The sequence below is a fragment of the Pseudomonas sp. WS 5071 genome (assembly GCF_012985765.1).
Classification (GTDB): domain Bacteria; phylum Pseudomonadota; class Gammaproteobacteria; order Pseudomonadales; family Pseudomonadaceae; genus Aquipseudomonas; species Aquipseudomonas lundensis_A.
Map to the genome: position 1 here is coordinate 57011 of NZ_JAAQWY010000014.1, position 57671 is coordinate 114681.

The window sequence follows — 57671 nt, forward strand, 5'->3', positions numbered from 1 at the left end:
GATGGTGATACGCCAGGCGGATGCCGTGCGACAGGGTGAAGCGCGCCAGTTCATTGAGCTTGTCGGCATAGTCCTGCCAGGCCCGTTCGGTATAAAAACGCGGGCGTTCAACCAAGGGAATGCGCTGGCCCTGAATCGAGTCGGCCACTTCGCCGTACACCAGCACCTTGGCGCCGTTTTGCGCCAACAGCTGCACGTGGCTGGCAATGGCGTCGATTTCTTCGGCGGCCGAACGTTGTGCCAGACGGCTGGAGTACCAGCCCGAGACCAGGGCCAAGTCGTAAGGGCGCAGGACATCAGCGACGCCTTGAGCACTCTTGGGGAACTTGCCGTTGAGTTCAAACCCTTCATAGCCGATCTGCTTGCCTTCACTCAGCGCGGTGCTGAGGGGTGTCTCACCGCCCAGCGAGGGCAGGTCATCGTTGCTCCATGAAATCGGGTTGATGCCAATACGGATAGCGGGCATGGCTGCACCTATTATTGTTTTGGAAGGTTTGCGGGGCGTCGCGGCAGGATCAGCTGCGGGCCGTTCGCCACGCGTCGATCAGTTGCACAAAAGTGCCCTGTACCTGCTCGATCAGCGTCGCGTCGTCGATTTCACCGGCCAGCCAGGCGCGGCCCGGTTCCTGGAAAATCGTGCGCCCCACCGCGAAACCACGGCACGTGGTGCTCCGGGATGCCTGGCGAAAGCCTTCGGCCAGCGCACTGGCAGGCGCGTTCAGGCCCAGAAGCACAACACCGCGGCAATACGGATCACGCGCTTGGATCAAAGCATCCAGTTGCAGCCAGACCTCGGCCGGTTGGGCTTCAATTTTCCACCACGCCGGGTAAATGCCCAGGTTGTACAAGCGCTTGATGGCGCGGTAGAGCACATCCGGGTGGGTCGAAGGGTGATCCTTGGGCGGGATGATTTCCAGCAGCAGCTCATGGCCGCTGGCCAGCGAAGCCTGATACAACCCCTTGATTTGCGCTTCCTGTTCCAGCCGCAGCAAAGGCTCATCGTCCGGATGGAACTGCACCAGGCATTTGATGATTTGTTCGTGCGGCCAGGCGATGAGGTTGCTGCCAATGGAGCGCCCGTGTTCAAAGGCCAGCGGTCGCGAACCCTGCACCTCCACCGGACGGGCAATCCACCAGCCACGGCCGCTGGCGGCATTCAACGCGTCCTGGCCAAACCGTTGATCGGCCAGCAGGCCCACATCGGCTTCGATGCCCTGGCGCCGCAAATCGGTTTCAACACGCTCGACCGCCTGGATGAACAGCTGCTTCAAGGCGCATATGCTGTTCGGGTCACGGCCGTACTGCTGCGCTATTTCCAGCAGTTGCCAGCGATGATCGAAGGCAAACACAAACAGCTGTTTCCATTGCTTGCGAGGGACGCTGACTTGATGCAGACGTTGCAGCGCAGTGTCCTGATCCGGCCGGGTGATGGGCACCGGGCTGTTAAACAGGTAGTCGAGTTCAGCCCGGGTGGGCATGGCGGGCGCGCAAGCATGCCGTGACACCACCAGGCCTCCGCAGGCATTGGCTAACTGGCAGCAACGCTCGTCACTGGCGTCTTCCAGCCAACCACTGAGAAAGCCCGACATGAAGGCATCCCCTGCCCCGAGTACGTTGAGGACTTCAACGCGCACACCGGGGTAAATGGCGCCGTCTTCCAGGCGGGCCGGGATCTGGCCATGAATCACCGTGCAACCTTGCGGCCCCAGCTTGACCACCAACGTGGCGTCGGTCAGCGAACGCACCTTACGCAAGGCCGCCAGCAAATCCGTGCCGCCCCCCGCGATCAAAAATTCTTCTTCGGTGCCGACAATCAGGTCGAAACGCGGCAGGATCGATTGCACGTGGGCGCTGACTTTCTCGTCAGCGACAAAGCGCGTTTCCCCGTCAGCCTTGCCGGCCAGCCCCCACAACACCGGGCGATAGTCGATGTCCAGCACCCGTTTGACGTTGTGCTGCGCGGCGTAATCCAGGGCCTGAATGCTGGCCTGATACACGCCCTCGGTAGAAAAATGGGTCCCGGTAATCAGCAGCGCTTTGCTTGAGGCAATAAAGGCCGGGTCGATGTCGTCGGCGCGCAGTGCCATGTCGGCGCAGTTTTCGCGGTAGAACACCAGGGGAAAGGTTTCGCGGTCTTTCAGGCCCAGCAATACCAGCGCCGTCAGACGCTGCGGGTCAACCGTGATGCCGCTGACGTCACAGCCTTCACGGGCCAGCGACTCCAGCAGGAAACGCCCCATATGATCGTCCCCGACGCGGCTCAGCATGGCCGAACGCAAGCCCAGCCGTGCCGTACCGAACGCAATGTTGGCCGAAGAGCCGCCGAGGTATTTGGCAAAGCTGCTGACATCTTCCAGCCGCGCCCCGACTTGTTGCGAGTAAAGGTCGACGCCCAAACGGCCCAGGCAGATCACATCCAAATCACGGCCTGCGGCAAAACGAGTCTGTCCCATGGTGGCTCCTGTTATTTTTATCAGCCTGCACGTGGCACCCGTCAGGGCCCAAGCGCTGTAAGTGGGATGAAGACTAAAACGTCACGGCGCAATAAACAATATTTATTCCATAATTTTTTAATGTAGAATTTTTGTTCCATATTGCATGCGCCGCGATGATTTTCCCGCGTGCATCGATTCAGCCCACGCTGGATTGATCGGCTGGTCAGGATTTTATTTGCACCTACCCTGTAGACTGCGCAGCTAAAAAACCTGCCCCCGTGACCACCCAGCGCCATTGATAAGGACACCTCTATGTCATCCACCGATCAGCCGGCATCCGTCGAGCCAACGCCAGAGCGCGCATTGACCAGCCCGCCGGTGAGTGCCGAGCGCCTGTTGCAACTCATTACCGAGGAATACGAAAGCCTGCCGCGCCAGCTCAAGCGGATCGCCAGCTACATGAGCCAGCAAAGTGACCGCATCATGGTGGATCGCATCAGCGATATCGCCCGCGAGTGCGACGTGCACCCGTCGGCCATCGTGCGGTTTTCCCAACGCTTCGGGTTCAGTGGTTTCAGCGAAATGCAGGCCCTGTTCCGCGAGGCGTACACCCACAAAACCACCCCGGTGCAGAATTACCAGCAACGCATTCGCAACATGATTGCCAACAAGTCGCAGAAAGCCAGCGGCGGCGATCTGGCGCGCGAGTGCATCAATGCCACGCTGTCCGGCATCGAACGCCTGGGGCTGGAACTGGATGATCTGGCCTTCGACAAAGCCGTGGACCTTGTCGTCAATGCCGACAATATTTACGTGGTCGGCGTACGACGTTCCTTCGCAGTCGCTGACTACCTGGTCTACAACCTGCAACACACCAACAAGCGCATTCATCTGGTCTCAGGCCTGGGTGGCAGTTACCGCGAGCAAATGCGCAGCGTGCGCGCCAACGACCTGGTAATTGCCATCAGCTTCACTCCCTATGGCAAAGAGACCCAGCATTGCCTGCGCATTGCCCAGCTGCATCAGGCCAAGACCCTGATCATCACCGACAGCAACCTGTCACCGCTGGCCAAGCGCGCCAACAGTGTGTTGCTGGTCAATGAAGGCAGTTCCTTTGCGTTCCGTTCGCTCAGCGCGACGTTGTGCTTGTGTCAGGCATTGTTCATTGCAGTGGCGTATCGCCTTGAACTGAAGGTTGACGAGATCCATGAGCAGGTCGGGTTTGATGATTAATGCGATCCCGATGCAAAAGCCTGTAACCCAATAGGGCTGAGGGCGGTCGACTAGTGTTGTAAGGCTTTTGCATCAACAGGTGTCCAACCTTGGACCGAATAGCGTCAGTAAAGGGCAACCGAAAACCCTTTCTTCGATATTTGAAAGATCCTACGACTTTCTCCGTAAATCTTATCGTCAGCTACTCACTGCCTGACAACATGTCCCTCGCAAGCGGCCTTACAATCGCCCCTTTGGATCTAAGATCTCGGGCCGTGTAAACGCCGTTTGTGTCACCCGTTGTATCGCTGCCAGATCTGCCGCTGGCTGCTGCCACGCGATGTGTTCCCACCCTTAAACCGATTCGCTGAGCCCACCACCCCAGACCTGTTGTTTCAAGGGATTGCACACCTGTGTGCGGCCCTTGAATTGTCATCAAGGAAGCGCGCCCAAAGTCCCTGGATAAATGGAGTACAACATGACGAGTGAAGTTTTTTTGGCCAACGACCGTGACCTGCCCGAGCAATCCGCCCATGCACTCTGCCCCCCCCGTGAAATCGTCCGGCCATTGGCCGACAGGCGAGAAATGATGCACACACCTGAACTAAGCAGGTTGGTTAAACTTCGCGATGCTTTGCTTGTACTCAAAGGTTCAATGAGCCCCAGCGTCGACCTTCATGAATTTCTGGAACATCAATTGTTGAGCAATGACGTTCATGACCGGGTGCTTGGCAAACTGGCAGAGACGCGACCGGGCCTGGCCAGCTAAACCAAACATCAAAACTATTGCACTCAACCCTCATTATTATGAATTTGCGGATTGTATCGGCACGGGTCAGACTACGCCGGTCCCTTCCCCCATGAAGGAACAGTTCAAGGGCTTGCCGGGTCCCCCGCCAAGCCCTTTTTTGACCTGCTGCCTGACTCTCCCGGACGTTCTCCACCATGCCAATCCGCTGGATCAGCCGCCTTTTGCCTGCGGCTACAAATACCCGCCCCATCGAATGGAGCCGCGCCGCCATTGGCGTCTCCCTGGGTACCCTGTTCAGTGTTTGGCTGTGCAGCCGTTTCTTCGGCCTGCCGGTCGCCCTGCACCTGATCGGACCGCTGGGTGCCTCCGCCATCCTGTTGTTTGCCGTCTCTTCCGGCGCCCTGGCACAGCCCTGGTCCATACTCGGCGGCTACCTGTGCGCCACAGTTGTGTCCTTGCTCGTTGCACATTATTTGGGCCGCGACCTGACCAGCGCTTGCCTGGCAGTCGGCCTCGCGCTGGTGGTGATGTGCCTGTTGCGCTGCCTGCATCCGCCCGCCGGTGCGCTGGCCTTGCTGGTGGTACTGGCCGACCCGGACAGCGCCCGCCTGGGCTGGGAGCTGCTGGCCCCGGTCATGCTCAGTGCCGTGTGCATGCTGCTGGCGGCGCTGGCCTACAACAACCTGACCCGGGTGCGCTACCCGAAAAAAACTGCCGAACCGGCGCCCAACGTGATCGCCCCTCCTGTCGACGGTGATCCGGGCATTACCGCCAAGGACCTGCAACAGGCATTGGCCGAGATGGACGCGTTTATCGACGTCACCCCGCAAGACCTCGAAACCCTGATCCGTACCAGTGAACACTATGCCCGCCGTCGCAGCGTGGGCGAGGTGCTTGCGCACGTCGATTGAGCACGCGCCTTTCTTTGGCCTGCCCCTGAACGATCCGCACGGCTAACCCTCCAACTCCTGCTAGGGTTATCGGTGCGTGGTCCGGGAGGCGTTGTCTTGGCCCCCTTGATGACTCGGACCCACGACCGCTGAACGCTCCCTTCAACGACCGTGATCAAGGCTTGCAATGCTCAAGACCCTGGAAAATGAAATCTCAAAGCACGCCGCGCCGCCCGCCTTGCAAGCTGAATTCGCTCAACACGACTTTGAAAAACTACGCACCTTTTGCCGTCTTACCTACATCTCCAGCATTGTCATCTGGCTGCTGTTTGATCTGATCGTCAGCTTTAAGGGGCTTCAGGGCTTTACCGCGCTCTCTATGCTTTTTTCGGCACCATGGTGGTCTTGACCATCGTGCTCGGGTTTATCCGCAAGGCCCGTCACTTCGACGTTCTTAACCTGATTTATGTGCTGGTAATCACCACGGGTATCCGCCTGATCGTGTTTGGCTTGCCCAGTGACGCGCAGCCCATCTGGCTGATCCTCGCCACCTCCAGCCTGCTCTACAACGCTGCGGTGTTGCCGCTTAGCCGTTGGGGATTTTTCTCGGTCGTGGGCGTGACCTGGGTCGTACTCAACCCTTTTTGGATGACCGACGTCGAGTTCTTTGACCTGCGCGGCACGTTGATCCTGAGCTACTACGTGTTTCTCAGCGGCCTGACCATCTACAGTTTTTTCAAGCTACGACGTATCAAACTCTACAACTACACGATGTCCAAACTGTTGCTGACCCAGGCCTATATCGACACCCTGACCGAGATTCCCAACCGACGCTCCTTCATGACCCGCGCCACTGAATTACTGACCCATACGCCGCGCGAACAGGATCATTATCTGGCGATGATCGACATCGACAATTTCAAAAAAGTGAATGACCTGTACGGGCATGACATCGGCGATGAGGTGCTCAAGCGCACCGCCGCCAGTATCAAGACCGTCATGCAGGGCTATGAATATGCGCGGTTGGGCGGCGAAGAATTCGCGGTGTACTTGTCCGGTGTGCGGCGTGATGATGTCGAAATGTTGATGGCGGCGCTGTGCAGCCGGGTGCGTAACGACCCGGCAGCACACCCTGTGACCGTCAGCATCGGCCTGGTCAGGGTTGGGGACCTGGACACCCTTAATCAGGCGTTGGCCAAGGCCGACAAGGCGCTGTATGAATCAAAAAACGCGGGCAAGGACCGGTTTACGTTTCACCGTTAGCAGCCAATGGCGTTACGGCCTGTCAGCTTTTTCACGGGCGCTCAGATCGGTATTGCCGTCCCAGCCACCGCCCAGCGCGGCAATCAGTTTCACACTGGCGAGCAACCGATTCTGCTCCAGCGTGAGCATGGTGCGCTCCGCATTCAGGGCCGTGGCCTGAACCACCACCACATCCAGATAGGCAATCAGTCCGGCCTTGTACTGATTGCGGGTCAAACGCAACGACTCGCGGGCCGACTCCAGTGCCTGACGTTGCACCACCGCCTCGTCCTCCAGCACTTTTAGTTGCACCAGATAGTTTTCCACTTCGCGAAAACCATCGAGTACGGTCTGGCGGTATTTGGCGACCGTCTGGTCGTACACCGCTTCATTGCGATCCACCTCGGCGGATCGCTGGCCGCCATCGAATAACGGCAACGAAATTTTCGGCCCCACCGACCAGAAGCGGTTGGGCACGCTGATCCAGTTTTCGTAGGTGCTGCTGCTGTACCCGCCTTGCAGGCTCAGGCTGAAATCCGGGTAATACGCAGCCTTGGCTACTCCGATATTGGCGTTGGCGGCGATGATCGCCCGCTCGGCCGACGCGATGTCAGGGCGTCGCTCCAGTAATTGCGAAGGCAGACTCAGCGGAATGCGCGGCAAGTCCGGCACGTTCTGTATTTCAGCCAGTTTGAAACCGGCTGGCGGTTGGCCGGTCAGCACAGCGATTGCGTTTTCAAACTGCGCCCGTTGCCAGATCAGGTCGATCAGGTTGGCCTGGGTATTGCGCAACTGGGTTTGCGCCTGCGCCACCGCATCTTTCCCGGAGATCCCGGCCCGGTATTGGTTTTCGCTCATTTTCAGTGAGCGCTCATAGGCCTGCACCGTGGCTTCAAGCAGACGCTTTTGCTCGTCGATTACCCGCAATTGCAGGTAGTTCTGCACCAGTTCCGACTGTTGGCTCAGGCGCATGGCGGCCAGGTCGGCCAGGCTGGCTTCGGCGCTGGCCTGGTTGGCCTCCAGCCCGCGGCGCAGTTTGCCCCACACGTCAGCCTCCCAGCTCACGCCGACTTGCGCGTTAAGGGTGTCGCGGATGCCGCTGCTGGAACTGGTCAGGCTGGAATTGGAACTGCCGGTGCCCTGGCTCGAACGGGTCTTGCCCACACTCAGGTCGGCGCTGGGAAAGAACGCACCACGCGCGCTGCGCACCAGGGCTTGAGCCTGACGGAACTGCGCTTCGGACTGCGCCACGCTCTGGTTGGAACGGTTCAGGGTTTCCACCAGCGCGTTAAGCTGCGGATCGCCGTATAACTCCCACCAAGCGCCCCTCTCCAGTGCGTCACTGGGATTGGCCTGGCGCCAGCCCGCGGCTTCCTTAAAGGCCACGGGTGTGGCCGCTTCGGGTCGCTGATAGTCCGGGCCTATGGCACAGGCACTGAGCAACAGCCCGGACAACACCAGCCCCAGCAGGCGCGAGCCACGGGCCAGCGCCCAACGTTGTGGCGACAGGGCCGGAGCGAGGGTAAGCAAACGAGACGTCATAGCGGAGTTTCCAGGGCTGCATCCGTGCGCACGCCGCGCCATTGATTGAAGCGACGGCGTGCACGGTCGAGATAGAGGTAAACCACCGGAGTGGTGTAAAGGGTCAAAATCTGGCTGAAAATCAGGCCGCCGATAATGGTCAGGCCCAGCGGCTGCCGCATTTCTGCGCCTTCTGCATGGCTGAGCATCAGCGGCAAGGCGCCCAGCAACGCGGCAAGCGTGGTCATCAAAATCGGCCGCAAGCGTTGCAGGCACGCACTGCGGATCGACTCCTGCGGGTTCATGCCCGAATGGCGCTCCAGTTGTAACGCCAGGTCGATCATCAGGATGGCGTTTTTCTTGACCACGCCGATCAACAAGAACAGCCCCAACAGCGATATCAGGCTGAATTCCCCGCCGGTGATGTAGATGCTCAACAGCGCACCCACCCCGGCCGAGGGCAACGTCGACAGAATGGTCAGCGGGTGAATGTAGCTTTCGTACAAAATCCCCAGCACCAGATACACCGCCACCAACGCGCCGAGAATCATGAAGGGCTGACTCTTCTGCGTGGCGGCGAAGGCATCGCCAGTGCCGGCCATTTTGGCAATCACGTCTTCGGGTAAACCGAGTTTGGCAATGGCCCGCTCGATGGCCGCCGTGCCCTGTTCCAGCGATACGCCGTTGGCCAGGTCGAAGGCTATGGTTTCAGAGGCAAACTGCCCTTCGTGTTCCACCCGGTCGTCTTGCAGGCTGTTTTCATAATGAGCGATGGTGGACAGCGGAATGCGCTGCCCGTCCGCCGTGATGACCTGCACCTGATTCAGGGTTTGCGGGTCCCGGGCGTATTTGGGATTGACCTCCATGACCACCCGGTATTGGTTCAGGCTGTCATAGATGGTCGATATTTGACGCTGGCTGTAGGCGTTATTGAGCACGGCCGTGACCATGTTCATGTCCACCCCGAGGCGCTTGGCCTGATCGCGGTCGACGACCAGGGTAACTTGCTGCGCACCGCGACCTTCGCGGGCATCAATCGCAGTCAGTTCGGGCAGCGCCTTGAGGGCTTCAACCACTTTCGGGTACCAGGTGCGCAGCTCACTGAGGTCGCCACTTTGCAAGATGTACGAATACTGCGAACTGGTTTGCTCGCGACCGCCACCAAACTGCAAATCCTGATCCGCCATTAACATCAGTCGCCCACCCGGGACTTTAGGCAGGGTTTCGCGCAGACGCTCAATGACCTTTTGCGCCGAAATCTTGCGCTCCGAAATCGGCTTGAGGCGCACGATCATGATTGCGTTGTTGGTGCCGCCGTTGCCGCCGATAAAGCCCGCGACGCTTTCAACCGCCGGGTCAGCCAGCACGGCTTTACGGAAGGTCTCCATTTTTGGCTGCATCACGCTGAACGACAGACCGTCATCCCCGCGTACGAATCCGATCAACTGCCCGGTGTCCTGCTGCGGCATGAAGGTTTTGGGCACGACCACGTACAGCGCCACGTTCACCCCAATGGTGACCAGCAAACTGAACAGCGTCAGCCGCTTGTGCCGCAGCACCCAGTCCAGACTGCGGGCATAGCCGCTGACCATGCGCTCGTTGAGCCTGTTGCTCCAGCGCTGCATGGCATTTTCAGTGCCCGGCACATGGGGCTTGAGCCAGCGGGCACAGAGCATCGGGGTCAGGGTGAGCGACACCACCAGCGACACCACGATCGAGGCCGCCAGGGTGATGGAAAACTCGCGAAACAGGCTTTCAATGATGCCGCCCATGAACAGGATCGACAGGAACACCGCCACCAGCGACACGTTCATCGACAACAATGTGAACCCGACTTCCTTCGCTCCCAGGTACGCAGCCTTCATGGGCGCGATCCCGGCATCGATGTGGCGCGAGATGTTCTCCAGCACCACAATCGCATCGTCCACCACCAACCCGGTGGCCAGAATCAGCGCCATCAGCGACAGGTTGTTCAGCGAAAACCCGTAGAGGTACATGATGGCAAAGGTGCCAACCAGCGAAACCGGTACAGCCAGTGTAGGAATCAGTGACGCGCGGAAATTGCCGAGAAACAGAAACACCACCACAATCACCAGCGCCACGGCGATCAGCAAGGTCATTTCCGCCTCATGCAAGGTGGCCTTGATCACCGGGGAGCGGTCCATGGCCAGGTTCAGCTTCACGCTGGCCGGCAACACCGCTTGCAGCGCAGGCAACTGGGCCTTGATCGCGTTTACGGTCTCGATGATGTTGGCGCCCGCTTGCCGATTGACCACCAGCAACACGGCCGCGTCATTGTTGAAGAAACCACTGTTGTAGCGGTCTTCCACACTGTCCTGAACCTTGGCCACATGGCTCAGGCGCAGCGCTGCGCCATCCTGATAGCGGATGATCAGCGGCTCGTAATCCTTGGCCTTTTCCAGTTGATCGTTGGCCTGAATCTGCCAATTGCGTTCACCATCGGACACCGCGCCCTTGGGGCGTCGCACGTTGGCGTTGGCAATGGTGTTGCGCACCTCGTCCAGCGACACGCCGTACTGGTTGAGCAACTGCGGCTCCAGCTCGATACGCACGGCGGGCAGCGAACTGCCGCCGATCTGCACTTCGCCCACCCCCGGAACTTGCGACAAGCTTTGCGACAAGATGGTTGAGGCCAGGTCGTACAGCTCGCCCTTGGACAGCACATCCGAGGTCAGCGAGAGCACCATGATCGGGGCTTGCGACGGGTTGACCTTTTTGTAGGTCGGCATACTGCGCATGCCGCTGGGTAACAAGTTGCGTGACGCGTTGATCGCTGCTTGCACTTCACGGGCGGCGCCATTGATGTCGCGGTCCTGATCAAATTGCAGAATCACCCGTGTCGAGCCCTGACTCGAACGGCTGCTCATGGTGTTAACCCCGGCAATCGCGCCGAAAGAACGCTCCAGCGGCGTGGCCACCGTGGACGCCATGACCTCGGGGCTTGCACCCGGCAAGCTGGCCGACACCACAATCACCGGGAAGTCTATCTGTGGCAGTGGCGAAACCGGCAACAACCCGAAACTCACCCCGCCCAGCAACATGATGGCGAGACTCAGCAGCATGGTGGCGACGGGCCGCCGGATGAAAGGGCCGGACAAATTCATAGCGGCGCCTGCTCAGGTTCGGCCGCGTCACCGCGCCAGCGGCGGCCCAGACGGTCGAAGTACAGGTAAATCACCGGCGTGGTGAACAGTGTCAATACCTGACTCACCAACAAACCGCCGACCATCACCAGGCCCAATGGCTGGCGCAACTCCGCACCCGAGCCAGTGGCCAGCATCAACGGCACGGCACCGAAAAGGGCCGCCAGCGTGGTCATCAGGATCGGCCTGAAACGCAGCAAGGCCGCCTGATAAATCGCCTGCTCCGGGGCCATGCCCTGATTACGCTCTGCGTCGAGGGCAAAGTCGATCATCATGATCGCGTTTTTCTTCACAATGCCGATCAGCAAGATGATGCCGATGATGGCGATCATTCCCAAGTCATTGCCACTGAGGATCAACGCTAGCAAAGCGCCGACCGCCGCCGACGGCAAGGTCGACAGAATGGTAATCGGGTGAATGTAACTCTCGTAGAGCACACCCAGTACGATGTACATGGTCACCACCGCCGCCAAGATCAGCAGCAAGGTGCTCGACAACGAGGCCTGAAACGCTTGCGCTGCGCCCTGGAACTGGGTCTGGACGCCCACCGGCATGCCGATGTCTTTCTGCACCTGATCAATCAGCTCAACCGCCTCCCCCAGTGCCACGCCGGGAGCAAGGTTGAAGGAGACCATAACGGACGGAAACTGGCCGATATGCGAGACCGCCAGTTGCGCCTGACGCTCTTCGACTTTAGCCAGGCTCGACAGGCGAACTTGCCCGCCGTCAGTGGTTTTGACATGGATCTGGTCCAACGCCTGCGGGCCGATTTTCTCGCCGTCCTGCGCTTGCAAGACCACACGGTATTGGCTGGCCTGGGTGTAGATGGTGGAAATCTGCCGCTGGCCAAATGCGTCATACAGCGAATCAGTAATGTTGGCCACCGTCACCCCGAGCCGCGAGGCGGCATCACGGTCAATCACCAGGTACACCTGCAAACCTTTGTCTTGCAGGTCGCTGGCAACGTCGGTCAATTGGGGCTGGTTGGACAGCGCGGTAACCAGCTTTTGGCTCCAGGTGCTCAGCAACTCGGCATCCGGGGATGACAGGCTGAATTGATACTGGGTACGGCTTACCCGGTCTTCAATGGTCAAGTCCTGCACCGGTTGCATGAACAACCGGATGCCCGCCAGTTTGTCGATTTGCGGCTGCAAGCGCGCAATCACGTCCGAGGCGCTGTCGCTGCGTTCGCTGTGGGGCTTGAGGTTGATCAGCATGCGGCCGCTGTTCAGCGTGGCGTTATCGCCGTCGACACCGATGTACGACGACAGGCTTTCTACGTCCGGGTCCTGCAGGATGATGGCGCCCAACGCCTGCTGACGCTGGCTCATGGCGCTGAACGAAATGGACTGCGGCGCTTCGGAAATACCCTGAATCACCCCGGTGTCCTGCACCGGGAAGAAGCCCTTGGGCACGATCAGGTACAGGAACACGGTCAGGGCCAGCGTGCCGATGGCCACCAGTAACGTCAGCGGCTGGTGTTTGAGCACCCACTGCAACATGCGGCCGTATTGCGCAATCATCCAGTCAATCGTGGCGCCGCTGGCCCGGTAGAAACGGCCCTGCTCTTGTTCCTTGGGTTCAGGTTTGAGCAAACGGGCGCACATCATCGGCGTGAGGGTCAACGACACCACCAGCGAGATCAGGATCGCCACCGCCAGGGTAATGGCGAACTCGCGAAACAGACGCCCGACCACGTCCGCCATGAACAGCAACGGAATCAACACGGCAATCAGCGACAGCGTCAGGGAAATCAGGGTAAAGCCAATCTGTTTGGCGCCCTTGAGCGCCGCCTGCATCGGGCTGTCGCCTTCCTCGATGTAACGCGAGATGTTTTCCAGCATGACGATGGCATCGTCCACCACGAACCCGGTGGCAATGGTGAGTGCCATCAAGGTCAGGTTGTTGATGGAAAACCCCGCCAGGTACATCACGCCAAAGGTGCCGATCAATGACAGCGGCACGGCAATCGACGGAATGAGTGTAGCGCTGGCACGCCGCAGAAACAGGAACGTCACCATCACCACCAGGGCAATGGCGATCAGCAGTTCGTGCTGCACGTCGCGCACCGAAGCGCGAATGGTTTGCGTGCGGTCGGTCAACACCGTGACATCAATACCCGCAGGCAAGTTGTCGGTAATGCTGGGCAGTAAGGCCTTGATGCGATCGACCACTTCAATGACGTTGGCGCCCGGCTGACGCTGGATATTGAGCAGGACCGCCTGGTTCTCGTTGGCCCAGGCCGCAAGGCGCTCGTTTTCGGCACCATCGACAATCTCGGCCACGTCCTTGAGTCGCAAAGGCGCGCCATTGTTGTAGGCGAGGATCAGCTCGGCGTACTCCTGCGGTGTTTTGAGCTGGTCGTTGGCATCCAGCATCGATACACGGGTCGGGCCGTCAAAGTTGCCTTTGGGTTGGTTGACGTTGGAGGCACCGATCAGCGAACGCACGTCCGCCAGATTCAGGCCATTGGCCGCCAGCGCCTCGGGGTTGACCTTGATCCGTACTGCCTGACGCTGACCGCCCGCAATGCTGACCATGCCCACACCGCTGATCTGGGCGATCTTTTGCGCCATGCGCGTATCGACCAGGTCATTGAGCTTGGGCAAGAGCATGGTTTTGGATGTAATGGCCAAGGTCAGTACCGGCGTGTCGGCCGGGTTGACCTTGTTGTACACCGGCGGTGCTGGCAAATCGCTCGGCAACAGGTTGCTCGCGGCATTGATCGCGGCCTGCACCTGCTGCTCGGCCACGTCCATGTTGATGTCGAGGTTGAACCGCAACGTCAGCACCGAGGCGCCGCCAGAACTGGTGGACGCCATTTGCGTCAGCCCCGGCATCTGCCCGAACTGACGCTCCAGGGGTGCCGTCACCGCACTGGTCATCACATCCGGGCTGGCGCCGGGGTACAGCGTCATGACGCGGATGGTCGGGTAATCCACCTGGGGCAAGGCCGATACCGGCAACAGGCGGTAGGCGATGATCCCGGACAACACGATGGCCAGCATGCACAGCGTGGTTGCGACCGGGCGCAGGATAAACAGCCGCGACAGATTCATTCGTGGGCCTTGGTCTTGGCAGCGTCGGCAGCAGGCGTTGCCGCGTCACCCGCCGCCGCACCGCCTTGCAGGTGCGAAGCCGGGGTGGCGGGTACGTCGGCGCTGTCATTGACCACCTCTACCGCCCCGCCATCGCGCAGGCGGTCAGTGCCCTCAAGCACCACGCGATCGCCGGGCTCAAGCCCCTCCTCGATCACCGTCACATCACCGTCAGTGGCGCCCACTTTCACGCTACGAATCTTGACCTTATTGTCGCCGTCCATCGCATACACGAACGAGCCGTTGGTGCCGAACTGGATAGCCGCCGACGGGGCAAGGATCACATCTTTCAAGGTGTCTGCCAGCAAGCGCACGTTCACGAACTGATTGGGGAACAGCGTCTGGTCGCGGTTTTCGAACAGCGCCTTGAATTTCAAGGTGCCGGTGGTGATATCAATCTGGTTATCGATGCTGCTCAACACGCCCACTGCCAGCTCTTTGCGATCCCCGCGGTCCCACGCCTGAACCGGCAGCTTGGCACCCGAGCGATAGCGCGCAATCACCAGCGCCAGATCGTTCTCGGGCAAGGTGAAACTGACCACGATGGGCTCGGTCTGGGTGATGACCACCAGGGCCGTGGTGTCATTGGCCGCGACCAGGTTGCCGACGTCCAGTTGACGCAAGCCTACGCGGCCGCTGATGGGGGCACGGATCTTGGTGAATTCGAGGTTGAGCTTGGCATCGTTGACCGCTGCCTGATTGGTTTTCACCGTGCCCTGATATTGGCTGACCAGCGCTTCGGCCGTGTCCAGCGTCTGCTTGGCGATACTGTCTTCGGCATACAGGCCGCGATAGCGCTGCACATCGACCTGAGCATTCTTGAGTTGGGCCTGGTTCTGCAACAGCGTGCCTTCAGCCTGAAGCAAGGCGTTTTGATAGCTGCGCGGATCGATTTCAGCCAGTAACTCGCCGGCTTTAACCATCTGGCCTTCCTTGAAGTAAACCTTGACCAGTTCCCCCGCCACGCGGCTGCGCACATTGATGGTATTGAGTGCTGTCACGGTGCCCAGCGCCTTGTAGAACACCGGAAAATCCCCGCGCTTCACGTCAGACACCCGCACCGGCACAGGTTGGGTCGAACCGCCAAACCCCGGACGCATCATCCCCGACTTACTGGTACGGCCCTCAGGCTGGGCAGCCTGTTCTTTTTTCGACGAAGTCGGCCACAGCCACCAGCACAGACCGATGACGATTAACACGAGCAAAAGGCCAACCAGCCAACGACGGGATTTGTGTGAAACAGTGGATTGCATGGAATGATCAACCATTGGGCGCGAGGGCTTCTATTCAGGAAGGCTGAACGATAAGCAGTGTGGACCGTTAAGAAAAGGTTCTTTACCGGGTATTTACGTAAGCGGGACGTCTGGACGGGTTAACTGCTGCGTATTGAACGGCTTGCAGGGAGTGACGGCACCTGGCGGGACGCAAAAAAAACGGCCTGGCAGCGAGTGCCAGGCCGTTTTTTGCCGTGCAGGCTTGAACTTACTTCAGAACAGCCAGGGCTGCTTCGTAGTTCGGCTCATCAGCGATTTCTTTAACCAGCTCGCTGTGCAGCACGTTGTCGTTTTCGTCCAGCACGACAACGGCACGCGCCGTCAGGCCTTTGAGCGGGCCGTCAGCAATGGCCACGCCGTAGTTCTGGATGAACTCTGCGCCACGCAGGGTCGACAGGTTTTGAACGTTTTCCAGACCTTCCGCGCCGCAGAAACGCGCCTGCGCGAAGGGCAGGTCGGCAGAGATGCACAGCACGACCGTGTTAGCGATGTCATTGGCCTTGGCGTTGAACGTGCGCACCGAGGTCGCGCAGGTTGGGGTATCAACGCTTGGGAAGATGTTCAGCACTTTGCGCTTGCCGGCAAAGCTTGCCAGCGTTACATCGGACAAATTACCCGCTACCAGCGAAAACGCCGGTGCCTTGGAGCCTACTGCTGGCAGCTCGCCGTTAACCTGAACAGGATTGCCTTTAAGCGTCACTTGAGCCATGAACGATGTCCTTCTTGACGGTTTTTGGAGAGGCCGAAGTTAAACACGAAACCTACCCTCGACCTATGCCCTGCATGCAAATTGTCATGCAGCACTTCACAAAAAGACGAATCTTAATAGTCTGCGCATAATTGCCTACAAAACAGCCCGGCCAGGTTCAGGTGCATCGTTCAGCACCGGCCTGGCCGCACGTTCTGGACAAGGTACGTTACTTTTTAAGCTTCAAATACGATTGGTGCAGGTCGTCTGCCCAACCATCAATGACGTTTTTCACGTCGTCGGCCTTCATCACCTGGCTGTCGTTTTCCAGCGGCTTGCCGGTGCCTTTGCGCACCACCTGTGCGACCACAGCTTGCGATCCGCCGTCGATAAAGACCGCCTCGGTGGCCAGATCCGTTTCTTGATCGCGAATACCCGAGGCCGTGCTCACCGCTGCCGCGACTAACGCGACCGGGATGTACTCGTAGGGCTTAAGGCTTTGGGTCTGGCTGCTGACCGCGGTAATCGCCGGACGTACCACAATCACACCCGGGCCTGGGGCGCTGGCCAGCGGCAACGACTTGCCCAGCTCACGCTTGAGTGCCTGATCGTAATACTGGGTAATGGCCGTGAGGGTGCTTTGAGGGATCTTCGCACTGGGCTTGGGGGCCGGGTAGAACTGGCTTGGCTCGATATACACGCTGCGGTACTGACCCGCCTTCAAATGAGGATCAACCCAACGCATCACGTCCGCACCCGACGGCGATTTGGCTTGCTTGAGGCGACTGTAGTCCTTCAAAAAACCGGAGTACTCATCCGGTTGGGTCACATTGCTTGAACAACCGAGCAGCCCGATTGAGGCAAGGCACAACGTACCGATCATTAAGCCGAATTTCATGGTGAAACTCCTGTAGAAATCTCCACCGCATGCGCACGGTGTTTTAGGTATAGCCAACCCGCGCAAAACCGTCATTCATTCGTACGTATTTGCATGACAGCGGTCATCAGGCCTCCAAAAACCTTACCACGGCCTTGCCTGCGTCAATACAGCGCAGACGCAGGATAAAAACCGCCAAGTGCAAAAAAACAGATCAGATGCGCACTCAAGCCCAATAAAACGCCTTTTAATCTGATCCGTAATATTTAACTTTTTCTGGATCTGTTTTGTTCTGCGTCGGGTTCCTACAGTTCACCCTGCGCCAGACCACGGGGTCTGGCAGGACTTTGAACCGTGGAAGACTTGAGCATGAGCACAGCACTAAACGGGCAGGCCTATAACTATAAGGTCGTGCGCCAGTTCACCATCATGACCGTGGTGTGGGGCGTCATCGGCATGGCCATGGGCGTATGGATCGCGTCGCAACTGGCCTGGCCCGCCATGAACCTCGACCTGCCCTGGACCACTTTCGGCCGCTTGCGACCGCTGCACACCAGCCTGGTGATTTTCGGCTTTGCCGGCAGCGCGCAGTTTGCCGCCAGCTACTACGCCGTGCAGCGCACCTGTCAGGTACGGCTGTTCTCCGACAAACTCGCGGCCTTCACGTTTTGGGGCTGGCAGTCGGTGATCGTGATCATGCTGGTCACCCTGCCGCTGGGTTACACCACGACCAAGGAGTATGCCGAGATCGAGTTCACCGGCGCGGTGTGGATGACGGTGGTGTGGGTGGCTTACGCCATCGTGTTTTTCACCACGGTAGTGCAGCGCAAAACCAAACATATTTATGTCGGCAACTGGTTCTTTGGCGCCTTCATCCTGGTGATCGCCATGCTGCACGTGGTCAACCACCTGGCCATCCCCGTGGACTGGTTCAAGTCTTACCCCGTGTATGCCGGTGCCACAGACGCCATGGTGCAGTGGTGGTATGGACATAACGCCGTAGGCTTCTTCCTGACAACCGGGTTCCTCGGGATGATGTACTACTTCGTTCCGAAACAGGTCGGGCGCCCTATCTACTCTTATCGCCTGTCTATCGTGCATTTCTGGGCACTGATTACGCTTTATATCTGGGCGGGCCCACACCACTTGCACTACACCGCCCTGCCGGACTGGGCTCAATCGCTGGGCATGGCGATGTCGATTATTCTGCTGGCTCCGAGCTGGGGCGGCATGATCAACGGCATGATGACCTTGTCGGGTGCCTGGCATAAATTGCGCACCGACCCGATCCTGCGTTTTCTGGTGCTGTCACTGGCGTTCTACGGCATGTCGACGTTTGAGGGGCCGATGATGGCGATCAAGACCGTCAACGCCCTCTCTCACTACACTGACTGGACCATCGGCCACGTGCACGCCGGGGCCTTGGGCTGGGTGGCAATGATCACCTTTGGCGCGGTCTACCACATGATCCCCAAACTCTACGGCCGCGAGCAGATGCACAGCGTGGCGCTGATCAACCTGCACTTCTGGCTGGCCACCATCGGCACCGTGCTGTACATCGCCTCGATGTGGGTCAACGGCATTACCCAGGGGCTGATGTGGCGGGCAATCAACGATGACGGCACCTTGACCTACTCGTTTGTGGAGTCGCTGCAAGCCAGCCACCCGGGCTTCGTGGTGCGGCTGGTGGGCGGAATATTCTTCCTTACGGGCATGCTGCTGATGGCTTACAACGTGTGGCGCACCGTTCGTGTCCCTGACTTCAAAAAAGCCGAGCTCTCGGCACAAATCGCCTGACCTACGCAGCGCACACCTGCGGGTGTGCGCTGCACCAAGCACGGAGCGGTGACGATGATAGAAATAGCCCTGAACATGCTGGCGGTAACCGGCCTTTACTTCGCCATCAGCGGATGCCTGAAGCATCAGACTGAGCGTGATATCGACGACGCCAGCTTGATCCCGTTCGCCGACGACCCGGAGGTCGCGCGCCGGGTCGAACAGGCCACAGGCAAAACCATTCAGACGGTACAGGTCAGCGACGAATCAGCACGCCCACCAGGCTGGGGCACAATGAAGCTCTAAAACGGGGGTTGCGAACACCTGTAAAGGCGCTTGAGCGCAGACATCGGTTGCATAACCCGGGTCATCGGCGGCATTCTGCCAGACCTGATGTTTTGCGAACTTTTGATCGACGACGCACTCAATCTGCACAGCCATTACACTTTTTCGGACAGAGCACGCTCATGACTTCCAAGCTGGAACAACTCAAGCAGTTCACCACCGTGGTCGCAGACACCGGCGACCTCGACGCGATTACCCGCCTTAAACCCGTAGACGCCACCACCAACCCGTCCCTGCTGCTCAAAGCAGCCGCGATGCCGGGCTATGCCGAACTCTTGCAAAACGCCGTCAGCTACGCCAAGGGTGATGTCGGCCTGGCCTGCGACCAGTTTTCGGTGTCTGTGGGTAGCGGTATCTTGAAAGTGATTCCGGGCCGTATTTCGACTGAAGTCGATGCCCGCCTGTCATTCGATGAACCTGCACTGCTGCAAAAAGCCAACCAGTTGATCGAACTGTATGACAAGGCCGGCGTGAGCCGCGACCGCGTACTGATCAAGCTGGCATCGACATGGGAAGGCATCCGCGCCGCTGAAAAACTGGAGAAAGCCGGGATCCAAACCAACCTGACCCTGCTGTTCTCGTTCGCCCAGGCGGCAGCGTGTGCTGACGCGGGGGTGTTTCTGATCTCACCATTCGTGGGCCGGATCTATGACTGGTACAAAAAATCCACCGGCATCGACTACACCGGCGCCGAAGATCCGGGCGTTCAGTCCGTGACCCGCATCTACAACTACTACAAAGCCAATGATTACGACACCGTGGTCATGGGTGCCAGCTTCCGCAACCTGAACCAGATCGAACAATTGGCCGGTTGCGACCGTTTGACCATCAGCCCTGAGCTGATTGAAAAGCTTGCCCAGGAACACGGCACGCTGGAGCGCAAACTGAGCCCTGGCAACCCCGGCGAGCCGCGCCAGATCCTCAACGAAGCGCAATTCCGCTGGGCATCCAACGAAGACGCCATGGCCACCGAGAAACTGGCCGAGGGCATCCGTCAGTTCGCCCGCGATCAGGAAAAACTGGAAGCCCTGTTGTCGGGTAAATAACCCGCGGCTGCTCCCGCTCCCGGCGTGCGGCAGCGACGACTGACCCTGCACCTTAGGTGCACGCGCATGCAGTCGCTGTTCCGCAGCCCGGGGCAACCGGACGCTAGGGTGTCAGCAATGCCTGAACATAGCGGCCCACGCCCTCCTCCAGTCCCAGCATTGGCTCGCGGTATCCCGCCTCACGCAGTTGAGTCAGGTCGGCGCAGGTGTACACCTGGTATTTGCCCTTCAAGCTGTCCGGGAATTCACAGTAATGAATCACCCCTTCCAGTAACGCCGTCTCCAACGTCAGCGGTGGACGGTCTTGTGCCGCCCGTACGCCATTAATGGTTGCTAGCGCCAACGCATTAAATGCCCTGGCCTGCCCTGTGCCCACATTGAAAATACCGCTGACATGCGGGTTATCCAGCCAGTGAAGATTGACCTTGACCACATCGTCCACAGACACAAAGTCACGCAAATGGCCGCCTGCCGGGTAGTCACCATACTCGCCGAACAACTCGACGTAGCCCCGCTCGCGGTACTGATTGAAGCAATGCCAGACCATCGACGCCATGCGGCCTTTATGCTGCTCGCGGGGGCCGTAGACATTGAAGTACCGCAACCCCACCACTTGACTGCGGACTTTGGGCAGTAACTGCCGCACGTTCTGGTCAAACAGGCTTTTGGACCACCCATAGACATTCAGTGGCCGCTCGCAGTCGCGCACTTCGCGAAAATCCCGATGGGCGCCATAGACTGCCGCCGATGACGCGTAGATCAACGGGATCGACTGGTCCTGACAGGCCTGCAATAACGCGCAGCTGTAGCGGTAGTTGTTCTCCATCATGAAACGACCGTCATTTTCCACGGTGCTGGAGCACGCGCCCTGATGCAAAACGGCACGGATCTCGCCCAACTGGCGGTCCGCAAATCGTTGCACGAAATCACGTTTGTCGAAGTAGTCCGCAATATCACAGTCGGCCAGATTGCGGCACTTGTCGCCGTCAGTCAGGTCGTCTACCGCAATAATGTCGCGCTCGCCGCGATCATTGAGTGCCTTTACCAGGTTGCTGCCGATAAAACCCGCAGCCCCGGTCACGATAATGCTCATCCAGGACCTCCTGCCGATGCATGAAAGGTTTCAGCCTAGGCGTTTTTGCAGGTCAGATATTGATGCGGGTCAAGGCTCTTTCAAGCATTGAGACCCCGAGGGGATCGACGGCGCACTGAAGGCGCCGTCGCGGTGCACGAGGGGGTGTCACTGCACACCGGCGCAGTGACAACAGCGCCCGTCAGGCGAGGAAGGTTTGCGCCAGGGAATAGACCAGCGAGGAGATGGCCACCAGACCGATAACAGTCACAAATACGTTGGAGATCTTGCCCGAGTACTGACGCATGGCTGGCACGCGGCGGATGGCATACATCGGCATCAGGAACAGGATGGCCGCGATCACAGGGCCGCCCATGGTTTCGATCATCCCCAGGATGCTCGGGTTAAGGGTCGCCACCGCCCAGCACACGATCAGCATGAACGCTGCGGTCATGCGGTCCAGGGTTTTGGCCGCGGGACGCTTGCCGGTTTTCAGCACCAGGCCTTTCAAGCCTTCACTGGCACCGATGTAGTGCCCGAGGAACGACTTGGCAATGGCCACAAACGCAATCAACGGCGCAGCGAACGCAATGGTCGGGTTGCTGAAGTGATTGGCCAGGTACGACAGGATCGACAGGTTTTGCGCCTTGGCTTCGGCCAGTTGCGCCGGGGACAGGGTCAGCACGCAACTAAAGACAAAGAACAGCACCATGACCACCATCAGCAGGTGCGCACGGGACAGAATCTGCGAGCTGCGCGCATCGGCGTTGTCGCCGTAGCGGCGCTTCTGGTCGACCGCAAACGCCGAGATGATCGGTGAATGGTTAAACGAAAACACCATCACCGGAATCGCCAGCCACAGCGTGTGCAGGAACGCCGAAGGCTGCGGCACAGTGCTCGCCGTGGCGAGAATGCCTCCGTTCCAGTGCGGGATCAGGAACACCGCCAAAAACAGCAGCGCCACGATGAAGGGATAGACCATCATGCTCATGGCCTTGACGATCACTTGCTCGCCGCAACGGACCACTACCAGCAGCCCGAGGATCAGCACCAGCGACAGAATCGCCCGTGGAGGCGGCGTGATAGACAGTTGATTGAGCATGAAACTGCCGACCGTGTTGGTCAGCGCCACGCTGTAGATGAGCAAAATGGGGAAGATGGCCAGAAAGTACAGCAGCGTAATCACTGCACCGGCCTTGAGACCGAAATGTTCCTCGACCACGTCAGTGATGTCAGAACCTTCGTGCCCGGAGAGGACGAAGCGGGTCAAGCCCCGGTGGGCGTAAAAGGTCATCGGGAATGCCAGCAACGCCAGAATCAACAACGGCCAGAAACCGCCCAGCCCGGCGTTGATCGGTAAAAACAGTGTTCCTGCGCCAATCGCTGTGCCGAACAGGCCCAGCATCCAGGTGGTGTCTTGGCGGTTCCAGCGAGTGAGCGTCGCGGGTGTCTCGTCGAAACGTACGTCGACGCTATTAGCCTGGTCATTCATCCGGTCGAATCTCCGCTAGCCGGTCGTTACCACGCGGCCGGGGCGGACAAAACACACCTTACAGACAACGCCCCAGCCATAAGAAGGGCGCGATTGTCCGGGATTAGACATAAGAAGCAAAGGTTTAGCTGAGCAAAGGTAAAAAACATTTGCTATGCCAACGCACTGTCCAGACACCTGTTGATACACTCTGGCGACCCAACATACGCCCATAAGGTGTGTCCACCATGACTGTCTCGCACCGCTGCACAGCACTGCTCGGACTCTTCTGCGCCCTCGCCCTGCCCATGGCCCTGGCCGATGCAACGCTCATCACCTGGCCCGCCGGCTGGGAGATTCAAGACGTGCCGCCTGCCCCGGACGACAACGGCCAGCGCCAGCGCGCCGTGAAAAACGACGCCAACGGCGACCCGCTGATGGTGATGGAACTGACCCAGACCACATTGGCGCCCGAGCATCAGGTCAATATGGAGGCCGTTCTGCTGCAAATGCGCAAAACCTTGCAGCAAAATTTCGCCAAGGGCGGCTATCAAAGCGCTTGCAACAAGATCCACCCCAGCACGCTGGGGGGCCTGAACGCGCTCGAAACCACCTGCAAAATCACCCAGAACGGCAACCATGTCATCACCCAAACCCTGGTGGCCGCTACCCGGGAAGCGCACGCCTACGCGCTGTCTTACGCAGGGCCCGCCGAGGGCTATAAAGCCACCGAGCCAGAAGTGCGGGGGATTCGCGGCAGCTTGCGTTTCACTCAATAAACGCCCCACTGCACCTTGAATCCTTGGCAACCCTCCCCAACCTGACAAAACTGTCATCCAGCCATCAGTTGACTGACAGCAGGTGCCGGTCAGGCTGACATTTTCTCAAGGTTGCATGTGCGCCTTAATAAGCGAAGAGGACCCCAATGAAAACCCCACTGCGCGTTGCCGCACTCTCGGCCCTGTTACTGAGCGGCATGGCCCACGCCGCCGACCCTTTGACCATTGACGTTCACCGCGATGCCAATTGCGGCTGCTGCAAAACCTGGATTTCTCATTTGCAAGAACACGGGTTCAAGGTCAATGACCATGTCGAAGCAGACATGAGCAGCGTCAAGCAGCGCCTCGGCGTTCAGCCCCGCCTGGCTTCCTGCCACACCGGCGTGATTGATGGAAAATTCGTGGAAGGCCATGTGCCCGCAGACCAAGTGATTGCACTGACCAAACGCGACGATCTCAAAGGCATTGCCGTCCCGGGCATGCCCATAGGCTCTCCCGGTATGGAAATGGGCGATCGCAAAGACGCGTATCAGGTGATCGGCGTGAACCATCAAGGCCAGGATGTGATCGTGGCCGATTACCCGGCCAACTGACCTTCCTCACGCTAACCCGCTCCTGCCCGGGCATCTGAACCCGGCGGAGGGGTTAGCGCACCGGCTTAAACCGTCTGGTTATGAGCAATACCCAATCGTTCTAACCCGCGCTTGGCGTCGACCGACGATCCTTGATAGAACGGCATCTATCGACAGTCGATAGGCGCATGGCTGTTACACGCTGCATGCATCGGCAGCGATCAGCCGCCATCGACCGGCATATACACGCTTAAACACCCCTTGAATGTCCGTTGGCCTGCACCTGCTTGCCTGAGGATTAGCGCTCGCCCTGTGCCCCAATAGTCGCGAGCCCGATTTTTGAGAGAAGTTTCGCCCGCTGCATGAGGCAGTCATCCGCCCTATTTTCAGCTTCTCTCCTACACTCTGAGGTCGGTAATCCGTACAGGAGTGTCGCTTTTAAAAAAAACGAACCTTCTGCGATACCGCTGGGTCAGCTTAAAAGTAGGGTCGTTGATTTCTGGATCATTCCTTGCAACGCCCTCCTCACCCTTTGCGCATTAACCCGCGATCAACAAAGCAGTGTTGTGCCTGCCCACAGGACGTGAGTAAGAGCCCGACCATGGGTCGGGCAGATCAATAAATACAACGGGAGAACACCATGATCAGTGCTGCTGCGACAAACCCACAGAATTGCCTGAATACGCTGGTCAATGAGGTCATAACCGGTGCTGGCCGGACACCGGCTGGCAATCTAGCAGTACCGATCGCACAAGCGCTCCCGAGTAATCCGAACAAAAAGAAAGTCTTGTTTGTGACCTCCGAGCTGGCCGACTTGGTCAAGACTGGAGGTCTGGGCGATGTTTCAGCGGCGCTCCCCCGCGCCATGCGCCACCTGCACGATGTACGGGTGTTGATTCCGGGCTACCCACAGGTGATGAACAGTGACAACCCGATCCACGTGATTGGCGAGCTGGGCGGCCATGCAGCCTTACCGCCCTGCAAGATCGGGCGCATGGACCTCAAGGACGGGCTGGTGATTTACGTCCTGATCTGCCCCGAACTCTATGAGCGCGAAGGCACCCCGTACGGCGCAAACAATGGCCGTGACTGGCCGGACAATCACATCCGATTCGCGCGCCTGGGACTGGCCGCTGCCGACATCGCTGCCAACCTGGCGCAGATCCACTGGCAACCCGACCTGGTGCATGCCCACGACTGGCCCGCCGGTCTGGCCCCGGCGTACATGCATTGGCGCGGCCAGCGTACCCCGACGCTGTTCACCATTCACAACCTCGCCTATCAGGGCGTGGTCAGCCTCGCTTGCTGCCCGGAACTGGGCATCCCGTCCCACGCCTTGCAACAGGAAGGCATGGAGTTCTATGGCAAGTTGTCGTTTCTCAAGGCCGGGATGGCCTATGCAAGCCACATCACCACGGTCAGCGCCACCTACGCCCAGGAAATCACCACCCCGGCCTTTGGCTGCGGGCTGGATGGCTTTCTGGACAGCAAAACCCAGCAAGGCCTGCTCAGCGGCATTCCCAATGGCATTGATGAAAGCTGGGAGTCGTCGACCGACCCGCACCTGGTGGCGCCTTTCGCCATTGGCGAATGGCAAGGCAAAGCGACCAACGCCGATCACGTGCGCACACTCTTCGGCCTGAACCCTTCCAAAGGCCCTTTATTTGCCGTGGTCTCGCGACTGGTGTACCAAAAAGGCCTGGACCTCACCGAAGGCGTGGCGGCCTACATCGTGGCCAACGGTGGGCAAATCGCAATCATTGGCCGTGGCGAACCCGAAGAAGAGCAAGCCATGCGTGATCTGGCCCTGCGCTTCCCCGGCCAGATCGGCGTGCGCATCGGTTTCAATGAAACCGATGCGCGGCGCATGTTTGCCGGCAGTGACTTCCTGCTGATGCCTTCGCGCTACGAACCCTGCGGCCTGAGCCAAATGTATGCACAACGCTATGGCTCCTTGCCCGTGGCACGCAACACCGGCGGGTTGGCCGACACCATTGAAGATGGCATCACCGGCTTTCTGTTCAACGAATCCACTGTGCACAGCTACGAGCAGGCATTGAGCCGCGCGTTCAAAGTGTTCGCCTTCCCCGATCTGCTCAACGCCATGCGCTGCCGCGCCATGTCAGCGCCTTTCAACTGGTGCCAGGCCGTGGAACCCTATGCCCATCTTTATGAACAACTGGTGGTGAAATCCCTGAACAGAGCCGGCAGACCCTGAACCGAGGCTTGTACCGATGCCCTTAAAAACCGTGGAACACGGCTCCCATGGTGCTCAGCGACTGGACGCGCACCACACGCGCTTCACCCTGTGGGCGCCCGATGCTTTTTACGTCAGCCTGGAGCTGCGCGACGGACGCTCTTTGCCATTGATTCCTCAGGCCGATGGTTGGTTCGCGCTGGAGGTTGCGTGCCCGGCTGGCACCCGTTACCGCTTCAACATAGATGGTGATATTGAGGTCCCCGACCCGGCCTCACGCGCCCAGGACGGCGGTTTGACGGGCTGGAGCGTGGTGGTCGATCCGCAGGCCTATCACTGGCGCCACCCTCACTGGAAAGGACGCCCATGGCAGGAAGCCGTCATCTACGAGCTGCATGTCGGCGCCTTGGGCGGTTATGCCCACGTCGCCCGGCAACTGCCGCGACTGGCTGAAATGGGAATTACCGCCATTGAGTTAATGCCGCTCGCGCAATGCCAGGGCGAACGCAATTGGGGGTATGACGGCGCGCTGCTGTATGCGCCGCACGACACCTATGGCTCGCCGCAGGCGCTCAAGCAGCTAATTGACGAGGCACATGGCTTGGGGTTGATGGTGATTCTGGACGTGGTCTACAACCACTTCGGCCCTGAAGGCAATTTCCTGTCGCACTATGCCAGCTCTTTTTTTCGCAAGGACAGCCACACCCCGTGGGGCGCCAGCATTGACTATGAGCGCCCGGCCGTGCGCGAGTTCTTTATCGACAATGCGTTGATGTGGCTGCTCGAATACCGCGTTGATGGCTTGCGTCTGGATGCCGTACACGCCATTGGCGACCCGGACTTTCTGCATGAACTCGCGTATCAGGTGCGGCGCCACACAGCCCCCGATCGCCATGTATGGCTGACCCTTGAGAACGAATTCAACCAGGCCAGCCTGCTGGAAAAATCCTTTGACGCGCAGTGGAATGATGATGCCCATAACGCCTTGCACGTATTGTTGACTGGCGAAACCGACGCGTATTACGCCGAATTCGCTGACAACCCGACGCACAAGCTGGCGCGCTGCCTGAGTGAGGGTTTTGCGTTTCAGGGCGAGGCCAATCGCCATGGCGCGGCGCGGGGCGAACCCAGCGCACATCTGCCGCCCAGCGCCTTTGTGCTGTTCCTGCAAAACCACGATCAGATCGGTAACCGTGCACACGGCGAACGCTTGCACCATTTATGTGCACCGCAAGCCCTGCGGGCCGCCACCGTTTTGCTGCTCTTGTCGCCGATGATCCCCTTGTTGTTCATGGGGGATGAAAGTGCCGCGCCCGAGCCGTTTCTGTTTTTCACCGATTACCGCGGCGAATTGGCCGATGCCGTGCGTGAAGGCAGGCGCAAGGAATTTGCCGAATTCAGCACCTTCAACGCGCAAGACGCGGACTCGCTGATTGCCGACCCAAATGACCCCGAGACCTTTGCCCGCTCGCGCCCGGACTTGCGTGTGCCCGAACATGGCCCGCGCCGCGAGATGCTCACGCTGTACCAACACCTGCTCGCGGTGCGTCGCCAACAGATCATTGCGCGCCTGGAAGGTTCCCAGGCGTTGGGCTGCAAAGTGCTGGCCGACGGCGCCTTCACCGCCAGCTGGCGGCTGGGCGATGCCAGTGTCCTGCACATCACCCTGAACCTGAGCGGGCAGTACGTGCCCTTCGCGCCAGCCCCTGACCAACCTGTCCTGTTCCAGACCCCACCCGATATGACCCTCGACGTGCAGCAGCATCAGCGGCTGGCGCCTTACAGCGCGCTGGTCAGTCTGGTGCCGCCACCGACCCTTTCGCCCTTGATGGAGAGCGCTTATGAGTGACGCGCAACTGGAAATACTGGCGAGCCGTGCCGGACTGGCCGTGGACTGGGTGGATGCCAACGGCAACCCGCAGCGCGTGTCACCCCACGTGTTACAAGCCGTGCTCGCCGGGTTGGGCTTGCCCGCCGACAGCGACGAGGCCATCGAGACCAGCCTGCTGAACCTGCAACTGGAGCAACAAAACAAACGCCTGCCGCCCCTGCTGACCGCCGACGTGGGCAGAAGCCTGGACCTGACTCGCTATTTCTCCCCCCACAGTCAATGCATGGTTCACCTCGAAACCGGGGGTTCACTGGACATTGAACTGGATGCCGATGCTTACCTGCCCGGCATGATCCCGGTGGGCTATCACCGCGCCCACGTCGGCGAACAGCATTTCACACTGGCGGTCGCGCCTGCACGCTGCTTCAGCATGGCCGATGCGCTGGACAACGACACGCCGCGCACCTGGGGCTTAAGCGCGCAGCTGTACAGCCTGTTCCGCCCGGGCGACGGCGGGCTGGGAGACACGCAAGCGCTGGAAACTTTCGCCAAGGCCGCCGGGGAACGCGGGGCCGACGCTCTGGCCATCAGCCCGATGCACGCCATGTTCAGTTGCGACCCAGACCGCTACAGCCCGTATTCACCCTCCAGCCGTTTGTTCCTCAACTATTTATATGCCGCCCCGGCCAGCGTGCTGGGCGACAGCGTGGTGCAGCAGGCCATTGATGACAGCGGCCTGCGCGAGGAATGGCAGCGTCTGGAACAGTTGCCCCTGATCGACTGGCCCGCTGCCACCCGCGTGCGGCACACCTTGCTGCGCAACCTCTACGAAGATTTCGTGGTCGGCGAACAGCCGTTGCGAGAGGATTTCAACGAATTTTGCGACAACGGCGGCGAATCGCTGGAAAACCATTGCCGGTTTGAAGCCTTGCAGGTTCAACGCCGCACCGAGCACTTAAGCCAGGACTGGCGTGACTGGCCTGAGCAGTGGCGTGACCCCAACAGTCCGGCACTGCTGCTGTTTGCTGAAGAACACCGCCACGACATCGGCTTTTACGCATTTTGCCAATGGTTGATCGCCCGCTGCCTGGCCAAGGCCCAAAAAGCTGCACGGGATGCAGGCATGGCCATTGGCCTGATCGCGGACCTGGCAGTCGGTGCCGACGGCGCGGGGAGCCAGGCCTGGTGCCGACAGGATGAGTTGCTGTCGCAGCTTACCGTCGGCGCGCCGCCCGACCTGCTCAACCGCAAAGGTCAAGGTTGGGGCATTTCGGCATTTTCACCGGATGGCCTTAAGCGCAATGGCTTTCGCGCATTCATTGAAATGCTACGCGCCAACTTTGCCCATGCGGGTGGCCTGCGCATCGACCACGTGATGGGCCTGCAACGGCTGTGGGTGATTCCGCGGGGTGCGTCACCCAGCGAAGGCGCCTATTTGTATTACCCGGTCGATGATCTGCTGCGCTTGCTGGCGCTCGAATCCCTGCGCCATCGCGCCATCGTCTTGGGTGAGGACTTGGGCACAGTGCCTGACGGGCTGCGCGACAAACTCAGCGAACGCGCCATCCTCGGTATGCGCATTCTGTTGTTCGAACAAGATTATGGCGCCCGCTTCAGGCCGGTGCTGGAGTGGCCCGACACGGCGCTGGCCACCACCAGTACCCACGACCTGCCCACCCTCAATGGCTGGTGGCAGGAACGCGATATCGACTGGAATGCACAGCTGGGGCTGGTGGACGCCGAAACCGAAGACCATTGGCGGGATAACCGCGCCCACGAGCGCAACGGCCTGCACCAGGCGCTGAGCCTGGATCCGCAAAATTTTCAGGAGGAAGCCACGGGCGCCGATCAAGTGCTCAACGCCAGTGCGCGCTTCCTCGGCCATACCCGCTCGCCCTTGGTGTTGCTGCCCGTGGAAGATGCGCTGGGGGTGGTCGAGCAGGCCAATCTGCCGGGCACCGTGAGCACCCACCCCAACTGGCGGCGACGTTTGCACATACCCTGCTCGACCCTGCTCGACCGTCCTGAAGTTGCCCGCCGCCTTGAGCTGCTGGCCTGTGCGCGCCTGCAAGCGCAGGAGCGTGATGAATGCAGACGTTGAGTTCCCCGGTTTTGCGCGCCACTCAGCGCCTGCAATTTCATGCGGGCTTCACCCTGGACGATGCGCGCGCGCAAGTACCTTACTTTGCCCGGATGGGCATCAGCCACCTGTACGCGTCGCCGCTGCTCACGGCCCGCGAAGGTTCGATGCACGGCTATGATGTGGTGGACCCCACACAAGTCAGCCCGGCGCTCGGCGGCGAGGCGGCCTTGCGGCGTCTGGTGGCCGACTTGCGCACCCATGGCATGGGCCTGATTCTGGATGTGGTGTCCAATCACATGGCCGTGGGCGGCGCTGATAACCCGTGGTGGCTCGACCTGCTGGCCTGGGGCCGCGCCAGCCCGTATGCCGAGTTTTTCGACATCCAGTGGCACTCGCCCGACCCGTTGCTCGAAGGGCAATTGCTGCTGCCCTTTTTAGGTAACGACTACGGCGCCACGTTAAAAGCCGGCGAGCTGCCCCTGCGCTTCGACGCGCAACAGGGTCGCTTCTACGCCGAGCACGGCCATCACCACTTCCCGATTTGCCCGCTGGATTACGGCTTTTTGTTGCAGATCAGCGGCCAGCCCGACCTGCAGTTTCTCGGTGAACGGTTCACAGCGCTGCAACCCTTGGCCAACCCCCGGGAGCGGGCGGCGCCGCTGCATGCCGAGCTGGCCGTGCTCAGTGCCCAACCTGAAGTGCGGGCCGCCATCGAGCAGCAACTGGCGTGTTTCGACGCCCGCCAATCCAGCGGCCTGGAACGCCTGCATGCGCTGCTCGAACGTCAGTCCTATCGACTGGCCAGTTGGCGCACGGCAGCCGACGACATCAACTGGCGGCGGTTTTTCGATGTCAACGAATTGGCCGGGCTGCGTGTCGAGCGGGCCACCGTTTTTGAAGCCACCCATGAAAAAATCTTCGCGCTGATCCGCGACGGGCTGGTGGACGGGCTGCGCATCGACCACGTAGACGGTCTGGCCGATCCCAGGGGCTATTGCCGCAAGTTAAGACGCCGCGTGGACGCGCTCTCACCGGATCGCCACCTGCCGATTTATGTCGAAAAAATCCTTGGCCCGCACGAATCCCTGCCAGATGACTGGCGCGTAGACGGCACCACCGGCTACGAGTTCATGGATCAGGTGTCGCTGTTGCAACACGACCCCGCTGGCGCCGTGCCGCTGGCCAGCCTTTGGGCCGAGCACAGCGAACGGCCCGGTGACTTCCGCGAGCAAGCGCTGCTGGCCCGGCAACAAATTCTCAAGGGTTCGCTGGCGGGCGATTGCGACCGCGTCGCCCTGGCCCTGCGTGACGTGGCCCGTGATGACCTGATGACCCGCGACCTGACGCTGGGTGCCATTACCCGAGCGTTGCACGCGCTGGTGGTGCATTTCAGTGTGTACCGCACCTACATCAACGCCGCCGGGCGCAGTGCCGCAGATGACGAGGTGTTTCGCCGCGCCATGGAGGGCGCACGCAATGACCTGAGCGAAGCCGACTGGCCGGTGCTCGACTCCCTGCAACGCTGGTTGGGTGGCGATAACTGGCGCACCCGGCCCTACGGTCGCTCGCGCAAATTACTCAAGCGCGCCTGCATACGGTTTCAACAGCTCACCTCGCCTACGGCTGCCAAGGCGGTGGAAGACACAGCCTTCTACCGCTACGGGGCCCTGCTGTCGCGTAATGATGTGGGTTTCCACGCCGAACGCTTCAGCGCCCCACCGCAGGTTTTTCATCAAGCCTGCGCAGATCGCTTGCAGCATTTCCCGGACAATCTGCTGGCCACGGCGACCCACGACCATAAGCGCGGCGAAGACTGCCGCGCACGATTGGCCGTCCTCAGCGAGCGCAGCGACGACTACGCGCAGTGCATTGCCCGCTGGCGCCCGCTGGCCCGTCAACTGCGCGGCCAACGCGAAGGGCCTTCAGCGGGCGATGAGCTGCTGCTGTATCAGATTGTGCTCTCCACCTGGCCGTTGGCGCTCACGCTCGATGATCAACCCGGGTTGGCGCGTTACAACGAACGCCTGTGGCAATGGCAGCTCAAGGCCCTGCGTGAGGCCAAACTCGACAGCCAGTGGGCCGCACCCAATGAAGCATACGAGCACGCAGTGCAGCATTTTATTGAGCAACTGCTGTTAGACCCCGCCGGTGCTGACCTGCGGGCCGACATTCATGCAGCCAGTGAACGTCTGGCCCCGGCGGGCGCGTTGAACAGCCTGGCGCAATGCCTGCTCAAGCTCACCACACCGGGAGTGCCGGACATCTACCAGGGCACCGAGTTCTGGGACTTCAGCCTGGTGGACCCGGATAACCGACGCGCCGTGGACTTCGCCCTGCGTCAGCAATGCCTGGACGTCAACGCACAGGCACCTGCCCTGCTCAACGACTGGCGCAGCGGCTCGATCAAGCAGGCCCTAGTCGCCAAAGCCCTGGCCCGGCGTGCCGAGCATCCCCTGCTGTTTGCACGCGGCAGCTATGAGCCGTTGAACGTGACGGGCGAGCTTGCCGGTCACGTGCTGGCCTTCGTACGCCGTTGGCAAGACCAATGGGCCGTGGTGGTGGTGCCCCGCCTAAGCGCAAAACTCACTCAAAAAAGTTGGCAGCCATTTATAGATCCACTCATATGGGCAGATACCCGCATCGAATTACCGTTCGACGGAACTCAGCGCAAATTAAATGGATTTTTTGCGCAGCCCGTAGTCATTACCAATAAGACGATAAGGGTCAGCGACGCTCTCGGTTCCTTCCCCGTCAACCTCATGATCACCACTTGATTCCAGGAGCTTTGCGATGAATAACGACGACAAACGCATTCGTGAATTTGCCTACCAGATCTGGGAATCCGAAGGCAAACCTGATGGCCAGGATGCCCGGCACTGGGAAATGGCCCACAAGCTGGCCCAGGCCGAAGCACTGGCGCCCCAAAAAGCCGCCGCGAGTAAAGCCAAACCCAAGGCAGCCGCAGCTGCAAGCGGTAAACCGGCTAGCAAAGAGCCCGCGGCGAAAAAACCCCGGGCACCCCGCAAACCCGCTTCTTGACACCCGTGTGCGTCACGCCCTGACGCACCGCACCGTAAACCGTTTTTAACAGGACAGTAATGCCTGACGGCCGCGCTTTGCCTGCCGTTTGTGAAGGCCTTCGATACAGCCAGGAGTCACCATGACCAAGCGCAAGTCAGCCCCACCCGTTACACCGGACGTTGAACCCTCGCGCCTGAGGGAGGGCCTGCCCTTCCCGCTCGGCGCCACTTGGGACGGGCTAGGTGTTAACTTCGCGATTTTTTCGGCCAACGCCACCAAAGTTGAGCTGTGCCTGTTTGATGAAACAGGTGACGTGGAGCTCGAACGCATCGAATTGCCCGAGTACACCGACGAGACGTACCACGGCTATTTGCCCGACGCGCACCCGGGGCAGATTTATGGCTATCGGGTGTACGGCCCGTATGACCCGCAAAACGGCCACCGTTTTAACCACAACAAATTGCTCATCGACCCGTACGCCAAACAATTGGTCGGTGAACTGAAGTGGTCCGAAGCCCTGTTCGGTTACACCATCGGCCACCCGGACGGCGATTTGAGCTTCGATGAACGCGACAGCGCCCCGTTCGTGCCCAAATGCAAGGTCATCGACCCTGCCCATACGTGGGGCCACGATCACCGCCTGATCGTGCCGTGGGACAAAACCATCTTTTATGAAACCCACGTACGCGGCATCAGCATGCGCCACCCCGACGTGCCGGAGGCCGTGCGCGGCACGTTTGCCGGGCTGATGGTGGACGAGGTCATCGAGCACATTCGCAAACTCGGGGTGACCAGTGTCGAGCTGCTGCCGGTGCATGCGTTCGTCAACGACCAGCACCTGCTGCAAAAAGGCATGACCAACTACTGGGGCTACAACAGCATTGCGTTCTTCGCCCCGGACCCGCGCTACCTGGCCAGCGGCAAGATCGCGGAGTTCAAGGAAATGGTCGCCCACCTGCACGAAGCCGGGCTGGAAGTGATTCTGGACGTGGTCTACAACCACACCGCCGAAGGCAATGAGCAAGGCCCGACGCTGTCCATGCGTGGCATCGACAACGCCTCCTACTACCGCCTGATGCCTGACGACAAGCGCTACTACATCAACGATTCAGGCACCGGCAACACGCTGGACCTGAGCCACCCCTGCGTGCTGCAAATGGTCACCGACTCGCTGCGCTATTGGGCCCACGAGATGCATGTCGACGGCTTCCGTTTCGACTTGGCCACCATTCTGGGCCGTTACCACGAAGGGTTTAACGAGCGCCACAGCTTCCTCGTGGCCTGCCGTCAGGACCCTCTGCTGCGCCAAGTGAAAATGATTGCCGAACCCTGGGACTGCGGCCCCGGCGGCTATCAGGTGGGGGGCTTCCCGCCGGGCTGGGCCGAGTGGAACGACCGGTTTCGCGACACCGTACGCGCTTTCTGGAAAGGCGATGACGGGCAACTGGCCGACTTTGCGGCGCGCATGACCGGCTCGGGCGAGCTGTACAACCAGCGCGGGCGGCGGCCTTATTCCTCAGTCAATTTCATTACCGCCCACGATGGCTTCACGTTGCACGACCTGGTGTCCTACAACGACAAGCACAATGAAGCCAACGACGAGAACAATCAGGACGGCAGCAACAACAACCTGTCGTGGAACCACGGCGTCGAAGGCCCGACCGACGACCCTCAAATCAATGCCCTGCGCTTGCGCCAGATGCGCAACTTCTTTGCCACCCTGCTGCTGGCTCAAGGCACGCCGATGATCGTCGCCGGGGATGAATTCGCCCGCACCCAGCACGGCAATAACAACGCCTACTGCCAGGACAGCGAAATCGGCTGGATCAACTGGGACCTGGACGAGGATGGCAAATCGCTGCTCAAGTTCGTCAAGCGCCTGATCAAACTGCGCAACAACTACCCGATCCTTCGGCGCGGGCGCTTCCTGGTGGGGCATTACAACGAGGAGCTGGGGGTCAAGGACGTGACCTGGCTGGCGCCTGATGGCAGCGAAATGTCCATCGAACAGTGGGAAGACCCGCAAAGCCGCAGTTTCGGCATGCTGCTTGACGGCCGGGCGCAGGTCTCCGGCGTGCAGCGTTCGGGCGCCGATGCCACCTTGCTGATTGCCTTCAACGCGCAGCATGACGGTGTGGACTTCATCCTGCCGCAAGTGCCCGAAGGCACTGGCTGGATCTGCAAGTTCGACACCTTCGATCCGGACTTCAAAAGCCCGCACACCTTGGCGTTTGGCAGCACCTACGGGGTGAATGGCCGCTCGGTGGCGCTGTTCGAACTGGAGCATCACAAGGACGCGGGCTAACCATGACTCTGCATGATTTTCTTGAAGACTGCGCATCGCCGGTGAACACGCCGCAGGCGCTGGGCCAGTGCTTGCAGCGCATGGTCGAAGCCGGGCTGGATCAATTGCCGTTGCCCGGCAGCGGGATGACCCTGCAACGCTGGCAACAATTGGCACTGGTGGCCGGGCATGACTTGGGGCTGTGCAAGGTGTACGAAGGCCACACCGATGCGCTGGCCACGATGCGCGAGCTGGGCGCCAAACCGGTCCCGCCGGGCAGTACTTGGGGCCTGTGGGCCGCCGAGCCGCCCAACGCCCGGGTTCTCCTGCGCGTTGTTGACGGCCGCTCGCTCATTAGCGGGCGCAAAGCCTGGTGTTCGGGTGCGGGCGTGGTCAGCCACGGGTTGCTCACGGCTTGGGATGAACAAGGCGGCCAGCAACTGGTGGCGGTCGACATGCAGCAGCCAGGGGTCAGCGTATCCCGTGAAGGCTGGGAAGCGGTGGGCATGGCCGCAACGGCCAGCGTCGACATTCTGTTTGAGCACGTACCGTGCACCCGCGTGGGCCAACCCGGCGACTATTTGCGTCGCCCCGGTTTTTGGCAAGGCGCGATTGGCATTGCCGCGTGCTGGTATGGCGCTGCGTACCGGCTGGCCGAGTTCCTGCGACAGCAATGCGCAAAGCGCGCCGAACCCCATGCACTGGCGCATTTGGGGGCGGCGCAGGCTGCGCTGTTCGGGGCCCGCAATACCCTGATCGTCTGCGCAGGGCTGCTGGATGAAGCGCCCACTGCCGACCGTCAGGCACTGGCCCGACAAACCCGGGCCCAGATCGAAGAGTGCGCCGAACAGGTGCTTCGCCACGTAGGCCGCGCACTGGGCGCTGGGCCTTTTTGCAAAGACCCGCACTTTGCCCGCCTGAGCGCCGACCTGCCGGTTTATTTGCGCCAAAGTCATGCTGAGCGCGACCTCGAAGCCTTGGGCGAATGGGCCGCGCAAACACCCGGGAGGCACTGGCCCCTATGAAAGAAAACCTGATTGTGGGCAGCGGCACCCCGCTGCAACACTGGCGCGACTCTCAACGGCTGGCAAACTTGCCGGCCGTGGACGTCACTGAGCTGCTGCCAGAAGGCTCACGTGCGGTCATCGTCGCCCCCCATCCGGACGACGAAGTCCTGGGTACCGGCGGCTTGCTGCAACTGATCAATACCCTTAATCGCCCGCTGTTGTTGATCTCTGTCACTGACGGCACCGCCAGCCACCCCGGCTCCAGCTTATGGCCAGCGTGCGATTTGGCGTATCAACGCGCCCTCGAATCTGAAGAGGCCCTGAGCCGACTCGGCCTGCCGGTGCCTGAGTTGCACTGGGTCAGGGGCGGTTTCCTCGACAGCCAGGTGGCTGCCGATGAAGCGCTACTCACGGCCTTCATCGAACAGCACCTCAAGCCCGGCGACGTGGTGTTCAGTACTTGGTGCCGCGATGGTCACTGCGATCACGACGCCGTCGGCCGCGCCAGCGTCAAGGCGGCTGCGAACGTGGGCGCCCGCGTGCACGAACTGCCGATCTGGACGTGGCACTGGGCCCACGATGACGACCCGCGCGTGCCGTGGGCGCGCGCCCGGCGCATCGACCTCAGCGCCCAGGCGGTGGCACGCAAACGCTATGCAGCCAAGGCCTTCACCAGCCAGATCCATAACGACCCAAGCACGGGTGCCGAACCGGTGCTCAGCGAACACGCGCTGGAACGGTTGCTACAACCCTATGAAGTTGTTTTTGTACAGGGATGAATCATGAGTGTCTCGACTGCTTTTTTTGATCAGCTCTACGCCCACAACAACGATCCGTGGGCCTTTCGCGAACGCTGGTACGAACAGCGCAAACGGGCCATTACCCTGGCCAGCCTGCCGCGCCAGCATTACCCGGCGATTTTTGAAGTGGGCTGCGCCAATGGCGAATTAAGCGCCGGGCTCGCCCAGCGAACCGATTGGCTACTGGCCTGTGACACCTCAGCCAAGGCCGTGCAACTGGCACGCCAGCGGCTGAGCGACTGCACCAACGTGGAGGTGCGGCAAAACCGCGTGCCGGAACAATGGCCCGAGCGTAGCTTCGACCTGATTGTCATCAGCGAGGTGGCTTATTACCTGGACCCCAAAGCGCTGGAAGAAATGCTCGAACTGGCGCTGCTTAGCCTGGCCCCTGATGGCCAGTTGCTCGCGTGCCACTGGCGACCGGCTATCGAAGGCTGTGCCCTGACCGGCGACGAGGTGCACGCGCGGGTGCACGACACCTTGGGCTGGCCGCGTCTGGTACGGCACCTGGAAGACGATTTCATCCTTGAAGTGTGGGGCCGCGACCCTATTTCTGTAGCCAGCCTGGAGGGATTGCGATGATCGGCGTGCTGATTCCCGCACATAACGAAGAGGCGCTGATTGCCCACTGCCTGCATGCCGTGCTCAGCGCCAGCCGTCATCCGCAGCTTAAGGCAGAGCCGGTGCGCGTGCTGGTGGTGCTCGACAGTTGCGACGACCTGTCAGCCGACATTGCTGCGCAATACGACGTCGACGTGCTGGCGATCAATGCCCGCAACGTGGGCGCTGCCCGTGGCGCCGGGGCGCAATGGTTGCTGGAACGCGGGGCGCGCTGGATCTCGTGCACCGATGCCGACAGCCGCGTGGCCGAGGATTGGCTGGTGGCGCAATTGGCGTTGGGCAAAGACGCCGTGTGCGGCACGGTGACCGTCGACGACTGGGGCAACGGCATTGATGAAGCCGCCCGCTCCCGTTACCAGGCGGCCTACGAAGCACGGGACGGCCACCGGCATATCCACGGTGCCAACCTTGGCTTCAGCGCCAAAGCCTACCGCCGTGCCGGGGGCTTTCAGCCGCTGGCTTGCCACGAAGACGTGCACCTGGTGAAGCAACTGGAGGCCTGCGGCGCGTCTATCGCCTGGAGCCACCGCCCACAGGTCATCACCAGCGCCCGGCTCGACTGCCGCGCCTCTGGTGGCTTTGGTGATTACTTAAGGTCACTGCTTAGCGTGGCCGAACATGACCAACATCAAGGGGGATCACGCCCCGACGCGCTATAAAAAAGGCAGTGCCGATACTGAACGCGCTGTCTCGGCATGCGTCGAACCCACGTGACCCCACGCACAGGAGAGACCATGAGCCTCGATATAGCCGGTAACAACCTTGAGCCCCCTGCCCCGGTCGCCGCGCCCGCCGTGCACCGGATGAAGGTGCTGACTGTCAACACGCACAAGGGGTTCACCGCCTTCAATCGACGTTTCATTCTGCCGGAACTGCGCGAAGCGGTGCGCAGCACCGGGGCCGATCTGGTGTTTTTGCAGGAAGTGCTCGGTGAGCATGAAAAACACGCTTCGCGCTACGACAAGTGGCCGGCCATGTCGCAGTACGAGTTTTTGGCCGACAGCATGTGGAATGATTTTGCCTACGGCCGTAATGCGGTCTACCCGGACGGCCACCACGGCAATGCCGTGTTGTCCAAATACCCGATCAAATCGTGGCGCAACCTCGACGTTTCCATCACCGGCCCCGAGCGGCGCGGGCTGCTGCATTGTGTGCTGGACGTACCCGGTCATGAACAGGTGCATGCGATCTGCGTGCATTTGAGCCTGCTGGAAAGTCATCGCCAGCTACAGATCGTGTTGCTCAACCAATTGCTCAAATCCTTGCCGCCACAAGACCCGGTGATCATCGCCGGGGACTTCAACGACTGGAAACTGCAAGGCAACGCCGCCCTCAGGCAGCGCGATGACCTGCATGAGGCCTTCGAGCGCCATCACGGCAAGCTGGCGAAAACCTACCCGGCGCGCTGGCCATTGCTGAGGCTGGACCGGATCTATTTGCGCAATGCCGGCAGTCGCAACCCGAAAATCCTCGACGGCAAGCCCTGGACCCACCTCTCGGACCATTTGCCCTTAGCCGTCGATGTGCATTTGTAGTCACTGCCCAGGCGCACCCCGGCAGTGGCAGGTCAGTTCGGTTTAAGGATCAAAACCCCCAACGGCGGCAGGTTCAGCGCCAGTGAATGGGTTTGCCCGTGGCTGGGCAGCGGGTCGGTGTCCACGCCTCCGCCGTTGCCGTAATTGGAGCCCTCGTAGGTGTCGGCATCGCTGTTGAGCACCTCCTGCCAAGTGCCCGCAGACGGCACGCCAATCCGGTATCCCTCACGCGGGACGGGGGTAAAGTTGGCGACCACCAGCAGCGGTTGGCCGTCCTTGCTCCAGCGCAACCACGCGAACACGCTGTTGGTGGCGTCATCGCCGATCAGCCATTGAAAGCCTTGGGGCACATCATCCTGATCGTGCAAAGCCGGGTAATCGCGGTACAGGCGGTTCAGGTCGCCCACCAGCGTCTGCACGCCCTTGTGTTCCGGGTATTGGAGCAAGTACCAGTCCAACTGCTGATCGTGGTTCCACTCGCGCCATTGGCCAAACTCACAGCCCATGAACAGCAGCTTTTTGCCTGGATGGGTCCACATGAAGCTCAAGTAGGCCCGCAAGTTGGCAAATTTCTGCCAGCGATCGCCGGGCATTTTGTCGATCAGCGAGTGTTTGCCGTGCACCACTTCGTCGTGGGAAATCGGCAGGATGAAGCGCTCGGTCCATGCATAGACCAGCCCGAAACTCAGTTCGTTATGGTGGTGCGCCCGGTACACCGGGTCTTGCTGAATGTAATGCAGCGAATCATGCATCCAGCCCATGTTCCATTTGTAGGCAAAGCCCAACCCGCCTTCATCGGTGCGCTGGCTGACGCCCGGCCAGGCGGTGGACTCTTCGGCAATCATCAGCGCGCCAGGGGCTTGCAGTGCAACCACATCGTTGAGGTGGCGCAAAAAGTCGATGGCTTCGAGGTTCTCCCGCCCGCCATGCCGGTTCGGAATCCACTCACCGGGTTGGCGCGAGTAATCGCGGTACAACATGGACGCCACCGCATCGACCCGCAGCCCGTCGATGTGGAAATCTTTGAGCCAGTGCAAGGCTGACGCCAGCATGAAACCGTGGACTTCTGTGCGGCCCAGGTTGTAGATCAGGGTATTCCAGTCTTTGTGGAAGCCTTCCAGCGGGTTGGCGTATTCATACAGCGCCGTGCCATCAAACTGGGCCAGACCGTGCTCGTCATTGGGGAAATGCGCAGGCACCCAGTCCAGAATGACGCCGATGTGCGCGACGTGACAGGCGTTAACAAACGCGGCGAAATCATCCGGCGAGCCATAGCGCGCACTCGGGGCGAATTGCGACAGCGGCTGATAGCCCCACGACCCCCCGAACGGGTGCTCCATGATCGGCATCAGTTCGATGTGGGTGAAGCCCATTTCTTTTACATAGGGGATGAGCCGTTGCGCCAGTTCCTGCCACGTGTATTGACGGGCCACTTCGCCCACCTCGTCCACTTCGCACTGCCACGACCCCACGTGCAACTCGTAGATCGACAGCGGCGCATCAGGGCGTTGCACGTGGCCGCGTTCCTGCATCCACTGCTGGTCCTGCCAGTCCACCGCCAGCGGCGAGGCCACTTTGGACGCGGTCAGCGGCGGCAGCTGCGTGGCCAGCGCCATGGGGTCGGCCTTAAGCGGCAAAATCCCGTGTTCACCGAGAATCTCGTACTTGTAGGCTTCACCCGCCTGTAGACGCGGAATGAAGATTTCCCACACCCCGCTCGGGTGGCGCAGGCGCATCGGGTGGCGGCGACCGTCCCAGATATTGAAATCGCCGACCACCGACACGCGTCGGGCATTGGGGGCCCACACGGCAAAGCGCACGCCGGGCACGCCGTCCACGCTCATCACCTGTGCGCCCAGGCAATGGCTGAGGTCTCGGTGATTGCCTTCGGCAAACAGGTACAGGTCCATTTCACCCAGTAGCGGACCAAAGCTATAGGGGTCTTCGCTGGTTTGCTCACCCCCGGCCCACTGGATGCGCAGTGCGTAGGCACGCGGCTCGGCAAAATGGCCGACAAACAACCCCGGTACGTCGGGACACGACAACGGCCCCAGCACATCGCCGGTGTCGCGTGCGATTACGCTGACGCTCAACGCCTGTGGCAGAAACGCCCGAATGTATTGCCCGCCCTGGCCGTCCGCATGGGGGCCCAACACCGAAAAGGGATCGCGGTGCTCGGCGTTAATCAACGCTTCAATGTCTTGCCGAGTGGGCAATAAACCACCACGTCCTTCACCCAGATCCTTGCCAGCACTCATTGTTTCTCTCCGTTCAAAGGCTTGGACATGCCCGGCACCTGACTGAGCAAGGCGCTCAGCCCGCGCAGTGGAACCTGTAACCAGGCAGGTCGGTTGGCCGCTTCATAGATCACTTCATAGGCCGCCTTTTCCAGACTGAAGAGGGTCAGTGCAGCCTGCGGGCCACTCTCCACTTCCCAGCCTGAAGCCAGCGTAGCCGTTGCATGGGAATACGCCTGCGTCAAGGCACCGCGGGCTTCCTCTAGGTAACGCTCCACCACACGTTGACGGGCCACATCGGCCTCGGGCGAATGGTCCGTCTGTTGCACCTGCGCCACCGCCATGGCTGCGGCGTAATCAAAGGAACGCAGCAGCCCGCTGAGGTCTTTGTAAGGGCTGTGGCGGCTGCGTCTCTCTTGCAAGGGCCGCGCCGGTTCTCCTTCGAAGTCGATGAAATAGGCATCGCCCTGTACCACCAGCACCTGCCCCAGGTGGAGGTCGCCATGCACGCGGATCCGTGGGCCGCCGAGGGTGCGGTCGGCCAGCGCCTTGATGTAAGCGCTGATGTCACGCCCGTGCTTGAGCCAGTGTTTGACCTGCGCCTGATCGTCAACCGACAACAGCGACAGGTGCCCGTGGAGTTGCTGCAACGCCGCGTTGACCTGCCGACTGATGACCGTCGACCAATGGCGCACGTCTTTCGCGCTGGTGGTCTGCGGGGTGAAATCCGGGTTGTCGGTCTCGCTGGCCAGCACCTGATGCAGCTCACCCAGGCGGCGGCCCAGCACAGCGGCAAAGTCAGCCAGCTCACCCAGTGCGTTGTAGTGCTGATCGTGTTCGGACATGGCATCTGCCAGTTCGTCGCGAATGGCACGTTCCAGGTTGTTTTGGGTCCAGGTCCAGGCATCGCCCTGATTGCTCAGATAGCCTTGGGCAATCATCAGCAGCGTGCTTTCGCCGTCGCTGCCATGACGCTCCACGGCGCCCAGCAAGGGGGAAATATTGGGGTAGCCCGCGGCCGTCAGGTAAGCGCCCATTTCCAGCTCGGGGTGGATGCCGCTGCTGAGCTGACGAATGAGTTTGAGCACCAGGGTGCCGCCGACCACCACCGAACTGTTGGATTGCTCGGCCGACAGGTAACGAATCTCGCTGTTTTCATCCAGCCCCAGTTCGGCCAGTTGCGCGGTCGGGGTGAAACGAATGGGCCCTGCGCTGCTGTCCAGCGCCGTGCCCGCGTGTAAGTGACCCAGCACAGCGCGCACAAAGGGTTCAAGGCTGAAGGCATCCGTGATAAAGCCCACCTGACGCACCCGTCGCGCCCGGCACAGTACCAATTGCTGAGCCAACGCGCTGACGGGCTGGTCTTCACCCACAACCCCGAGCGGCAGTTGGTAGCGGTACTGCTGGCCGCCTGCGGTGACCAGCACCTCCGTCAGCAACATCGGCGTATCGGCGTGCCCCAAGCGTGTGCCATACAGCCACTCCACCTGTTCGATCGGCGCGCCTTTTTGCCCGAACCAGCGCTGCTTGGGCAGCCAGGCCGGCAAGGTCACGCGCTCCAGTGTGGTGCGTGCGGGTTCGTGCAGCACATCTTCGAGGCTTTTTTTGATCACCAGCGTGACCAGCTCGGGCAAGCTTTGTACGGGCTCGGCGTGCCAGCCCGGCATTTGGCTTTCAGGTGCCAGCAGGAACCAGTAGAAGCCATATGGCGCCAGCGTCAGCATGAACGGCAACTGGCCAACCGGCGGGAAGGCATTGCCGCCCAGCATTTCCACAGGCACCCGCCCACCGTACTCGGACAGGTCCAGCTCCACGGCCTGTGCGCTGCGCGACACGTTGGCCACGCAAAGAATGGTTTCGTTCTTACCTTCGCTGTCGGTGTAGTCGCGAATATAGGCCAGCACCCTGCGGTTGCTCGGTGACAGCATTTTCAGGCTACCGCGGCCGAACGCTTGCTGTTGCTTGCGCACGGCCAACAACCGGCGGGTCCAGTTGAGCAACGAATGCGGGTCACCGGACTGGGCCTCCACGTTGACGGACGGGTAGCCGTAGAGCGGGTCCATGATCGGCGGCAGCACCAGGCTGGCCGGGTTGGCACGTGAAAAACCGCCGTTGCGGTCAATCGACCACTGCATGGGGGTGCGCACGCCGTCACGATCGCCCAGGTAGATGTTGTCACCCATGCCGATTTCGTCGCCGTAATACAACGTGGGCGTACCGGGCATCGACAGCAACAAACTGTTGAGCAGTTCAATGCGCCGACGGTCGCGTTCCATCAAGGGCGCCAGACGCCGACGAATGCCCAGGTTGATGCGCGCGCGGCGGTCCGCAGCGTAGTAATTCCACAGGTAATCACGCTCTTTGTCGGTGACCATTTCCAGGGTCAGCTCATCGTGGTTGCGCAAAAAAATCGCCCACTGGCAATTGGCCGGAATTTCTGGGGTCTGGCGAAGAATGTCGGTGATCGGGAAACGATCTTCCTGTGCCAACGCCATGTACATGCGCGGCATCAGGGGGAAATGAAACGCCATATGGCATTCGTCGCCATTGATGCCGTCGCTGTCACCGAAATACTGTTGGGTGTCTTCCGGCCATTGGTTGGCTTCGGCCAGCAGCATGCGGTCCGGGTAATGGGCGTCAATTTCGGCACGAATCTGTTTCAGTATCTGATGGGTTTCGGGCAGGTTTTCGTTGTTGGTGCCGTCGCGTTCGATCAAGTACGGAATGGCATCCAGGCGCAGGCCGTCGATGCCCATGTCCAGCCAGTAGCGCATCACCGACAACACTTCTTTCATCACCTGCGGATTGTCGAAGTTGAGGTCGGGTTGATGGGAATAGAAACGGTGCCAGTAGTACTGACCAGCAACCGGGTCCCACGTCCAGTTGGAGCTTTCGGTGTCGAGAAAGATGATGCGCGTGCCATCGTACTTCTGATCGGTATCAGACCACACGTAATAATCCCGGGCCTTGGAGCCGGCTTTGGCGTGCCGCGCTTTTTGAAACCAGGGGTGTTGGTCGGACGTGTGGTTGATGACCAGCTCGGTGATGACCCGCAGGCCGCGTTTGTGGGCTTCGGCGATGAAGCGCTTCACATCGGCCAGGGTGCCGTAATCCGGGTGTACGCCGCGATAATCAGCGATGTCGTAGCCATCGTCGCGGCGGGGTGACGGGTAGAACGGCAAAAGCCACAGGGTATTGACCCCCAGCTCCGCGATGTAATCGAGCTTGCTGATCAGGCCCGGAAAATCCCCGATACCGTCATTGTTGGAGTCGAAAAACGATTTCACGTGGACCTGATAAATCACCGCGTCTTTGTACCAGAGCGGGTCGTTGATAAAACTTGCGGTTGCGGCGTTCTTTGCCATGGGTAATACCTGCTGATTCGCACGCGCGAGGCCGCCTGAGCAGCGGCTCAAGGCTCGGTTAAAGAGGTTTGATGCGCCAGATGCCGAAGGGCTGAACCTGAGGGTCGAGGCGGGTCCACTGGGTTTTCCCGTGCCAGGTCCAGCGGTGGCCACTCATCAGGTCTTCACCTGCGGTCGCGGCATCGTCGGGCAAGCCCAGTTCCCACAAGGGCAATTCAAAGTGGGCTTCCTGCACGTGGTGCGGGTCGAGATTGATCGCCACCAGCACAAAGTTGCTGCCATCGGCGCTGCGCTTGCCGAAATACAGAATGTTGTCGTTCCAGGCGTTGTAGAACGTCAGGCCCAAATGCGTGTGCAAGGCCGGGTTTTGGCGGCGGATGCGATTGAGTTGCGCGATCTCGGGCACGATGTTGTCGGGCGCCGTGAAATCCCGTGGTCGAATCTGGTATTTCTCGGAGTCGAGATATTCCTCGCGCCCCGGCAAGGCCGCGGATTCGCACAATTCAAACCCCGAATACATGCCCCACAAACCCGAGCCCATGGTTGCCAGCGCGGCACGGATGAGGAACCCGGCGCGCCCTGACTCTTGTAAAAAGCGTGGGTTGATGTCCGGGGTGTTAACGAAAAAATTCGGGCGAAAGCACTCGCGCAACGGGCTCTGGTTGAGCTCGGTAAAGTACTGGGTCAGTTCGGCCTTGGTGTTGCGCCAGGTGAAATAGGTGTAGCTCTGGGAATAACCCACCTTGCCCAGCCGCGCCATCATCGCCGGGGTGGTAAAGGCTTCAGCCAGAAAAATCACGTCGGGGTAGGTGCTTCTGATGTCGGCAATCAGCCATTGCCAGAATGGCAGCGGCTTGGTGTGCGGGTTGTCCACACGGAACAGCTTGACCCCCTCTTCAACCCAGCCCAGCACGATGTCACGCAATGCCAGCCACAGTGACGGGATCGCATCCGGGGCATAAAAATCGACGTTGACGATGTCCTGGTATTTCTTCGGCGGGTTCTGCGCGTAGCGAATCGTGCCGTCGGGGCGCCAATTAAACCAGCCGGGATGCTGGGTAAGCCACGGATGGTCCTGCGAACACTGGATGGCGAAATCCAGCGCAATCTCCAGCCCGTGTGAAGCGGCGGCCTGCACCAGACGGCGAAAATCCTCACGCGTGCCCAATTGCGGGTGAATCGCATCGTGCCCGCCCTCTTCGCTGCCGATGGCATACGGACTGCCAGGGTCGTCGGGGCCGGCTTGCAGGGCATTGTTCGGCCCCTTGCGATGACGGCGGCCGATGGGGTGGATCGGCGGAAAATACAGCACGTCAAAGCCCATGTCGTGGATCATCGGCAGCCGATCAATCACGTCATTAAACGTTCCGTGCCGGGCGGGATCGTTGGTCATCGAACGCGGGAACAGTTCGTACCAGCTGGCAAACTCGGCCAACGGGCGCTCCACGTCCACCGGGTACTCAGGGCTGAGGCTGACGTAGGCATGGTATTGCGCCTGCGCCATGAGATGGGCGCTGCTTTCATGGAGGAACAGCGCCACTTGTTCGGTTTCAAGCAAGCCGGCGAGTTGAACCAATAAAGCCTGCAACTGCGCCTTAAGCGCATCCTGCGTGCGCTCGATCGCTTGTTGGACCAGCACCCGTCCTTCTTGCAGCTCAAGGCTGACGGGGACCCCGGCCTGATGCTTTTTCTCCAGTTCATGGCAAAAGCTGGCAAAGCGATCAATCCAGGCTTCAATGCAGAACACATAGCGCCCTTGCAATGGCACGCCGAACTGACCCCGCCAGCTATCATTGCCAAGAAATGTCATGGGCGTGGTTGACCACACGTCCTCTTCGGCCCGACGCCAATGCAGCCTCACGGCCAGTTGATCGTGTCCATCGGTAAAGACGTTGGTGGTGACCTCAACCGTCCGCCCTTGGGTCGCCTTGACGGCGAACTGGCCGTTATCCAGCACCGGGGAGGTGCTTTCAATGACGATGCGCGGCAGCAACAACGCATGGGACAGAGGCAATACAGCGGTTGAATCTGAATCCGGGAAATCAGCAGTCATCGAGCATCACTCCTCACGCCCATGGACGCTAACGTGTGTCGTTTTGAAGCACTTTCCGGCATTGGCACCGGGCACTTAGCTTGGGAGGCAGCATCCGGTTTAAAAGTTCAGACTGTTTTGCGACGACCCGCTGGTCGTAATGCGGGAGTTTTTTACCGGGGTACGGGGTCAACCGTCTTGAAGACCTGCCGTTAAGCCGCGGCGCTAGCCAATCGAGAGGCCCACTGATGACGATTCCGATGCCTGCACACACACCGGACCCGAACATTGATGATCCGGTGATCCCACCCACTGATACACCGCCCATCCCCGAGCAGGATCCTTTGCCCGAGGCTCCAGAGCCAATGGGCGATCCACCCACTAAAGTCCCGCCAATTAAAGCGTCAGCCATCCTTTGACCTGCTCATTCAGGAGATTGCCCCATGAGCTTAGTTATTGACCGAACCCATAGCACCTGTGTCTTTACCTTGCCCGCCGGCACGCTGCAGGTAGACCTGCCCAAGGTCGTCATTATTAACAGTGACCCTTCTGGCCTGTCACAGGCGTTGGTGGGGGAAGAGAAAATTGCAGTTACCGAGGAACAAGCGGAGGAGTTGGTCAGCGCTGGCGCGATCGATCAACGAGAGATGCTGCATGCCACCACCGACGGCTCACCCATATAAGCCATGCGCACGGTGAGCGACGTTAAGGCGACGCTCACCGCAGCTGTCAACGGACTACGTACAGCGGGTATTCCGGGCTCAGGGTCAGGCAAGTGCGCAATTGGGTGTCACGCATCAGCGCTTTGGTGGTTTCACTCATTAACAACGTGATTTGCGCTGGCGGCGGCAAAAGGCTCAGTCGCTGGTGAAGTTCGATCAATGGCTGTTGCCGCGACTCGTCACAGTGTTCATACGCCCGAAAAATGTGAGCCAGCCCCAGGTCGATCAGCTCGGCGGGCGATGTGTCTGCCTGCAACGCTTTCTCCAGCGTCAGGCAATACCCGGCGTAACTGTCAATCCATGCGTCAATACAAAACACATGTGGCCCGGGTTGTGCGAACAGAATCTGCCCGTACCACACACGGTTACCCAGCGTATGCATGTACTGACTCTCGCCATCGCAGCTGTCAACGTGCCGCCATCGGACAATGACGGCCAATGGCCCGGAGGTGAGGCAATAGACGTTGCTCGTGACCTTGAACAATTGGCCGACAATCGCTTTGGCCGGCTTATGGCCGTAACTGACTACTGGCATAACCTTTTCAATCACGATTCGCGGTGTTTCCATGCCGAATGCGGATCTTTCAGCACCTGAATCTGGCTCAAACCTTGCCCCAGCGGCCATCTAAAGTAACCCCACTTCAATCATGTGTTTGCGCAAATGTCCGGTTGCAATCCGGACTCACTCATCAGGTGAGTCGCTGTTTCATTGATCCTTGTCAGCATCTGCCAAGACACAATGAGTTACAAGTCGCGACCCAATAAATACAACGCCGTTACCCGGTGCAGCAGGTTGTCGCAGGTGTTTGAAATATGGCATCTGATACGCTTTTAAAACAGATAGCTGAGCCTGTTATGCAAACAGTTCGCTGGTCATAGTGCACGGGCCTGATGGAGGCTGATGAGCGATAGACCATGAGCGAACATATTCCCGTCCAGATAATTGAATCCTTTGAGGCTTCTCGACCCAAAGCCGCAACAGTCAAATCCACACACCGTGATAACGCAATCCATACCCGCAGCTTTACCGGGCTGTTTCGAACCCTGAGATTAGTCGGCGCCGGTTTTCTGTTTCTACTGTTCTTCGGCACTGTCTGGCTCAGTTGGGACGGACGCCAAGCAGTGCTGTGGGACCTGTCTGAAAGCAAGTTTCACATTTTCGGCGCAACCTTTTGGCCTCAAGACTTCATTTTGCTGTCAGGGCTATTGATTATCGCCGCGTTCGGTTTGTTCACTATTACTGTGTTTGCCGGACGTGTGTGGTGCGGCTACACCTGCCCGCAAAGCACCTGGACGTGGCTTTTCATGTGGTGCGAAAAGGTCACCGAAGGCGACCGCAACCAGCGCATCAAGCTCAAAGCCGCGCCCTGGGGCATCAACAAAATCGCGCGCCGCACCGCCAAACATGCGCTGTGGCTGTCTATCAGCGTGATGACAGCCTTGACCTTTGTCGGTTATTTCACGCCGATTCGTCCGCTGGCCACTGAACTGCTGACCCTCGAGATGGCTGGCGTCAGTTTGTTCTGGGTGCTGTTTTTCACCGGTGCCACTTACCTCAACGCCGGGTGGTTGCGTGAAGCCGTGTGCATGCACATGTGCCCGTATGCGCGGTTCCAGAGCGTGATGTTCGACAAGGACACACTGGCTATTTCCTATGACGTGGCCCGTGGCGAAGCCCGTGGACCGCGCAAACGCGGCGCCGATCCCAAACAGGCCGGGCTGGGCGATTGCATCGATTGCCATATGTGCGTGCAGGTGTGCCCGACGGGCATCGACATTCGCGACGGCTTGCAGATGGAATGTATTGGCTGTGCAGCCTGTATCGACGCCTGTGATTCGGTCATGGACAAAATGGGCTATGACCGCGGGCTGGTGCGCTATACCTCCGAACACGAGTTGCAGGGTGGCAAGACCCACATGCTGCGCCCGCGCCTGATTGGCTATGCCGTGGTGCTGCTGGCGATGATCGGCGCGCTGGTGGTGGCGTTGAACCAACGCAGCATGGTGTCACTGGATGTGATCAAGGACCGGGGCCTGTTCCGTGAGAACAGTCAGGGCCAGATCGAAAACATCTACAGCCTGAAAATCATCAACAAAACCCAGGAGACCCAGCACTATCGGGTGTCGCTCAAGGACGGCGACGGTTACCAGTTGCAAGGCAAAACCGAGTTGACGCTTGCTCCCGGGGAAATCACCGACCTGCCGGTGTCGGTGGCCCTGCTGGCCGATCGCCCGACCAGCAGCTCGCAAACCATAACGTTCGTGGTCACTGACACCGATCAGCCCAGCGTGCGCGGCGTCGCTGATAGCCGTTTCGTGGCGCCGCTCAATCGCTGAGGGTTACCCGCTGAGTGCACACCGGCCCTGTTTGCGCTGCGATAACCGGCGGCGACAGGTAGAGTGTCGGCGCTGAAACTTTTTGAATAATGCCGGACCGAGCCTTGCCTAGATGAAACGTTACGAAAAATTTGCCGACGATATTGCCGAACTGATCCGCTCCGGGGTGCTCGGCCCCGGCCAACGGGTGCCTTCGGTGCGCTACGCCAGCCAGACGTACGGCGTGAGCCCGTCCACCGTGTTTCAAGCGTATTACCTGCTGGAGCGCCGCGGTTTGATTCGTGCCAAGCCGCGCTCCGGGTACTTTGTAAACGCCCATACACCCAGCCCGTTTTGTGAACCGGCGTTCAGCAGCCACGTCACCGAATCCACGGAAGTGGACGTCAGCGCACTGGTGTTTTCGGTGCTCGACTCGATCAAAGACCCGCACACCGTGCCCTTTGGCTCGGCGTTCCCGAGCCCGACGTTATTCCCCCTGCAGCGCCTGGCCCGTTCCATGGCCACTGCCAGCCGCGAAATGGACCCGCGCATGGTGGTAACCGACATGTCCCCCGGCAACCCGCAACTCAGGCGGCAAATTGCGCTGCGTTACATGGTGGGCGGGCTGATGCTGCCCATGGAGGAGTTGCTGATTACCAACGGTGCGCTGGAAGCCTTGAACCTGTGCCTGCAAGCGGTGACCGAACCCGGCGATCTGGTGGCCATTGAAGCGCCCGCGTTTTACGCCTGCCTGCAAGTGCTTGAGCGGCTCAAGCTCAAGGCAGTGGAAATCCCCGTGCACCCGCGCGAAGGCATTGACCTGGGCGTGCTCGCACAAACCCTGGAACGCCATCCGATCAAAGCAGTCTGGTGCATGACTACCTTCCAGAACCCGATTGGCGCGAGCATGCCGGATGCCAAGAAACAGGCACTGGTCGACCTGTTGCGCACCCATCAAGTGCCATTGATCGAGGATGACGTGTACGCCGAACTGTATTACGGCCAACACGCCCCTAAACCGGCCAAAGCGTTTGATACCGAGGGGTTGGTGATGCACTGCGGCTCGTTTGCCAAAAGCCTGGCGCCCGGCTACCGGATCGGCTGGGTGGCAGCGGGCCGCTACGCGCAAAAAGTCGAACGCCTGAAACTGATGACCTCGTTGTGCGCTTCCATGCCAGCCCAGGCCGCCATCGCTGACTACCTGCAGCATGGCGGTTACGATCGCCACCTGCGCAAATTGCGTTACGCGCTGGAGGAACAGCAAAGCGCCATGCTGGCCGCGATTGGCCGTTACTTCCCGGCTCAAACCCGTGTCAGCCAGCCAACGGGCGGTTACTTCCTGTGGCTGGAACTGCCCGAACAAATGGACTCGCTCAAACTGTTCCAGATGGCGCTGGCGCAAGGCATCAGCATCGCACCGGGCCCGATCTTCTCAGCGACCCAGCGGTTCCGCAATTGCATCCGCCTCAACTATGGCAGCCCGTGGGATGAAGCGAGTGAAAAGGCCATGGAAACCTTGGGGAAAATCGTGCGCTCGTTTTAGCGCTCCCGCCAACCGAGGCGTCACGCTATCCCGGCATGCAGGTGAAGTCCGCCGTGTGTGCCACTTCCTTGCCCTGCCCATCCACCAGCCGGGCCTTGATGTGCGAGCCCAGGCTCGACTCGATCAGTTGGTAACGGGCGCCAGCCTCGAAGCCCTGGTAGCTGACGTCACCTTGGCAATCAATCTGATTTTGATCACCGCTTGCCCCTTCAAACAACGTGACGTCCAGCCGGTGCGCGCCCGGTGTCACCTCAAAAAAACGCCCATCACGGGTGTTCTTGCCATCCACACGTTCGGCCATCAGGTCGTTGCTGCCCTCTTCCTTGAGGCCAATCCATGCCTCGCTCGGGTCTTGTCTGGGCATTGGCCCGGCACAGGCCGACAGGAACAGGGCAAGGCTCAGGCCCGGAATCAACAGCAAGGGTTTGAAAATCATCGCAACGTGCCTCGCAAAACAGACCATCGAAATGACGGGGCTGACCTTCTCCCGTCGAACAGGCCTTCAGCTTGGCCGCCTTCGAACACAGCGCCAAATGAAGGTCAATGAAGGGATTTTCAGCCGTTACTTAAAGGATTCTTCATGTGCCTGAAAGCGCAGCGTTAGGTGCCAGCGGCAAAACTGCCGGGGTTTGCAATTCCACTCCCCGGAGGTTCAGGCATGCTCGGGCTGGTAAAGACCGCACTGCACAAGCCCTACACGTTTATCGTGTTGGCGATTTTCATCTGCATCATTGGCCCTCTGGCTGCTGTGCGAACGCCCACGGACGTGTTCCCGGACATCGGTATTCCGGTGGTCGCCGTGGTGTGGCAATACACCGGGCTGGCACCCGCCGACATGGCGGGACGGGTGATTTACACCTATGAGCGCTCACTCAGTACGACCGTGAATGACATCGAACACATCGAGTCGCAGTCACTGCCGGGCATGGGCATTGTGAAAATTTTCTTCCAGCCCGGCGTTGATATTCGTACGGCCAATGCGCAAGTCACCGCAGTATCCCAGACCGTGCTCAAACAAATGCCGCCCGGCATTACGCCGCCGCTGATCCTTAACTACAGCGCCTCCACCGTGCCGATTTTGCAGTTGGCATTCTCCAGCCCCACGCTGTCCGAAGCGCACATTCGCGACCTGGTGCAGAACAGCATCCGCTTGCCCCTCAGCGCCCTGCCCGGTCTGGCCATGCCGACGCCCATGGGCGGCAAACAGCGCCAGATAACCCTCGACCTTGATCCGCAAGCGCTGGCCGCCAAAGGCCTGTCGGCACAGGACGTGGGCAATGCGCTGGCGGCACAAAATCAGATCATCCCCGTGGGTACGGCAAAGCTCGGCAGCTATGAATACACGGTGATGCTCAACAACAGCCCCAAGGCTATCGACGCACTCAACGACTTGCCGATCAAGACCGTGAACGGCGCGCTAATCACCATTGGCCAAGTGGCCCACGTGCGTGACGGATCGCCGCCGCAAACCAATATCGTGCGGGTCGATGGCCACCGTGCGGTGCTGATGCCAGCGCTGAAAAACGGCAACATTTCGACCCTTTCGATTGTCGACGGCATTCGCGCGATGCTGCCGCGCATCAATGAAACCCTGCCGCCGTCACTCAAAACCTCGTTGCTGGGCGACGCCTCGGTGTTCGTCAAACAGTCGGTGGGCAGCGTGGCGCAGGAAGGTGTGATTGCAGCCTTGCTGACCAGCGCCATGATTCTGCTGTTTCTCGGCAGTTGGCGTTCGACGCTGATCATTGCGGTATCCATCCCGCTGGCGGTGCTGTCGGCCATTGCCTTGCTGGCCCTGAGCGGGCAAACCCTGAACGTGATGACACTGGGTGGGCTGGCCCTTGCGGTGGGGATTCTGGTAGACGACGCCACGGTCACCATCGAGAACATCAACTGGCACCTTGAACAGGGCAAATCGGTGCGCGATGCGATTCTGGACGGTGCGAAACAGATCGTCGGCCCTGCGTTTATTTCGCTGCTGTGCATCTGCATCGTGTTTGTGCCGATGTTCATGCTGCAAGGCATTGCCGGTTACCTGTTCCGCCCGATGGCGCTGGCGGTGATGTTCGCCATGGGCAGCTCCTTTCTTCTGTCGCGCACGCTGGTGCCGACGCTGGCGATGTTTCTGCTTAAACCCCACGTGCCTGAGCAAGGCCTCGGCCATCATCCCGAAGACCGCTACATCAATCATCACGAAGGCCAACAGCACGCGCAGCCACATTCGCCGCCCCTGCGGGCGTTGCTGCGTTTTCAGCAAGGGTTTGAGCGCCGCTTTTCTGCTGTGCGCGACGGCTACTACGGGTTGCTGACGCTGGCGCTGACGTGGCGCAAGGGATTCCTGCTGGTGTTTATGGGGGGTGTATTGGCCTCGTTCGCGTTGCTGCCCAGCCTTGGGCAAGACTTTTTCCCCGCTACCGATGCGGGCGCGCTGGCCTTGCACGTGCGCTTGCCGCTGGGCACACGCATTGAGGAAAGTGCTGCAGCGTTCGACCGCATCGAGTCGCGCATCCGCGAGGTGATCCCGGCAGATCAAGTCGACAGCATTATCGACAACATCGGCATTGCGCTGAGCGGGATCGACATGGCCTACAGCAGCAGCGGCACCATCGGGCCGCAGGACGGCGATATTCAGGTCACCCTCAATGCCCGTCATGGGCCAACGGCGGGGTACGTGAAAACATTGCGCGAAACCCTGCCCGACAGTTTCCCCGGCAGCCAATTTGCGTTTATGCCCGCCGACATCAGCAGCCAGATCCTTAACTTTGGCGCCCCCGCGCCGCTGGACGTGAAGATTTCCGGGCGTGATGACACGGCCAATCGCGCCTATGCCCAGGTATTGATGCGCCGTTTACAGCATGTGCCGGGCATCGCTGACCTGCGCATTCAGCAGTCGCAGGGGTATCCCTCTTTGCAAGTGAAGGTGGACCGTCAACGCGCCAACGGGTTGGGAATTACCGAGCGCGATGTGACCAATAGCATGGTGGCATCCCTTGCGGGCAGTTCGCAGGTGGCGCCAACGTTCTGGCTTAACCCGCAGAACGGCGTCTCCTACGGGGTGGTCGCGGCCACGCCACAATACCGCCTGGACAGCCTGCCGGCTCTGCAAGCGCTGCCAGTAACAGGGAGTAACGGCCAGTCACACGTCCTTGGTGGCCTGGCGACTATCCGCCGCGTGCAAAGCCCGGCGGTGGTGACGCACTACAACATTCAGCCGACACTGGACCTGTACGCCAACCTTCAGGGGCGCGATTTGGGCGCCGTGGCCAGCGACGTGCAAAAGGTTATTGATGGCGCCGCCGACCTGCGGCCCAAAGGCGCGGTTATCCGCCTGCACGGGCAGATCGACGCCTTGCATGAAGCCTTTAGCGGTTTGAGCTATGGATTGCTGGGCGCGGTGGTGCTGATTTACCTGCTGATCGTCGTCAACTTTCAGTCCTGGCTGGACCCGTTCGTCATCATCACCGCCCTGCCCGCGGCGCTGGCCGGGATCGTGTGGATGCTCTTCCTGAGCGGCACCTCATTGTCTGTACCCGCACTGACCGGCGCCATCTTGTGCATGGGGGTGGCGACCGCCAACTCGATTCTGGTGGTGAGCTTCTGTCGCGAACGCCTGGCTGAGCATGGCGACGCGTTGAAGGCTGCGCTGGAAGCAGGCTACAGCCGATTCCGTCCCGTCTGCATGACGGCGCTGGCCATGATGTTCGGGATGCTGCCGCTGGCGCTCTCGGAAGAACAAAACGCGCCGCTGGGCCGCGCCGTGATTGGCGGCCTGATGTTGGCCACCGTTGCCACCCTGTTATTCGTGCCCGTGGTGTTTAGCCTGGTACACGGTCGTAACAACACTCGCGCTGCTGGAGAAACGCCCCATGTCGTCTGATCAAAACCCCTCGCACAAGCGCTTGATGTACCTGGGCATCGGCGGCCTTGCGCTCGTCGCCCTGCTGGTAGCCAACGGGCTGGCGACCCGCAGCCGGCATGAGCACGCGGTCAGCCAGTGGACAGAAGCGGCTGCCCTGCCGGTAGTGAGCGTGTTGCAGCCCCAGCAAAACGCCCGGGGCGACACCCTGCGCTTGCCCGCCCACCTTGAGGCCTGGAGCAAGGCGCCCATTCATGCCCGCGTGAACGGCTACTTGAACAGTTGGCAAACCGATATCGGCAGCAAAGTGCAAGCCGGTCAGGTGCTGGCGCTGATCGACAGCCCCGACCTGGACCAGCAATTGGCCCAAACCCGCGCCCATATGCTGCAAGCGCACGCCAATGCCAGGCTGGCGGCGACTACCGCCGCGCGCTGGCAACACTTGCTGGCGTCGCATTCGGTCTCGCGTCAGGAAGCCGATGAAAAGCAATCGAATGCGGCCGCCGCCCAGGCCAATGCGCAAGCGGCCGAAGCTGATTTCGCACGGCTTTGCTCACTGGAGGCCTACAAGACCATTCGCGCGCCTTTCGCCGGTACCATCACTGCGCGCCATACGGACATTGGCCAGTTGATCAAGGCCGATACGGACAGCGACACCGAACTGTTTGACATCGCTGACACCCACCAACTACGCCTGTACGTACCGGTGCCGCAGAATTACGCCAGCGTGATCCGCCCTGGCATGCAAGCTCAACTTTCGGTGCCGGAACACCCGGGGCACACTTTCAGCGCGCGTCTGATTGGCAACTCAACCTCGGTTGACCCGCGCTCGGGCACGCTGCTGGCGCAATTTGTTGTACCCAATCTCAACGGCGCGCTGATGCCCGGCGACTATGCCGAAGCCGTTCTGGCAGTTGCGCCTGACACCCAGGGCGTCAGCATTCCCGCCAGCGCGCTGATTTTTCGCGCTCAAGGTACGCAAGTGGCGCTGCTGGATGCCACGCAGCACGTGCACTTGCGCACCATCCACATCGGCCTGGACCTGGGTGATAGGTTGGTGGTCGATCAAGGGTTGAAACGTACCGACGCTGTCATCGACAACCCACCGGACGCCTTGCGCGAGGGTGATGCCGTAAGGCTCGCGAACCAGGGGGCGTCCCATGCTGCCAAGGCTTAAGTTCGCGCTATTACTGGGGGTCCTGGTGTTGCAGGGCTGTTCGTTGGCACCCACCTACAGCGTGCCGACGATCGCACTGCCCGCACACTATCGAGAACAAAGCCGTGTTGGCCCCTGGCATCCTGCGCGCCCTGCAGATCAACGCCCGCGGCAGTGGTGGTGGGTGTATCAGGACGCACGCCTGAACGCCCTGCAACAACAATTATTGAACGCCAATCCCGATCTGGCAGCGGCGCTAGCGCATTTTGATGCGGCCCAGGCGTATGCCAGCCAACTGCACGCCGGACTGTTCCCACAACTCACGGCCAGCGCCCAACCGTTGCGTGAACGTCAATCAGAGAACCGCCCGTTGCGGGGTGCGACTCAACCGTCGGTGTACAACAGCAATACGGCTGGCTTCGCGCTGAATGTCGACCTCGATTTGTGGGGCAAAATCCGCAATCAGGTGGCGGCCGGTGATGCACAAGCGCAGGCGGCGGCCGATGATCTGGCGGTCGCGCGCTTGAGTTTGCAACGGCAGTTGACCGATTTGTATGTGCAGCTCGACGGTCTGGATGCACAACAGCGCATTTTGTCCCGCTCGCTGCAAGATTACAGCCAGGCCCTGCAACTGACCCGTGCCCGTTATCAGGGCCAGATTGCCTCAGAAGTTGACCTCACCCGCGCTCAGACCCAACTGGCCGAGGCACAGGCGCAACTGGATGAGGTGCGCGGGCAACGCAACCTGACTGAGCACGCCATTGGCGAACTGGTGGGCGAACCCGCCAGCACGTTTGAACTGGCCGCCCGCGAGCCGACCCTGTGCCTGCCGGAGCAACCCGACACCTTGCC

At 60.2% G+C, this 57671-nt stretch carries 41 protein-coding genes and 1 pseudogene (2 of these 42 running past the window's edge); 27 read left to right on the forward strand and 15 right to left on the reverse strand.

The features are described 5' to 3' along the window. Both iolE and HBN61_RS10805 read right to left on the reverse strand, forming a co-directional pair. A protein-coding gene (gene iolE, locus HBN61_RS10800; protein WP_170046750.1) for a myo-inosose-2 dehydratase crosses the window boundary here: on the reverse strand, positions 1 to 466 show its 5' portion. Its footprint begins 428 nt before the window's first position; 466 of the gene's 894 nt are visible here — the first part of the coding sequence; it begins with the start codon at positions 464 to 466; its stop codon lies beyond the left edge, outside the window. A gap of 49 nt (positions 467 to 515) precedes the next feature. Beyond that, on the reverse strand, positions 516 to 2453 hold the full coding sequence (locus HBN61_RS10805; protein WP_170046751.1) for a bifunctional 5-dehydro-2-deoxygluconokinase/5-dehydro-2-deoxyphosphogluconate aldolase: 1938 nt from the start codon (positions 2451 to 2453) through the stop codon (positions 516 to 518). A gap of 294 nt (positions 2454 to 2747) precedes the next feature. Between HBN61_RS10805 and HBN61_RS10810 the strand changes: the two genes are divergently transcribed. The 4 genes and pseudogenes from HBN61_RS10810 (at position 2748) to HBN61_RS10825 (ending at position 6551) form a co-directional block, all read left to right on the forward strand. Beyond that, a complete protein-coding gene (locus tag HBN61_RS10810; protein ID WP_094993357.1) occupies positions 2748 to 3668 on the forward strand; it encodes a MurR/RpiR family transcriptional regulator in 921 nt (306 codons plus the stop codon). 457 nt (positions 3669 to 4125) lie between these two features. Further along, the gene (locus tag HBN61_RS10815; protein WP_169965626.1) at positions 4126 to 4416 is read left to right on the forward strand and encodes a hypothetical protein; all 291 of its coding nucleotides are present in this window, start codon (positions 4126 to 4128) and stop codon (positions 4414 to 4416) included. Between the two features lie 176 nt (positions 4417 to 4592). Next, positions 4593 to 5309 carry an HPP family protein gene (locus HBN61_RS10820; protein WP_094993355.1) on the forward strand — a complete coding sequence of 239 codons (717 nt, stop codon included), beginning with the start codon at positions 4593 to 4595 and terminating at the stop codon, positions 5307 to 5309. Between the two features lie 166 nt (positions 5310 to 5475). Then, a pseudogene (locus tag HBN61_RS10825) lies at positions 5476 to 6551 on the forward strand (GGDEF domain-containing protein). A gap of 12 nt (positions 6552 to 6563) precedes the next feature. Here HBN61_RS10825 and HBN61_RS10830 read toward each other — a convergent pair. From HBN61_RS10830 to HBN61_RS10855, 6 genes are all read right to left on the reverse strand, one after another. Continuing rightward, positions 6564 to 8072 (reverse strand): efflux transporter outer membrane subunit, encoded by a 1509-nt coding sequence (locus HBN61_RS10830; protein ID WP_170046752.1) that lies wholly within the window; start codon positions 8070 to 8072, stop codon positions 6564 to 6566. Further along, a complete protein-coding gene (locus HBN61_RS10835) occupies positions 8069 to 11176 on the reverse strand; it encodes an efflux RND transporter permease subunit (RefSeq protein ID WP_094993353.1) in 3108 nt (1035 codons plus the stop codon). Before HBN61_RS10835 ends, HBN61_RS10830 begins: the two co-directional genes overlap by 4 nt. After that, positions 11173 to 14274, reverse strand: coding sequence for an MdtB/MuxB family multidrug efflux RND transporter permease subunit (locus HBN61_RS10840; RefSeq protein ID WP_170046753.1), 3102 nt, complete (start codon positions 14272 to 14274; stop codon positions 11173 to 11175). The genes HBN61_RS10835 and HBN61_RS10840 overlap by 4 nt, the downstream gene beginning before the upstream one ends. Beyond that, complete coding sequence (locus HBN61_RS10845) at positions 14271 to 15581, reverse strand: MdtA/MuxA family multidrug efflux RND transporter periplasmic adaptor subunit (protein ID WP_169965651.1); 1311 nt, start codon at positions 15579 to 15581, stop codon at positions 14271 to 14273. Before HBN61_RS10845 ends, HBN61_RS10840 begins: the two co-directional genes overlap by 4 nt. Positions 15582 to 15795: 214 nt before the next feature. Beyond that, a complete protein-coding gene (gene tpx / locus HBN61_RS10850; protein WP_169965653.1) occupies positions 15796 to 16296 on the reverse strand; it encodes a thiol peroxidase in 501 nt (166 codons plus the stop codon). A 208-nt stretch (positions 16297 to 16504) separates the two neighbouring features. Then, entirely contained in the window at positions 16505 to 17173 is a 669-nt protein-coding gene (locus HBN61_RS10855) for a DUF3313 domain-containing protein (RefSeq protein WP_169965656.1), read from the reverse strand. A 348-nt stretch (positions 17174 to 17521) separates the two neighbouring features. Between HBN61_RS10855 and ccoN the strand changes: the two genes are divergently transcribed. The 3 genes from ccoN to tal all read left to right on the forward strand — a co-directional run bounded on the left by ccoN (position 17522) and on the right by tal (position 20319). Next, entirely contained in the window at positions 17522 to 18949 is a 1428-nt protein-coding gene (ccoN, locus tag HBN61_RS10860) for a cytochrome-c oxidase, cbb3-type subunit I (protein ID WP_048376191.1), read from the forward strand. Positions 18950 to 19003: 54 nt separating this feature from the next. Next, complete coding sequence (locus HBN61_RS10865; RefSeq protein WP_169965658.1) at positions 19004 to 19234, forward strand: hypothetical protein; 231 nt, start codon at positions 19004 to 19006, stop codon at positions 19232 to 19234. 161 nt (positions 19235 to 19395) lie between these two features. Beyond that, on the forward strand, positions 19396 to 20319 hold the full coding sequence (tal, locus tag HBN61_RS10870) for a transaldolase (protein WP_094993347.1): 924 nt from the start codon (positions 19396 to 19398) through the stop codon (positions 20317 to 20319). A gap of 103 nt (positions 20320 to 20422) precedes the next feature. On the opposite strand, the gene rfaD is transcribed toward tal, so the two are convergent. Together rfaD and HBN61_RS10880 are read right to left on the reverse strand one after the other, a co-directional pair. Continuing rightward, positions 20423 to 21412 carry an ADP-glyceromanno-heptose 6-epimerase gene (rfaD, locus tag HBN61_RS10875; protein WP_170046754.1) on the reverse strand — a complete coding sequence of 330 codons (990 nt, stop codon included), beginning with the start codon at positions 21410 to 21412 and terminating at the stop codon, positions 20423 to 20425. A 181-nt stretch (positions 21413 to 21593) separates the two neighbouring features. Continuing rightward, positions 21594 to 22883 carry a serine/threonine transporter gene (locus HBN61_RS10880; RefSeq protein WP_170046755.1) on the reverse strand — a complete coding sequence of 430 codons (1290 nt, stop codon included), beginning with the start codon at positions 22881 to 22883 and terminating at the stop codon, positions 21594 to 21596. Between the two features lie 227 nt (positions 22884 to 23110). On the opposite strand from HBN61_RS10880, the gene HBN61_RS10885 reads away from it, so the two are divergent. The 13 genes from HBN61_RS10885 (at position 23111) to HBN61_RS10945 (ending at position 39592) form a co-directional block, all read left to right on the forward strand. Then, positions 23111 to 23641, forward strand: a complete 531-nt coding sequence (locus tag HBN61_RS10885) for a DUF4946 domain-containing protein (RefSeq protein ID WP_170046756.1) — start codon at positions 23111 to 23113, stop codon at positions 23639 to 23641. A gap of 146 nt (positions 23642 to 23787) precedes the next feature. Further along, positions 23788 to 24234 (forward strand): DUF411 domain-containing protein, encoded by a 447-nt coding sequence (locus tag HBN61_RS10890; protein ID WP_094993343.1) that lies wholly within the window; start codon positions 23788 to 23790, stop codon positions 24232 to 24234. A 619-nt stretch (positions 24235 to 24853) separates the two neighbouring features. Continuing rightward, a complete protein-coding gene (glgA, locus tag HBN61_RS10895) occupies positions 24854 to 26431 on the forward strand; it encodes a glycogen synthase GlgA (protein WP_170046757.1) in 1578 nt (525 codons plus the stop codon). Between the two features lie 16 nt (positions 26432 to 26447). Further along, the gene (treZ, locus tag HBN61_RS10900) at positions 26448 to 28259 is read left to right on the forward strand and encodes a malto-oligosyltrehalose trehalohydrolase (RefSeq protein ID WP_170046758.1); all 1812 of its coding nucleotides are present in this window, start codon (positions 26448 to 26450) and stop codon (positions 28257 to 28259) included. After that, positions 28252 to 30342 carry a 4-alpha-glucanotransferase gene (gene malQ / locus HBN61_RS10905; RefSeq protein ID WP_170046759.1) on the forward strand — a complete coding sequence of 697 codons (2091 nt, stop codon included), beginning with the start codon at positions 28252 to 28254 and terminating at the stop codon, positions 30340 to 30342. The genes treZ and malQ overlap by 8 nt, the downstream gene beginning before the upstream one ends. Further along, positions 30330 to 33098 (forward strand): malto-oligosyltrehalose synthase, encoded by a 2769-nt coding sequence (locus HBN61_RS10910; RefSeq protein WP_170046760.1) that lies wholly within the window; start codon positions 30330 to 30332, stop codon positions 33096 to 33098. The genes malQ and HBN61_RS10910 overlap by 13 nt, the downstream gene beginning before the upstream one ends. A 16-nt stretch (positions 33099 to 33114) precedes the next feature. Then, the gene (locus HBN61_RS10915) at positions 33115 to 33363 is read left to right on the forward strand and encodes a DUF2934 domain-containing protein (RefSeq protein ID WP_094993338.1); all 249 of its coding nucleotides are present in this window, start codon (positions 33115 to 33117) and stop codon (positions 33361 to 33363) included. 121 nt (positions 33364 to 33484) lie between these two features. Then, complete coding sequence (gene glgX, locus HBN61_RS10920; protein ID WP_094993337.1) at positions 33485 to 35650, forward strand: glycogen debranching protein GlgX; 2166 nt, start codon at positions 33485 to 33487, stop codon at positions 35648 to 35650. 2 nt (positions 35651 to 35652) lie between these two features. Beyond that, positions 35653 to 36654, forward strand: coding sequence for an acyl-CoA dehydrogenase family protein (locus HBN61_RS10925; RefSeq protein WP_170046761.1), 1002 nt, complete (start codon positions 35653 to 35655; stop codon positions 36652 to 36654). Next, positions 36651 to 37415 (forward strand): PIG-L deacetylase family protein, encoded by a 765-nt coding sequence (locus HBN61_RS10930; RefSeq protein ID WP_169965674.1) that lies wholly within the window; start codon positions 36651 to 36653, stop codon positions 37413 to 37415. Before HBN61_RS10925 ends, HBN61_RS10930 begins: the two co-directional genes overlap by 4 nt. 3 nt (positions 37416 to 37418) lie before the next feature. Beyond that, a complete protein-coding gene (locus tag HBN61_RS10935) occupies positions 37419 to 38018 on the forward strand; it encodes an SAM-dependent methyltransferase (RefSeq protein WP_170046762.1) in 600 nt (199 codons plus the stop codon). Then, entirely contained in the window at positions 38015 to 38716 is a 702-nt protein-coding gene (locus HBN61_RS10940; protein WP_094993333.1) for a glycosyltransferase family 2 protein, read from the forward strand. The genes HBN61_RS10935 and HBN61_RS10940 overlap by 4 nt, the downstream gene beginning before the upstream one ends. 75 nt (positions 38717 to 38791) lie before the next feature. Continuing rightward, positions 38792 to 39592 carry an endonuclease/exonuclease/phosphatase family protein gene (locus tag HBN61_RS10945; RefSeq protein ID WP_170046763.1) on the forward strand — a complete coding sequence of 267 codons (801 nt, stop codon included), beginning with the start codon at positions 38792 to 38794 and terminating at the stop codon, positions 39590 to 39592. Between the two features lie 32 nt (positions 39593 to 39624). On the opposite strand, the gene glgB is transcribed toward HBN61_RS10945, so the two are convergent. Genes glgB through HBN61_RS10960 form a run of 3 tightly spaced genes read right to left on the reverse strand, consistent with a single transcriptional unit; the run spans position 39625 to position 47247 of the window. After that, positions 39625 to 41850 carry a 1,4-alpha-glucan branching protein GlgB gene (gene glgB / locus HBN61_RS10950; RefSeq protein WP_170046764.1) on the reverse strand — a complete coding sequence of 742 codons (2226 nt, stop codon included), beginning with the start codon at positions 41848 to 41850 and terminating at the stop codon, positions 39625 to 39627. Continuing rightward, positions 41847 to 45194, reverse strand: a complete 3348-nt coding sequence (gene treS / locus HBN61_RS10955; RefSeq protein WP_170046765.1) for a maltose alpha-D-glucosyltransferase — start codon at positions 45192 to 45194, stop codon at positions 41847 to 41849. Before treS ends, glgB begins: the two co-directional genes overlap by 4 nt. 58 nt (positions 45195 to 45252) lie before the next feature. Further along, positions 45253 to 47247, reverse strand: coding sequence for an alpha-1,4-glucan--maltose-1-phosphate maltosyltransferase (locus HBN61_RS10960; protein WP_170046766.1), 1995 nt, complete (start codon positions 47245 to 47247; stop codon positions 45253 to 45255). A gap of 227 nt (positions 47248 to 47474) precedes the next feature. Between HBN61_RS10960 and HBN61_RS10965 the strand changes: the two genes are divergently transcribed. Both HBN61_RS10965 and HBN61_RS10970 read left to right on the forward strand, forming a co-directional pair. Continuing rightward, positions 47475 to 47645: a hypothetical protein gene (locus tag HBN61_RS10965; protein ID WP_170046767.1), complete on the forward strand. Its 171-nt coding sequence runs from the start codon at positions 47475 to 47477 to the stop codon at positions 47643 to 47645. A 24-nt stretch (positions 47646 to 47669) separates the two neighbouring features. Further along, on the forward strand, positions 47670 to 47909 hold the full coding sequence (locus HBN61_RS10970) for a DUF3203 family protein (RefSeq protein ID WP_094993328.1): 240 nt from the start codon (positions 47670 to 47672) through the stop codon (positions 47907 to 47909). 46 nt (positions 47910 to 47955) lie between these two features. On the opposite strand, the gene HBN61_RS10975 is transcribed toward HBN61_RS10970, so the two are convergent. Beyond that, complete coding sequence (locus tag HBN61_RS10975) at positions 47956 to 48573, reverse strand: maltotransferase domain-containing protein (protein WP_346266455.1); 618 nt, start codon at positions 48571 to 48573, stop codon at positions 47956 to 47958. 290 nt (positions 48574 to 48863) lie between these two features. Here HBN61_RS10975 and ccoG point away from each other — a divergent pair, with 290 nt between their 5' ends. Together ccoG and mapR are read left to right on the forward strand one after the other, a co-directional pair. Continuing rightward, positions 48864 to 50285 (forward strand): cytochrome c oxidase accessory protein CcoG, encoded by a 1422-nt coding sequence (gene ccoG, locus HBN61_RS10980; protein ID WP_170046769.1) that lies wholly within the window; start codon positions 48864 to 48866, stop codon positions 50283 to 50285. A 112-nt stretch (positions 50286 to 50397) separates the two neighbouring features. After that, a complete protein-coding gene (gene mapR / locus HBN61_RS10985; RefSeq protein WP_094993325.1) occupies positions 50398 to 51807 on the forward strand; it encodes a GntR family transcriptional regulator MpaR in 1410 nt (469 codons plus the stop codon). A gap of 25 nt (positions 51808 to 51832) precedes the next feature. Here mapR and HBN61_RS10990 read toward each other — a convergent pair whose 3' ends face one another. Then, positions 51833 to 52243: a PA0061/PA0062 family lipoprotein gene (locus HBN61_RS10990; RefSeq protein ID WP_094993324.1), complete on the reverse strand. Its 411-nt coding sequence runs from the start codon at positions 52241 to 52243 to the stop codon at positions 51833 to 51835. 222 nt (positions 52244 to 52465) lie between these two features. Between HBN61_RS10990 and HBN61_RS10995 the strand changes: the two genes are divergently transcribed. The 3 genes in view from HBN61_RS10995 to HBN61_RS11005 are tightly spaced (each overlapping or abutting the next) and all read left to right on the forward strand, a layout consistent with a single transcriptional unit that may run on beyond the window. Next, complete coding sequence (locus tag HBN61_RS10995) at positions 52466 to 55684, forward strand: efflux RND transporter permease subunit (protein WP_170046770.1); 3219 nt, start codon at positions 52466 to 52468, stop codon at positions 55682 to 55684. After that, a complete protein-coding gene (locus HBN61_RS11000; protein ID WP_170046771.1) occupies positions 55674 to 56840 on the forward strand; it encodes an efflux RND transporter periplasmic adaptor subunit in 1167 nt (388 codons plus the stop codon). The genes HBN61_RS10995 and HBN61_RS11000 overlap by 11 nt, the downstream gene beginning before the upstream one ends. Beyond that, positions 56824 to 57671, forward strand: the 5' portion of a protein-coding gene (locus HBN61_RS11005) for an efflux transporter outer membrane subunit (protein ID WP_170046772.1). It continues 568 nt past the right edge of the window; 848 of the gene's 1416 nt are visible here — the first part of the coding sequence; it begins with the start codon at positions 56824 to 56826; its stop codon lies beyond the right edge, outside the window. Before HBN61_RS11000 ends, HBN61_RS11005 begins: the two co-directional genes overlap by 17 nt.

Coding starts and splice junctions, on each gene's coding strand:
- HBN61_RS10805 (WP_170046751.1), bottom strand. CDS start 2,453: ATGGGACAGACTCGTTTTGCCGCAGGCCGTGATTTGGATGTGATCTGC.
- HBN61_RS10810 (WP_094993357.1), top strand. CDS start 2,748: ATGTCATCCACCGATCAGCCGGCATCCGTCGAGCCAACGCCAGAGCGC.
- HBN61_RS10815 (WP_169965626.1), top strand. CDS start 4,126: ATGACGAGTGAAGTTTTTTTGGCCAACGACCGTGACCTGCCCGAGCAA.
- HBN61_RS10820 (WP_094993355.1), top strand. CDS start 4,593: ATGCCAATCCGCTGGATCAGCCGCCTTTTGCCTGCGGCTACAAATACC.
- HBN61_RS10830 (WP_170046752.1), bottom strand. CDS start 8,072: ATGACGTCTCGTTTGCTTACCCTCGCTCCGGCCCTGTCGCCACAACGT.
- HBN61_RS10835 (WP_094993353.1), bottom strand. CDS start 11,176: ATGAATTTGTCCGGCCCTTTCATCCGGCGGCCCGTCGCCACCATGCTG.
- HBN61_RS10840 (WP_170046753.1), bottom strand. CDS start 14,274: ATGAATCTGTCGCGGCTGTTTATCCTGCGCCCGGTCGCAACCACGCTG.
- HBN61_RS10845 (WP_169965651.1), bottom strand. CDS start 15,581: ATGGTTGATCATTCCATGCAATCCACTGTTTCACACAAATCCCGTCGT.
- tpx (WP_169965653.1), bottom strand. CDS start 16,296: ATGGCTCAAGTGACGCTTAAAGGCAATCCTGTTCAGGTTAACGGCGAG.
- HBN61_RS10855 (WP_169965656.1), bottom strand. CDS start 17,173: ATGAAATTCGGCTTAATGATCGGTACGTTGTGCCTTGCCTCAATCGGG.
- ccoN (WP_048376191.1), top strand. CDS start 17,522: ATGAGCACAGCACTAAACGGGCAGGCCTATAACTATAAGGTCGTGCGC.
- HBN61_RS10865 (WP_169965658.1), top strand. CDS start 19,004: ATGATAGAAATAGCCCTGAACATGCTGGCGGTAACCGGCCTTTACTTC.
- tal (WP_094993347.1), top strand. CDS start 19,396: ATGACTTCCAAGCTGGAACAACTCAAGCAGTTCACCACCGTGGTCGCA.
- rfaD (WP_170046754.1), bottom strand. CDS start 21,412: ATGAGCATTATCGTGACCGGGGCTGCGGGTTTTATCGGCAGCAACCTG.
- HBN61_RS10880 (WP_170046755.1), bottom strand. CDS start 22,883: ATGAATGACCAGGCTAATAGCGTCGACGTACGTTTCGACGAGACACCC.
- HBN61_RS10885 (WP_170046756.1), top strand. CDS start 23,111: ATGACTGTCTCGCACCGCTGCACAGCACTGCTCGGACTCTTCTGCGCC.
- HBN61_RS10890 (WP_094993343.1), top strand. CDS start 23,788: ATGAAAACCCCACTGCGCGTTGCCGCACTCTCGGCCCTGTTACTGAGC.
- glgA (WP_170046757.1), top strand. CDS start 24,854: ATGATCAGTGCTGCTGCGACAAACCCACAGAATTGCCTGAATACGCTG.
- treZ (WP_170046758.1), top strand. CDS start 26,448: ATGCCCTTAAAAACCGTGGAACACGGCTCCCATGGTGCTCAGCGACTG.
- malQ (WP_170046759.1), top strand. CDS start 28,252: ATGAGTGACGCGCAACTGGAAATACTGGCGAGCCGTGCCGGACTGGCC.
- HBN61_RS10910 (WP_170046760.1), top strand. CDS start 30,330: ATGCAGACGTTGAGTTCCCCGGTTTTGCGCGCCACTCAGCGCCTGCAA.
- HBN61_RS10915 (WP_094993338.1), top strand. CDS start 33,115: ATGAATAACGACGACAAACGCATTCGTGAATTTGCCTACCAGATCTGG.
- glgX (WP_094993337.1), top strand. CDS start 33,485: ATGACCAAGCGCAAGTCAGCCCCACCCGTTACACCGGACGTTGAACCC.
- HBN61_RS10925 (WP_170046761.1), top strand. CDS start 35,653: ATGACTCTGCATGATTTTCTTGAAGACTGCGCATCGCCGGTGAACACG.
- HBN61_RS10930 (WP_169965674.1), top strand. CDS start 36,651: ATGAAAGAAAACCTGATTGTGGGCAGCGGCACCCCGCTGCAACACTGG.
- HBN61_RS10935 (WP_170046762.1), top strand. CDS start 37,419: ATGAGTGTCTCGACTGCTTTTTTTGATCAGCTCTACGCCCACAACAAC.
- HBN61_RS10940 (WP_094993333.1), top strand. CDS start 38,015: ATGATCGGCGTGCTGATTCCCGCACATAACGAAGAGGCGCTGATTGCC.
- HBN61_RS10945 (WP_170046763.1), top strand. CDS start 38,792: ATGAGCCTCGATATAGCCGGTAACAACCTTGAGCCCCCTGCCCCGGTC.
- glgB (WP_170046764.1), bottom strand. CDS start 41,850: ATGAGTGCTGGCAAGGATCTGGGTGAAGGACGTGGTGGTTTATTGCCC.
- treS (WP_170046765.1), bottom strand. CDS start 45,194: ATGGCAAAGAACGCCGCAACCGCAAGTTTTATCAACGACCCGCTCTGG.
- HBN61_RS10960 (WP_170046766.1), bottom strand. CDS start 47,247: ATGACTGCTGATTTCCCGGATTCAGATTCAACCGCTGTATTGCCTCTG.
- HBN61_RS10965 (WP_170046767.1), top strand. CDS start 47,475: ATGACGATTCCGATGCCTGCACACACACCGGACCCGAACATTGATGAT.
- HBN61_RS10970 (WP_094993328.1), top strand. CDS start 47,670: ATGAGCTTAGTTATTGACCGAACCCATAGCACCTGTGTCTTTACCTTG.
- HBN61_RS10975 (WP_346266455.1), bottom strand. CDS start 48,573: ATGGCCGCTGGGGCAAGGTTTGAGCCAGATTCAGGTGCTGAAAGATCC.
- ccoG (WP_170046769.1), top strand. CDS start 48,864: ATGAGCGAACATATTCCCGTCCAGATAATTGAATCCTTTGAGGCTTCT.
- mapR (WP_094993325.1), top strand. CDS start 50,398: ATGAAACGTTACGAAAAATTTGCCGACGATATTGCCGAACTGATCCGC.
- HBN61_RS10990 (WP_094993324.1), bottom strand. CDS start 52,243: ATGATTTTCAAACCCTTGCTGTTGATTCCGGGCCTGAGCCTTGCCCTG.
- HBN61_RS10995 (WP_170046770.1), top strand. CDS start 52,466: ATGCTCGGGCTGGTAAAGACCGCACTGCACAAGCCCTACACGTTTATC.
- HBN61_RS11000 (WP_170046771.1), top strand. CDS start 55,674: ATGTCGTCTGATCAAAACCCCTCGCACAAGCGCTTGATGTACCTGGGC.